Annotated in this window: 46 protein-coding genes, 1 pseudogene and 1 riboswitch (1 of these 48 only partly in view); of the genes and pseudogenes, 26 read left to right on the forward strand and 21 right to left on the reverse strand. The window is 68.5% G+C overall.

Annotation, left to right across the window (positions count from 1 at the left end):
• A protein-coding gene (budA, locus tag K2F54_RS09245; RefSeq protein ID WP_308287592.1) for an acetolactate decarboxylase crosses the window boundary here: on the forward strand, window positions 1-161 show its 3' portion. It extends 586 nt beyond the left edge of the window; only the last 161 of its 747 coding nucleotides appear in the window; its start codon lies beyond the left edge, outside the window; it ends in the stop codon at window positions 159-161.
• A gap of 19 nt (window positions 162-180) precedes the next feature.
• Window positions 181-861 carry a GPP34 family phosphoprotein gene (locus tag K2F54_RS09250; RefSeq protein WP_220605571.1) on the forward strand — a complete coding sequence of 227 codons (681 nt, stop codon included), beginning with the start codon at window positions 181-183 and terminating at the stop codon, window positions 859-861.
• Window positions 862-896: 35 nt separating this feature from the next.
• On the opposite strand, the gene K2F54_RS09255 is transcribed toward K2F54_RS09250, so the two are convergent.
• The 4 genes from K2F54_RS09255 to K2F54_RS09270 all read right to left on the reverse strand — a co-directional run bounded on the left by K2F54_RS09255 (window position 897) and on the right by K2F54_RS09270 (window position 4,129).
• The gene (locus K2F54_RS09255) at window positions 897-1,526 is read right to left on the reverse strand and encodes an MBL fold metallo-hydrolase (protein ID WP_220605572.1); all 630 of its coding nucleotides are present in this window, start codon (window positions 1,524-1,526) and stop codon (window positions 897-899) included.
• A complete protein-coding gene (locus K2F54_RS09260; protein ID WP_220605573.1) occupies window positions 1,526-2,620 on the reverse strand; it encodes an S-(hydroxymethyl)mycothiol dehydrogenase in 1,095 nt (364 codons plus the stop codon). Before K2F54_RS09260 ends, K2F54_RS09255 begins: the two co-directional genes overlap by 1 nt.
• Before the next feature lie 99 nt (window positions 2,621-2,719).
• Window positions 2,720-3,751 carry a PHP domain-containing protein gene (locus K2F54_RS09265; protein ID WP_220605574.1) on the reverse strand — a complete coding sequence of 344 codons (1,032 nt, stop codon included), beginning with the start codon at window positions 3,749-3,751 and terminating at the stop codon, window positions 2,720-2,722.
• Between the two features lie 57 nt (window positions 3,752-3,808).
• The gene (locus K2F54_RS09270; protein WP_255576907.1) at window positions 3,809-4,129 is read right to left on the reverse strand and encodes a hypothetical protein; all 321 of its coding nucleotides are present in this window, start codon (window positions 4,127-4,129) and stop codon (window positions 3,809-3,811) included.
• A gap of 159 nt (window positions 4,130-4,288) precedes the next feature.
• On the opposite strand from K2F54_RS09270, the gene K2F54_RS09275 reads away from it, so the two are divergent.
• Window positions 4,289-4,885, forward strand: coding sequence for an HhH-GPD-type base excision DNA repair protein (locus tag K2F54_RS09275; protein WP_220605575.1), 597 nt, complete (start codon window positions 4,289-4,291; stop codon window positions 4,883-4,885).
• A 51-nt stretch (window positions 4,886-4,936) separates the two neighbouring features.
• Here the strand turns inward: K2F54_RS09275 and K2F54_RS09280 are convergent, their stop codons facing one another.
• On the reverse strand, window positions 4,937-5,782 hold the full coding sequence (locus tag K2F54_RS09280; protein WP_308287593.1) for an alpha/beta hydrolase: 846 nt from the start codon (window positions 5,780-5,782) through the stop codon (window positions 4,937-4,939).
• A 201-nt stretch (window positions 5,783-5,983) separates the two neighbouring features.
• Between K2F54_RS09280 and K2F54_RS09285 the strand changes: the two genes are divergently transcribed.
• The 3 genes from K2F54_RS09285 (at window position 5,984) to K2F54_RS09295 (ending at window position 7,905) form a co-directional block, all read left to right on the forward strand.
• Window positions 5,984-6,715: a DUF2461 domain-containing protein gene (locus K2F54_RS09285; protein WP_220605576.1), complete on the forward strand. Its 732-nt coding sequence runs from the start codon at window positions 5,984-5,986 to the stop codon at window positions 6,713-6,715.
• A gap of 108 nt (window positions 6,716-6,823) precedes the next feature.
• The gene (locus K2F54_RS09290) at window positions 6,824-7,132 is read left to right on the forward strand and encodes a hypothetical protein (protein ID WP_220605577.1); all 309 of its coding nucleotides are present in this window, start codon (window positions 6,824-6,826) and stop codon (window positions 7,130-7,132) included.
• Window positions 7,133-7,161: 29 nt separating this feature from the next.
• A complete protein-coding gene (locus tag K2F54_RS09295; RefSeq protein WP_220605578.1) occupies window positions 7,162-7,905 on the forward strand; it encodes a hypothetical protein in 744 nt (247 codons plus the stop codon).
• Between the two features lie 43 nt (window positions 7,906-7,948).
• Here K2F54_RS09295 and K2F54_RS09300 read toward each other — a convergent pair whose 3' ends face one another.
• From K2F54_RS09300 to K2F54_RS09315, 4 genes are all read right to left on the reverse strand, one after another.
• Window positions 7,949-9,679 carry an FAD-dependent monooxygenase gene (locus K2F54_RS09300; RefSeq protein ID WP_220605579.1) on the reverse strand — a complete coding sequence of 577 codons (1,731 nt, stop codon included), beginning with the start codon at window positions 9,677-9,679 and terminating at the stop codon, window positions 7,949-7,951.
• A gap of 4 nt (window positions 9,680-9,683) precedes the next feature.
• Window positions 9,684-10,013 carry a toxin-antitoxin system YwqK family antitoxin gene (locus K2F54_RS09305; protein ID WP_220605580.1) on the reverse strand — a complete coding sequence of 110 codons (330 nt, stop codon included), beginning with the start codon at window positions 10,011-10,013 and terminating at the stop codon, window positions 9,684-9,686.
• 75 nt (window positions 10,014-10,088) lie between these two features.
• Window positions 10,089-10,874, reverse strand: a complete 786-nt coding sequence (locus K2F54_RS09310; RefSeq protein ID WP_255576910.1) for an LON peptidase substrate-binding domain-containing protein — start codon at window positions 10,872-10,874, stop codon at window positions 10,089-10,091.
• Window positions 10,875-10,973: 99 nt separating this feature from the next.
• The gene (locus tag K2F54_RS09315; protein WP_220605581.1) at window positions 10,974-11,399 is read right to left on the reverse strand and encodes a GNAT family acetyltransferase; all 426 of its coding nucleotides are present in this window, start codon (window positions 11,397-11,399) and stop codon (window positions 10,974-10,976) included.
• Window positions 11,400-11,439: 40 nt separating this feature from the next.
• On the opposite strand from K2F54_RS09315, the gene K2F54_RS09320 reads away from it, so the two are divergent.
• Entirely contained in the window at window positions 11,440-11,928 is a 489-nt protein-coding gene (locus K2F54_RS09320; RefSeq protein WP_220605582.1) for a GNAT family N-acetyltransferase, read from the forward strand.
• 86 nt (window positions 11,929-12,014) lie between these two features.
• Here the strand turns inward: K2F54_RS09320 and K2F54_RS09325 are convergent, their stop codons facing one another.
• Window positions 12,015-13,601: an HNH endonuclease signature motif containing protein gene (locus tag K2F54_RS09325; protein ID WP_220605583.1), complete on the reverse strand. Its 1,587-nt coding sequence runs from the start codon at window positions 13,599-13,601 to the stop codon at window positions 12,015-12,017.
• Window positions 13,602-13,786: 185 nt separating this feature from the next.
• A riboswitch (glycine riboswitch) is annotated at window positions 13,787-13,884 on the forward strand.
• 214 nt (window positions 13,885-14,098) lie between these two features.
• Between K2F54_RS09325 and gcvT the strand changes: the two genes are divergently transcribed.
• From gcvT to gcvP, 3 genes are all read left to right on the forward strand, one after another.
• Window positions 14,099-15,259 carry a glycine cleavage system aminomethyltransferase GcvT gene (gene gcvT / locus K2F54_RS09330; protein ID WP_220605584.1) on the forward strand — a complete coding sequence of 387 codons (1,161 nt, stop codon included), beginning with the start codon at window positions 14,099-14,101 and terminating at the stop codon, window positions 15,257-15,259.
• 162 nt (window positions 15,260-15,421) lie between these two features.
• Complete coding sequence (gcvH, locus tag K2F54_RS09335; protein WP_220605585.1) at window positions 15,422-15,793, forward strand: glycine cleavage system protein GcvH; 372 nt, start codon at window positions 15,422-15,424, stop codon at window positions 15,791-15,793.
• A 53-nt stretch (window positions 15,794-15,846) separates the two neighbouring features.
• Window positions 15,847-18,744, forward strand: coding sequence for an aminomethyl-transferring glycine dehydrogenase (gene gcvP, locus K2F54_RS09340; RefSeq protein WP_220605586.1), 2,898 nt, complete (start codon window positions 15,847-15,849; stop codon window positions 18,742-18,744).
• A gap of 94 nt (window positions 18,745-18,838) precedes the next feature.
• Here gcvP and K2F54_RS09345 read toward each other — a convergent pair whose 3' ends face one another.
• The gene (locus K2F54_RS09345) at window positions 18,839-19,603 is read right to left on the reverse strand and encodes a CPBP family intramembrane glutamic endopeptidase (RefSeq protein ID WP_220605587.1); all 765 of its coding nucleotides are present in this window, start codon (window positions 19,601-19,603) and stop codon (window positions 18,839-18,841) included.
• On the reverse strand, window positions 19,600-19,992 hold the full coding sequence (locus K2F54_RS09350) for a thiol-disulfide oxidoreductase DCC family protein (protein ID WP_220605588.1): 393 nt from the start codon (window positions 19,990-19,992) through the stop codon (window positions 19,600-19,602). Before K2F54_RS09350 ends, K2F54_RS09345 begins: the two co-directional genes overlap by 4 nt.
• Window positions 19,993-20,295: 303 nt before the next feature.
• Here K2F54_RS09350 and K2F54_RS09355 point away from each other — a divergent pair, with 303 nt between their 5' ends.
• From K2F54_RS09355 to K2F54_RS09380, 6 genes are all read left to right on the forward strand, one after another.
• Window positions 20,296-21,915, forward strand: a complete 1,620-nt coding sequence (locus tag K2F54_RS09355) for a peptide ABC transporter substrate-binding protein (protein ID WP_220605589.1) — start codon at window positions 20,296-20,298, stop codon at window positions 21,913-21,915.
• 115 nt (window positions 21,916-22,030) lie between these two features.
• Window positions 22,031-22,960, forward strand: a complete 930-nt coding sequence (locus tag K2F54_RS09360; protein WP_220605590.1) for an ABC transporter permease — start codon at window positions 22,031-22,033, stop codon at window positions 22,958-22,960.
• Entirely contained in the window at window positions 22,950-23,894 is a 945-nt protein-coding gene (locus K2F54_RS09365) for an ABC transporter permease (RefSeq protein WP_220605591.1), read from the forward strand. The genes K2F54_RS09360 and K2F54_RS09365 overlap by 11 nt, the downstream gene beginning before the upstream one ends.
• On the forward strand, window positions 23,891-25,663 hold the full coding sequence (locus K2F54_RS09370) for a dipeptide ABC transporter ATP-binding protein (protein WP_220605592.1): 1,773 nt from the start codon (window positions 23,891-23,893) through the stop codon (window positions 25,661-25,663). Before K2F54_RS09365 ends, K2F54_RS09370 begins: the two co-directional genes overlap by 4 nt.
• Before the next feature lie 164 nt (window positions 25,664-25,827).
• The gene (gene typA / locus K2F54_RS09375; RefSeq protein WP_220605593.1) at window positions 25,828-27,738 is read left to right on the forward strand and encodes a translational GTPase TypA; all 1,911 of its coding nucleotides are present in this window, start codon (window positions 25,828-25,830) and stop codon (window positions 27,736-27,738) included.
• A 103-nt stretch (window positions 27,739-27,841) separates the two neighbouring features.
• Window positions 27,842-28,300, forward strand: coding sequence for a hypothetical protein (locus K2F54_RS09380; protein ID WP_220605594.1), 459 nt, complete (start codon window positions 27,842-27,844; stop codon window positions 28,298-28,300).
• 32 nt (window positions 28,301-28,332) lie between these two features.
• Here the strand turns inward: K2F54_RS09380 and efeB are convergent, their stop codons facing one another.
• The 3 genes from efeB to efeU are packed head-to-tail and all read right to left on the reverse strand — an operon-like array spanning window position 28,333 to window position 31,698.
• The gene (gene efeB / locus K2F54_RS09385) at window positions 28,333-29,634 is read right to left on the reverse strand and encodes an iron uptake transporter deferrochelatase/peroxidase subunit (protein WP_220605595.1); all 1,302 of its coding nucleotides are present in this window, start codon (window positions 29,632-29,634) and stop codon (window positions 28,333-28,335) included.
• Between the two features lie 13 nt (window positions 29,635-29,647).
• Complete coding sequence (efeO, locus tag K2F54_RS09390) at window positions 29,648-30,817, reverse strand: iron uptake system protein EfeO (protein WP_220605596.1); 1,170 nt, start codon at window positions 30,815-30,817, stop codon at window positions 29,648-29,650.
• Window positions 30,818-30,846: 29 nt separating this feature from the next.
• Window positions 30,847-31,698: an iron uptake transporter permease EfeU gene (gene efeU, locus K2F54_RS09395; RefSeq protein ID WP_220605597.1), complete on the reverse strand. Its 852-nt coding sequence runs from the start codon at window positions 31,696-31,698 to the stop codon at window positions 30,847-30,849.
• Window positions 31,699-31,921: 223 nt separating this feature from the next.
• On the opposite strand from efeU, the gene K2F54_RS09400 reads away from it, so the two are divergent.
• From K2F54_RS09400 to K2F54_RS09415, 4 genes are all read left to right on the forward strand, one after another.
• On the forward strand, window positions 31,922-32,890 hold the full coding sequence (locus K2F54_RS09400) for a PIG-L deacetylase family protein (protein WP_220605598.1): 969 nt from the start codon (window positions 31,922-31,924) through the stop codon (window positions 32,888-32,890).
• Between the two features lie 36 nt (window positions 32,891-32,926).
• Complete coding sequence (gene fdxA, locus K2F54_RS09405; protein WP_066594116.1) at window positions 32,927-33,250, forward strand: ferredoxin; 324 nt, start codon at window positions 32,927-32,929, stop codon at window positions 33,248-33,250.
• Window positions 33,251-33,253: 3 nt separating this feature from the next.
• Window positions 33,254-34,366 carry a succinyldiaminopimelate transaminase gene (dapC, locus tag K2F54_RS09410; RefSeq protein ID WP_220605599.1) on the forward strand — a complete coding sequence of 371 codons (1,113 nt, stop codon included), beginning with the start codon at window positions 33,254-33,256 and terminating at the stop codon, window positions 34,364-34,366.
• Window positions 34,367-34,776: 410 nt separating this feature from the next.
• Window positions 34,777-36,072, forward strand: a complete 1,296-nt coding sequence (locus tag K2F54_RS09415; protein ID WP_220605623.1) for a citrate synthase — start codon at window positions 34,777-34,779, stop codon at window positions 36,070-36,072.
• A gap of 58 nt (window positions 36,073-36,130) precedes the next feature.
• On the opposite strand, the gene dapD is transcribed toward K2F54_RS09415, so the two are convergent.
• Entirely contained in the window at window positions 36,131-37,126 is a 996-nt protein-coding gene (gene dapD / locus K2F54_RS09420; protein ID WP_220605600.1) for a 2,3,4,5-tetrahydropyridine-2,6-dicarboxylate N-succinyltransferase, read from the reverse strand.
• Window positions 37,127-37,143: 17 nt separating this feature from the next.
• On the opposite strand from dapD, the gene dapE reads away from it, so the two are divergent.
• From dapE to K2F54_RS09435, 3 genes are all read left to right on the forward strand, one after another.
• A complete protein-coding gene (dapE, locus tag K2F54_RS09425) occupies window positions 37,144-38,256 on the forward strand; it encodes a succinyl-diaminopimelate desuccinylase (RefSeq protein ID WP_220605601.1) in 1,113 nt (370 codons plus the stop codon).
• Between the two features lie 2 nt (window positions 38,257-38,258).
• Window positions 38,259-39,518 carry a hypothetical protein gene (locus K2F54_RS09430; RefSeq protein WP_220605602.1) on the forward strand — a complete coding sequence of 420 codons (1,260 nt, stop codon included), beginning with the start codon at window positions 38,259-38,261 and terminating at the stop codon, window positions 39,516-39,518.
• A gap of 61 nt (window positions 39,519-39,579) precedes the next feature.
• Window positions 39,580-39,756: a DUF3117 domain-containing protein gene (locus tag K2F54_RS09435; protein WP_084021373.1), complete on the forward strand. Its 177-nt coding sequence runs from the start codon at window positions 39,580-39,582 to the stop codon at window positions 39,754-39,756.
• Window positions 39,757-39,842: 86 nt separating this feature from the next.
• On the opposite strand, the gene K2F54_RS09440 is transcribed toward K2F54_RS09435, so the two are convergent.
• Window positions 39,843-40,475 (reverse strand): O-methyltransferase, encoded by a 633-nt coding sequence (locus K2F54_RS09440; protein WP_220605603.1) that lies wholly within the window; start codon window positions 40,473-40,475, stop codon window positions 39,843-39,845.
• An 89-nt stretch (window positions 40,476-40,564) separates the two neighbouring features.
• On the opposite strand from K2F54_RS09440, the gene K2F54_RS09445 reads away from it, so the two are divergent.
• Window positions 40,565-40,945 (forward strand): twin-arginine translocase TatA/TatE family subunit, encoded by a 381-nt coding sequence (locus K2F54_RS09445; RefSeq protein ID WP_220605604.1) that lies wholly within the window; start codon window positions 40,565-40,567, stop codon window positions 40,943-40,945.
• Window positions 40,946-40,969: 24 nt separating this feature from the next.
• On the opposite strand, the gene K2F54_RS09450 is transcribed toward K2F54_RS09445, so the two are convergent.
• Genes K2F54_RS09450 through K2F54_RS09465 form a run of 4 tightly spaced genes read right to left on the reverse strand, consistent with a single transcriptional unit; the run spans window position 40,970 to window position 45,710 of the window.
• Window positions 40,970-42,574 (reverse strand): succinic semialdehyde dehydrogenase, encoded by a 1,605-nt coding sequence (locus K2F54_RS09450; protein WP_220605605.1) that lies wholly within the window; start codon window positions 42,572-42,574, stop codon window positions 40,970-40,972.
• 56 nt (window positions 42,575-42,630) lie between these two features.
• Window positions 42,631-43,785 carry an Mrp/NBP35 family ATP-binding protein gene (locus K2F54_RS09455; RefSeq protein ID WP_220605606.1) on the reverse strand — a complete coding sequence of 385 codons (1,155 nt, stop codon included), beginning with the start codon at window positions 43,783-43,785 and terminating at the stop codon, window positions 42,631-42,633.
• Window positions 43,778-44,395, reverse strand: a complete 618-nt coding sequence (locus K2F54_RS09460) for a DUF1003 domain-containing protein (protein ID WP_220605607.1) — start codon at window positions 44,393-44,395, stop codon at window positions 43,778-43,780. Before K2F54_RS09460 ends, K2F54_RS09455 begins: the two co-directional genes overlap by 8 nt.
• Window positions 44,382-45,710 carry a magnesium transporter MgtE N-terminal domain-containing protein gene (locus K2F54_RS09465; RefSeq protein WP_220605608.1) on the reverse strand — a complete coding sequence of 443 codons (1,329 nt, stop codon included), beginning with the start codon at window positions 45,708-45,710 and terminating at the stop codon, window positions 44,382-44,384. Before K2F54_RS09465 ends, K2F54_RS09460 begins: the two co-directional genes overlap by 14 nt.
• A gap of 167 nt (window positions 45,711-45,877) precedes the next feature.
• Here K2F54_RS09465 and K2F54_RS09470 point away from each other — a divergent pair, with 167 nt between their 5' ends.
• Together K2F54_RS09470 and K2F54_RS09475 are read left to right on the forward strand one after the other, a co-directional pair.
• A complete protein-coding gene (locus tag K2F54_RS09470) occupies window positions 45,878-46,519 on the forward strand; it encodes a YflT domain-containing protein (RefSeq protein WP_255576912.1) in 642 nt (213 codons plus the stop codon).
• Between the two features lie 72 nt (window positions 46,520-46,591).
• Window positions 46,592-46,827: pseudogene (locus K2F54_RS09475) on the forward strand (hypothetical protein); the annotation flags it as partial.

The following is a 46,827-nucleotide window of genomic DNA, read 5'->3' on the forward strand; positions in this document are numbered from 1 at the left end:
GCGGTCACGTGCTCGACTTCAAGCTGAAAAGCGGCAGCGCGGCCCTCTGCCTGGGCACCGATCTGCGGCTGCAACTGCCGCTGACGGATGCGTTCCGCGACGCCAACCTGTCACCGGAAGACCTCGCCAGGCAGCTGGCCAAGACCGAGCAGCACGCCTGAGATCGCTAAGGTCGATGGCATGACACTTCACGGGGGCGAAGAGACCGATCCGCTGGCGACGGGCATAACCTGGACGCCCGACGACCTCACGATGGGGGAGCGGGCTCAGCTGATGGTGGTGCAGCAGGCCGGACGCCTGGAATTCAACTGGATGATCCCGTCGACCGCCGCAGCCATCGAGCTGGTGCTCCTCGGCAAGATCGGCCCGGTTGCCGACCGTTCGTTCTTCAACGGTGTGACCCCGTGGAAGATCGTCGGGCTAGACGTCAGCCCCACCGGCAATCCTGTGCACGACGCGGCGCTGCAGCCGTTCATCGGCCGAAACAAGCCGCTGCGGTCGGACCGCTACCTGGCCAAGATCGGCTATGCCGTTGCGGCGGCCGTGAAGGATGAGCTCGTGCGCCGAGGCATGGTGACCAGCGTGGGCGACTTCGACCACAGGGGCGGGTATCTCGCGATCGAAGACGAACGGGCCGTCGCCATCGCCAAACACCCGGCCTATCGGGCACGGTCGATGCCCGAGATCGTGACCGAGCCCCGGTGGGGCGGGATCGTGGACGCGCTGCGCAACAGCGGCGAACGGTACAAGGGCGAACTCGGCCTGCAGTCCCGCATCCGGTGGGAGTGGTACCCGGCCGAGCACCGCGACGCCATCGAAGCGCTGCTGGCCGGGGAAAACCTCAACACCGCCACCCAGTAACGCACCTCGGTGGCGGGGATTGGCGGCTGGGACGGCTAGTGGCCGCGGGCCAGCCAGTCCGGCAGGTCGGGGGCCTCTGCGCCGATCGAGGTCGACTCACCGTGCCCGGTGTTCACCACGGTGTCGGCCGGCAGACTGAGCAGCTTGCCCGTGATCGACTCGATAATGGTGGGGAAGTCGCTGTACGAGCGGCCGGTGGCGCCTGGTCCGCCGTGGAACAGAGTGTCACCGCTGAACAGGGTGCCGAAGGCGGGCGCGTACAGGCAGACCGAGCCGGGGGAGTGCCCCGGCGTGTGGATCACCTGCAGCTCGATGCCGGCCACCGCGATCCGGTCACCGTCCGCGAGCTCCCGCTGCGGGGCGGCATCCGGGTAGACGACCTCCCAGAGCATCCGGTCATCCGGGTGCAGGTAGACCGGTGCGCCCGTGGCGGCCGACACGGCCCCGGCGGCGCCGATGTGGTCGTTGTGCGCGTGGGTGCTGAGGATGCCCAGCAGGGTGCGATCGCCGACCGCCGCCAGGATCGCGTCGGCGTTGTGGGCGGCGTCGATGACGACGCACTCGGTGTCGTCGCCGACGATCCAGACGTTGTTCTCCAGCGCCCAGCTGCCGCCGTCGAGGTCGAAGGTGCCCGCGGTGACGAGGTGCTCGATGCGTGCGCTCATTACAGCACCACCACCGAACGCAGCACGTCGCCGGCGGCCATCTTGTCGAACGCCGCCTCGATCTCGTCGATACGGATGCGCTCGCTCACGAACTCCCCGAGCGGCAGGCGACCCTGCAGATACAGCTCGGTGAGCATCGGGAAGTCCCGCTCCGGCAGGCAGTCGCCGTACCAGGAGCTCTTGAGCGAGCCGCCGCGACCGAAGACATCGGCGAGCGGGATCTCAAGCATCATCTCGGGGGTCGGCACGCCGACGAGCACCACGGTGCCGGCCAGGTCGCGGGCGTAGAACGCCTGCCGCCAGGTCTCGGGGCGACCGACCGCGTCGATGACCACGTCGGCGCCGAAGCCGCCGGTGAGCGCCTGCACGGCCGCGACCACGCCGTCCTCGTCGAGGTCAGCGGAGTCGATGGTGTGGGTGGCGCCGAATTCGGTGGCCTTAACCAGCTTCTTGGCGTCACGGTCGATGGCGATGATGGTGCTCGCGCCGGCGAGCTTGGCGCCCACCACGGCCGCGTCACCCACGCCGCCACAGCCGATCACGGCCACCGAGTCGCCCGCGCTGACGTTGCCGGTGTTCATGGCTGCGCCGATGCCGGCCATGATCCCGCAGCCGAGCAGTCCGACCGCGGCCGGGTCGGCGTCCGGGTTCACCTTGGTGCACTGACGTTCGTGCACGAGGGTCTTCTCGGCGAACGCGCCGATGCCCAGCGCCGGGCTGAGCTCGGTGCCGTCGACCAGGGTCATCTTCTGGCTGGCGTTGAAGGTGTTGAAGCAATACCAGGGTTCTGCGCGCTTGCAGGCGCGGCAGTCGCCGCAGACGGCGCGCCAGTTGAGTACGACGAAGTCGCCGACGGCGACGTGGGTGACGCCGTCACCGATCACGCTCACCCGGCCGGCGGCCTCGTGGCCGAGCAGGAACGGGAAGTCGTCGTTGATGCCGCCCTCCTTGTAGTGGAAGTCGGTGTGGCAGACGCCGCAGGTGTCGATGTCGACGATGACGTCGCCGGGTCCTGGATCGGGGATGACGATCTCGGTGAGCTCGACGGGAGCCCCCTTCGAACGGGCGATTGCGCCTGTGACGGTGATGGGCATGGAGCTCCTCGTGAGTGGCCGGGGCAGCCGATATCGGCAGGGTACCAACCTAGCGAAGCATCCTGACCGGGTGCTGGCGGCACTCGGCGACGCGGATGCTCACCGTGTCGCGCCTGCCCAGTCCAACAGCTTCTCGACCGGCCAGGTGGTGACGATGCGCTCAGCGGGCACTCCCGCGGCGGCGGCCCGTTCGGCCCCGTAGGCCAGGAAGTCGAGGTGGCCTGGCGCGTGCGCATCCGTGTCGATGCTGAACAGGCAGCCCGCGTCCAGGGCCAGCCGGATCAGCTCGTCCGGCGGGTCCTGACGTTCCGGCCGGGAATTGATCTCGACCGCGACGGCGTGTTCGGCACAGGCCGCGAACACCTTCCGGGCATCGAAGGTCGACGGCGGTCGGGTGCCGCGGGATCCGCTGAGCAACCGCCCGGTGCAGTGGCCGAGGATGTTGGTGTGCGGGGCGCGGATGCCGGCGAGCATCCGCCTGGTCATGCTGAGCGAGTCCGCGCGCAGCTTGGAGTGCACGCTGGCGACGACGATGTCGAGCCGGGCGAGCAGCTCCGGGGTCTGATCGAGGCTGCCGTCTTCGAGGATGTCGACCTCGATCCCGGTGAGCAGCCGTGCGCGGCCGCCGGCATCGGCGGCGGCGCCGTTGAGATCGGCCACAACCTCAAGCTGTTCGGCCAACCGTTCGGCATCGAGCCCGCTCGCGACGGTGAGGTTGGGGGAATGGTCGGTGATCGCCTGGTAGTCCCTGCCCAGGGCGGTGGCGGCGGCGCGCATCAGCTCGATGCTGGTGGTGCCGTCCGACCAGTCGCTGTGGGCATGCAGGTCGCCGTGGAGGAGGGCGAGCAGGTCGTGGCCGCCGGAGCTGAGCGGTTCGGCGCCGCGCTGCCTGAGGTTCTCCAGGTAGTCGGGTACGACGCCGTCCACGGCCTGCCCGATCACCTCGGCGGAGCGGCCGCCGATGCCCTTCAGACTGGTCAGTCGCCCGGTGCGCGCCCGATCGGCCAGCTCGGCCGCCGGTAGCGACTGGACGATGCCAGCCGCCCTCCGAAATGCCTGCACCTTGAACGCCGGCGCGAGTTCGCGTTCCAGCCAGAAGGCGATCTCGTTGAGGGCGTCGACGGCATCCATGCAGCCATCATCGGCCCGAACCGGCTGTGCGCGCGAGTGCGGGTCGGCGAGCTGCCGTCAGGCGACCTCGAAGTGGGCCACGATCAGCTCGCGGTCGATCAGGAAGGTGTCATCTTCCGGGTAGAACACGGCGAGCTCGATGTCATCACCGGCGAAGGCTGCGATGTGTGTGTACGAGCGCCAGAACGAGACCGTGCGCACCTCGCAGCGGCCGTCGGGCAGATCACGGAAGACGGTGACCGCACCCAGGTTGCCCGGTGTGGACCGGTAGTCCGCCAGGCCGGTGCGTTCGAGGTAACTGGCGTATGCGGCGCGGGCTTCCGGCCGGATCCAGCCGGTCCAGCTGCGCATCACGCTTCCGGCGGGTACGTCCAACATGATGACCTCTTCCCTCCGGCACGATCGCTCAGCGTAGATCCGCACGGCCGGTTATCGCCATGCTGGCATCGACCCGCCCGGGTGCCAACGGGTGCGCGCCACCCCCGAATGGCCGGATGCGGCCGGCCGCTCCGAGCGGGTCGGTGGCAGAATGGCCCGATGACACTGCATCTCACCGGCGATGCCGCCGCCGATACCCTGCTCAGCGACGACCCCTTCGCCCTACTTCTCGGCATGCTGCTCGACCAGCAGATCGCGATGGAGACCGCGTTCGCCGGTCCGGCCAAGATCCGCGACCGGATCGGCAATCTCGAACCCAGAACCCTCGCCGACTACGATCCGGACGCTCTGGTGGAGGTTTTCCGACAGACCCCGGCGGTGCACAGGTACCCGGGCTCGATGGCCGGTCGAGTGCAGACCCTCGCCGGTGTCGTCGCCGACGACTGGAACGGTGACGCGGCCGCGATCTGGACCGCCGACGATCCCGACGGTGCCGAGGTGCTGCGCCGGCTCAAGGCCCTGCCCGGGTTCGGGGAGCAGAAGGCCAAGATCTTCCTCGCCCTGCTCGGCAAGCGGCTCGGGGTGTCTGCGGCGGGCTGGCGCGAGGCATCCGCCCCCTACGGCGAAGAGGGCTCGCATCGGTCGGTGGCCGACATCGTCGACCCAGAATCGCTCGCCAGGGTGCGGGAGAGCAAGCGGGCGGCGAAGGCGACGGCCAAGGAGACGGCCGCCGGCTCGACCAAGAAATCCCGCTAGGCCAGGCCGGTTCGCCCGGTGCGGCGGTGAGTCGACCGGGCCAGTTGGCGGTCAGGCCAGTTCGTCGCGACGGATGTGCGCGACGCTGGCGTGCTCCACCGCCCAGTCCAACGCGTAGTCGGCCACTGCCTCCCAGCCGGGTTCGCCGCAGGTCCAGTGTGAGCGGCCAGGGAACTCGTGGTAGTCGGTGATCGCCGTGGACTTGCCGTAGTGCTCGGCGTTGGACCGGTTCACCGAGGGCGGCATGATGTGGTCGTCGCCGCCGGCGATGAAGAGCAACGGTGCCCGGTCGCTCTGGGAGTAGTCCACCCAGGTTTCCTGCTTGCCCGGCTTGAAGTTCGCGATCAACCCGTACGCCCAGACCCAGTTGCCCGGTGCGGGGATGTGGTAGCGCTGGTAGACGGCGTCGGAGTCCTCGCGGCTGAGGGTGTTGGCGAAGACGTAGTGGAACTGCTCGGCCGTGTAGCCGACGGCCCGGTGGTAGTTCGCCGGGTTGGACAGGATCGGGAAGAACGATCGGATCTGCGACGGCGGCGTGACCCGCACACCCTCCGTCGGTGCCGAATTGATGGCCACGGACGCCGCACCGAGCCCGCGGGCGGTGAGGAGCTGGGTCAGGGTGCCGCCGAAGGAATGGCCCATGATGATGGGCGGGGTGTCGAGCGACTCGATCACCGCGGCGAGGTGGTCGACTGTCTCTGGCACGGTGAGGTCAGCGATCAGGTCGGGGTTGTCCCGCAGGGCCTCGACCTCCATCTCGAAGCCGGGATAGCCGGGGGTGAGTACCCGATAGCCCTTGGCCTCGTAGTAGGGAACCCACTGTTCCCAGCTGCGTGGCGTCATCCAGAGTCCGTGGATGAGAACGATGGTGTCGGGGGTTAGCGTGTCGTGGGTCACAATGGTCCCTTCCGCTTCGTGGTGGTGGCCGCTGTGTCGTGGTGGGGCGTGGGGCGGATCGATGAGGACGAGGGCACAGATGCGCCGAATCTAACCCGCTACCCGCGCCCAGACAACCCCGGAGGTCGGCCGGCGATGGCACCCCGAGCGGGAGAATAGAAGCAGCCGAGTGGCATGGTGTCACCGGTCGAGGAGTGTGCAGTGGGTCCCCATTTCAGCGAGCAGGCATTCGACTTCCTGGAGGAACTCGAGCATCGCAACAACCGCGAGTGGTTCCAGGAGCACAAACCGGTCTATGAGACCGAGCTGAAGGCCCCCATGCTCGAGGTCATCGAGGCGATCAACGCCGGGCTGAGCGATATCGCGCCGGACTATGTGCGTCCGCCGGCCAAGGCGATGCTGCGGATCTACCGCGACGTGAGGTTCTCCAACGACAAGACCCCGTACAAGACCCATCTCGCCGCGAGTTGGCCGCGTCAGGGTCTGGAAAAGGCCGGTGGCGCCGGGTTCTTCCTGCAGGTGGGGGTGCACGGCGTGATGGTGGCCGGCGGTGCGTACTCGCCGGGCCCGGCGCAGTTGCGGGCCATTCGGGAGTACCTGCTCGAGCACCACGCCGAGGTGCGCGCGCTGCTCACGGACGCCACGCTGACCGGGCTGGCCGAGCCATTCGACGGGCGTCCGTTGCTGCGTGCGCCGCGGGGCTTCGACGCCGAGCATCCGGCCGCCGATCTGCTCCGGGTGCGCAGCTGGGCGCAATTCGCGCTGATGCCGGGGGATGCGGCGCTGAACGCCGACTTCGTCGACCGCGTGCTGGAGAGGTTCAGGGCGCTGGCTCCGTTCATCGAGCTGCTCAACGTGGTGCTGGCCGCGGCCACGCCGCTGGCGGTAGAGACGGGGACCGGGCGCCGGCGGGCCGCGGGGAGCCGTCCGTAGCGGGCGAAGCCGACCATGCCGTAGGCCCTGGCCGTCCGAAGTGCGCGAGAATGGGCTCAAGAGCGGGCTCGGCCGAATCGGTCCAACGGGCCCTCGAAGGAGAAGTCAATGGATGACCCTCGTGCCAAAATGGCGGGCAACCGCCTGCTCTCTCTGGGCGCACCGCAGGCCGACTGGACCAAGGCGCCCGGTCGGGTGCCCGGCTTCTGGATTTCGCTGCTCGGCCTGATGCTGGCCGTGCTGTTTCCGGTGCCGGCGCTGGTCGTGGCCGCCGTCGGCCTGATGTTCACGCTGCAGGCCCGCCGGGTCATTCCCGCCGGCGCGGTGGGAAGCGGTCTCTGCCTGGCCGCCCTCGTGCTGTCCGGGGTCACTCTGGCGGTGGTGGTGCTGCGCATCGTGCTGTCGATCGTGCTCTGACCCGCGGCTGGCGATCGCGGAGGAGGGTGATGTCTCATCCAACATCGCCGGCGGCGGCGCGACGGGAGCAGCGTGCGGGTCTCGCCGGAGTGATCGGCGCGGTGCTCTTCGTGCTGGCGGGGGCGGCTGGTTTTGTGCTGGAGACGACGGCACGTACCGAGGGTATGGACGACGGCGACAATCCAGCCGAGGGCCTGGCGCTGTTTGCCGTGAACCCGAGCGCGTACTCGTTGTCCGGCTTGGCCCTCTCCACGTCGGCCATTGCCCTGCTGCTGCTGCTGGTGCTCACGGTGGCCGAGACGGCTCTGCGCTCGGCACGGCCGCTGTACGCCCGCTTCGTCACGGGCCTCGGGCTGATCTCGGTGGTGCTGTTCTTCCTGGCCGGGGTGATCCGGCTGCAGGCTCCGGGCACGGTGACCCACATCGCCAGCCTCGACCGTGACTGGGGGCTCGCCGCCTACCTTGCGGTGCAGATGTCAGGCACGCAGGGGGCGTTGTCCGCCGCGATCTTCGCCTGTGCGCTCTGGAGCACCGGGCTGTGCGTCGCGTCCGCCCGGCCCAGGTCGCTGCCCGTGGCCGTGCTTGTTCTCGGCGTGCTGCCCGCCCTGGTGGTACTCCTGCCGCTGGGCGCGCTGGTGGGTCGTCTGGCCGGACAATCGATTGCCGATCTGGTGTACCCGGTCTATCTGGTCGCGATCGTGGTCGGTCTGCCTCTGTTCATGCTCGCGCTCGGCGCGGCCCTGTGGCGGATGCGACGCCGCCTGGTGGACTGACCAGGTCGCGGGCGTCGTATCCGGCCGCGGCTATCGGACGGGGCTATCCGGCCTGGCCGCGGGGCGTCTCGGGGGCGGAACGGGGCCGGGCGCCGAGACGGCGGAGATAGCCGGCGACTCCGGCCAGATCGGTGCCCCCGGTTCGGAAGCCGACGTAGCCGTCCCAGCGCACGAGGTACTGGGCGGTACCGGGGCGTCGACTCGACGTGGCGGCGGCCCGCGGGGCAGCGGACCACCGGGAGCGTGGGGCGTCCGGCCGGTGCTCCACCTCCACCAGGTGCGCCCAGTTCGCGGCGAACTCGCGCACCCGGGCGGCGGGCCAGTTCCCGGCCGGCCCGCAGAGCAGCAGGCGGAAGACCGGCGGGCGTCGCGCGGGTCCGTTCGGTGTGCCAGGTCCGTTCGGTGCGCTCGATGGGCGCGGCTCGGCCGGTCGAGTCACGCCGGTCGTTGTGCCCATGCCGGGCTGGGGAAAACGTTGGCCCGGCCGCGGACCGCCGGCGGGTCGGGGCTGCCCTTCGACAGACAGGGGGCTGCGCCGGTACTGGATGCCCAGCTCGGAGATCAACCGGAAACCGGCCCGCCGGACCAGCCCACTGCGCAGCACGACCGCCGCCAGCCGGGGTCCGAGGGCCGCCCGCAGGTCGCGCACGAGGGGCACCTGGGCCGTGGCCACCCTGAAGGCGCGGTCGGTGGTCGCCAGGACCGATCGGGCCACGGGCATCCTCTCGCGCTGGTACGTCTCGAGCAGCGCGGGGCGGGCCTCGCCGCGACACACCAGAGCGAGCTTCCAGCCCAGGTTCACCGCATCCTGAATGCCCGTGTTCATGCCCTGCGCACCGGCCGGACTGTGGATGTGGGCCGCATCGCCGGCCAGGAACACCCGTCCGAGCCGGAACGAGTCGGCGAGGCGGCTGCTGACGGTGAATTCGGCCAGCCAGGCCGGGTCGCGCAGCACGAGCTGCTCCCTGGTGTGGCGGGAGACGGCCGCCTGCACGAGCGGCAGAGTGATCGGCCCGGCTGGGGTCGATCTCGGCAGTTCCACGAGCACCCGCCAGCTGGCCGGGTGCCCGAGCGGGAACACGAACAGCGGGCCGGACCTGGCCAGGTAGACGTGCACCCGGCCCGGTTCCAACCCGTCGATCTCCACGTCGGCAAGCAAGAACCTCTGCGCGTATGCCCGGCCGCTGAAATCGATCCCGGCCAGGTGTCGGGTGGTGCTGTGCGCGCCGTCGCAACCCACGAGGTAGCGTGCCCGCACGACGCGGGCCGGTGCTCCGGGGGACTCGAGCGTAGCGGTGACTCCGGTCGGGTCCTGGGTGAGACCGGTGAGGGTGAGCCCGCGGCGGATGCCCACCCCCGTGCTGGTGAGACGTTCGACGAGTACGCGTTCGGTGGCGGCCTGGGAGAGAAAGAGCAGGAAGGGGAACCGAGTGTCGCCGAGCGCCGAATCGAACAGGGGGATGGCGTGGGTGCGGCCGGTGGCGGCGGTGGTGCGCTCGTGCAGGAGCAGGGTGGTGCTCGGGTTGCCCGCGGTGACGAGGTCGTCGGCCAACCGGTTGCGAGCCAGCACCTCGAGGGTGCGCGCCTGGATTGCCAGTGCGCGGGATTCGTGCGCGGCATCCGCCGCACTGTCGATGAGGCGCGCGGACACCCCGAGGCTGTGCAGTTCGCGGGCGAGGGTGAGCCCGGTGGGGCCGGCGCCGATGATCAGGACGTCGGTGTCGAAGGCGGCGTCAGCCGTCGAAGCGGTCGGTGCACTTCGCCGCCTGGCCACGGCGTCACTGTGCGGCTGGTTCGGCCTGGTCGGGGGCGGTGTCCTCGGTGGCACTGTCCAGGGGTTCGAGGGGCGAGGAAGCGGGGCCGAACGAGGTCTCCTTCACCAGGCGACCCGCGCGGTCCCAGGTGCGCCAGAGACCCACCTGGTTGCCGAGGTCGAACTCTCCGGAGCGCATCAGGGAACCGTCCACGCGGAACCACTCCCAGTGGCCGTGCAGCTCGCCGTCGAGCTCGAAGCCGCTGGCTCTAACGGAGCCGTCGGCGAACCTGTCGTGCCGGGGGACGAGACGACTCGTGGACGGCGACGAGGGCGCTGACGGCGGAGTGGGCATGCCACCATGCTGCCCCGGAACGGCCGAGCGCTCTAGGTGCGCTGCCGGTGAGTTCGGTCGGCGAGTTCAGGGCGCTTAGTTCCGCGGGTCCTGATCGTCGGGGCCGGCGTCGTCGCTTCCGAACCCGGTGTCGTCGAAGCCGTTCTCGTCGAACGCGGTGTCGTCGAGAGCTTCAGCGGTGCTCGGTAGCCGGAAGGCGTCTGCCGCCGCCTCGGTGTGGTCGAAGATCGAGCGCAGGAGCCCGGCCATGGTGGTGGACCGCAGCATCGCCACCTGATCGAGCGGACCGACAGGAGCGATGCCGGCCAGCTGCCAGGCGGCCTCCACCGGGTCCTCCGACAGGGCGACATCCGCCGACCAGGCGTCGTCGGTGAATTCACTGGCCAGGGCGAGGGTGCGGCGCACGGTCTGCTCGGCGAGGATGCGCAGGGGTGTGAGGGCGTCATCCCATTCCAGGGCCGGCAGCTCGCGAACCACAGCCTGCGGGTATGGAGTGTCATCGTTCCACTCGACGACCTCGATTCGCCGGTCTCCCTGGGCGACCAGGCCCACGAAGCCCTCCGGTGCCACCAGCTCGATGACCTGTGCGACGGTGCCCGTGCTGAACGGATGCTCGCCGCCGCCGACCTCCTGACCGCGTTCGATCAGCACAACCCCGAATTCGGCCGGTTCGGACTCGAGAATGCGGGCCAGCATCATCAGGTAACGCTGCTCGAAGACCCGCAACTGCAAGGGCATATAGGGAAACAGCACCGAACCGAGCGGGAACATCGGCAGGCCGGACGGGTCGGCCTCCGCGCGTGCTCCGGCCGAGCGGTCCGGCGTGCCGGGCTCGTCGGGCGGGCCTTCTCGATTCGACATGGTCCCAGCGAAGCACGCTCCCGCCCGAATACCAAGCGTGGACCGGCACCGACATCCGTCACCGGCGCCCACGGCGATCTGGTGGCCGCCGGCAGTGCTTCAGTCGAGCCGTTTGGCGAGCACCCGAACGTCGGCATCCGTGTAGCCCAGGCGATCATAGAAGCCGGTCACGGCGGTGTTGGTCTGACGAACCATGAGCTGCACCTTCACGGCCCGGCGGTCGACCAGCCAGGTTTCGGCGGCCTGCATCAGCAGCCGGCCGAGGCCCGTGCCGCGTTCGCTGCCGGTCACCGCTAGGTAGTACACCCAGCCACGGTGCCCGTCGTGGCCCACCATCACGGTGCCGACGAGTCGGCCTTGCGCCACCGCGGCGAGCACGGTGGAGGTCTCGGTCTCAAGTGCCCGCTGCAGGTCCGCGGCCGGCGGATTCCACGGACGCGTCAGTCCGGCTTCCTCCCACAGGGCAATCACCGCGGGGAACTGGGCGGGGGAGACGTCAGCGATCGCTATCGGTGCACTGTTCATCGGTCCATTCTGCCCGGGGGCGAACTGGCATGCTGAACGGATGACTGAGACCGTTTTTGAACTGCCCGGCGGACCGTTCAGACTGCGGCGGGCGCTCGCCACAGATGTGGCCGCGATCGTCGGCCTGCTCGCCGACGACCAGCTCCGAGCGGCCGAGGAATCCGCGGCTCCAGCCGACCTGGCGCCGTACCTGACCGCGTTCGCCGCCATCGACGCCGATGCCGCCCATCTGCTCGTGGTCGTCGAGGATCCGGCCGGCCTGGTCGTGGGCACGCAACAGCTCACGGTGTTGCCCGGCCTGGCGCGGTCGGGCGCCACGCGCCTGCAGATCGAGGCCGTGCGGGTGAGCGCGGCGCTGCGCGGCAACGGCCTGGGCAGCGCGATGCTCACCTGGGCGGTGGAGTATGCCCGCGCCAGCGGATGCCGCCTCGTGCAGCTGACCTCAGATTCCTCCCGTCTCGACGCCCACAGATTCTACGAAGGCCTCGGTTTCAGTTCCTCTCACGTGGGTTTCAAGCTGCTGCTCTAGTGCAGGCGCTCCTCCCAGGACTGCTGCGTGAGATGTCTTCGCGTTGCGGTGGAAACAGCGGACGCGATTATGCCGACAAATTCCGGTCAGAACGGTGGGTTCTCGGGTACCGGTGGTGACGGACGTCGTGTCGGTTGCTGTTCGGGCATCAGGTAGCTCGCCGCAGCGGGTCGTCTGCGTTTCTTGGGCGTCACCACCGGTGGCCGGGGTCGGGGTGGCGCGACCGGGTTGGCCGGGTCGGTGCGGTAGCTGCGCTTGCCCGGCGAGGTCCAGAGCAGCACCCCACCGGGTTCCTGAACGACCTGCCACTGGGAGAGGTGTTTGAGCCGGTGGTGGGCTTCGCAGAGATGGGCGAGGTTGTCGCAGTCGGTTGTTCCGCCGTTGGCCCAGTCGTCGGTGTGATCGACATCGGATTTCACCGCCGGCCGGTTGCAGCCGGGGAACCGGCAGGTTTCATCGCGCATCCGCAACCATTTCTTCATGGCCTTGGTGTTCTTGTACTGGGTTTTCCCCAGGGAGAGCACGACGCCGGTTTCGGGGTGGGTGAGCAGCCGGGTGAAGCTGGGTGCGCCGGCGGCGATCTCCCGGGCGGTCTCCGGTGAGATCGGCCCGTAGCCCTCGAGGGTGGCCGGTTCATCGCTCTGGCCGAGCAGCGTGAGTACCGGCACGGTGATCATGACCGTGCCGCGGATGCCGGCGCCGAGCCCGTCGGGGGTGACACCGTCCAGCAGCAGTGCCCGGGTGATATCTGCCCTGAGTTGGGCTAGGCCACGTTTGCGCTGCTGTTCGGCTTCGGCCCGCTCAGCCGCCGACCCCGTGCCCTCGCCCGTTCCCGAGCCGGTGTCGCCGTGCTTCTGCAAGGTCTTGGTAGTGCTGTCGATGCGGTCGAACGCGGATTTGGTGTCGTGCGCGGTGCCGTACCAGTGCAACCAGCCCATCCCGTCGGCGGCGGGTTCCCACCGGGTGTGCCGGTCGGCGAGAGCGTTGTTCGTGCGGGTCACAATCGACTCCGGGTGCTGCTTCTCCCGCAACCGGTGGGCCCGGTTGGCGAACCGGCCCACCGGCAGGGTTTTCGCGTGCGGCAGCACCGCTTCCTCGAACGCGGCCTGGTCCTCCTCGGGCAGGGTGCGCATCTGATCGATCAACGCCTTGGCGTGCGGGTAACTGATCTCACCCGCCGAGAGCGCTTCGAACGTGGCCGTGGTGGAAGAGAGCCAGAGCGACTCGTCGAGGAGTCGTTCCACGGTGCGTTCGGATAACCGCAGCAGGCACGCGGTTTCGCTCACGATCGTGCGCCGCGCGACCTCGCGGTCTTCCCACCGGCCGAACTCGACGGCACGGGCCTGACAGGCGCTGAGCGTCGCGGCGTTCGGGTCGGCCAGGTGACTGGCTTCCAGGCTGCCCTGCAGACGGGACGCCACCTGCGGCTCCTCGCTCCAGAGCTGGAGTTCGACCAGCCGTTCGGCCTGCCGGGCCTGCGCTTGGGCGATGGCGCGGTGCTCGGCCGCGATCAGCTCGGTGCGCCGCACGAGCTCCGTGCGCACCCAGTCGGGACCGGCCCGATCGGCGCCGGTCGGATGGTCAGGGGCGGGGGTGGATCCGGGTGGAACGGGTTCCGGAGAGTAGTCGTCATCGTCCGGAACTGGCGGTGGTGCCTGGTCTGGGCTACTCATACTGAGATCATCTCAGCTACCACCGACATTCACGCCTCGCCCGCCAGCCCTCAGAACAGCCCATGAAGACAGCCGTGAAAGGAGCCCGAAACTCGCGGGATTCTGGGGCCGGACGCACGGTTCGTGGGCGGGGTTCGTCGGCTAGACTTCTCCGGCACGACCAATAACCGAATAGACCCGGCCAAACGCTTGATGCGGGAGAGTTCGACGTCGTCAGACGAGCGAACACCGAAGGAGCAATCCTCCCCGACAATCTCTCAGGTACTCGTACCGCATCGAACGGGCCACTCTGAAAAGCGGACGAGCACAGCGCGTCCGGCTCCTGCCTGTGCGGGACCCGGTCAGAACTGCCAAGTCCCGCCCATGGTGAAAGCGGCGCAGCACCTGCGCCCGCGAAGCTCTCAGGCCTGACGACAGAGGGGGAGTTCCCAACGGGGTTCGAACGAGCCCCGGAGCACCTCGTCCGGCACGCAGCCCGGCGATGAACCGGAGAACTCATGACCTCGTCCAGCCCTGACACCACCGCCTCGCACGACTCCGCCGCAACCGAGCGGTTCTCGCCGTTGCACGCCGCGCACGTCGCCGCGGGAGCGAGCTTCACCGACTTCGCCGGCTGGCAGATGCCCGTGCGCTACTCCAGCGACCTCGCCGAGCACCACGCCGTGCGCAAGGCAGCGGGCCTGTTCGACCTGTCCCACATGGCCGAGATCCGGGTGAGCGGCCCGCAGGCCGGCGAGTTCCTCGACCACGCCCTGGCCGGCCAGCTCTCGGCGATCGACCTGATGCAGGCCAAGTACAGCCTGCTGCTCAACTCGCGCGGCGGCATCATCGACGACCTCGTTGTCTACCGCACCGGCGAGTCCGAGTTTCTCGTCGTGGCCAACGCCGGCAACCACGACCAGGCGCTGGAAGCTCTCACCAGTCGGTCCGCCCGGTTCGACGTCACGGTGACCGACGAGAGCGACGACACCGCCCTCATTGCCGTGCAGGGCCCCAACGCCCTCGCCATCGTGCAGGCCACCACCGCGCTCAGCACCCATGCCGACCTCGTCAGCCTGCGCTACTACCGCGCCATCACCGCCACCTTCAATGGCGCCCCTGTGCTCATCGCCCGCACCGGCTACACCGGCGAAGACGGCTTCGAGCTCTACCTGCCCAACGCCCAGGCGCTCGACCTCTGGGACGCCCTGGTCATCGCCGGCGCCCCGCACGACCTCGTTCCAGCCGGCCTGGCCAGCCGCGACACCCTGCGCCTCGAAGCCGGCATGCCGCTCTACGGCCACGAACTCACCACTTCCACCTACCCCGCCCAGGCGGGCCTGGGCCGAGTGGTCAACCTCGCCAAGCCCACCGATTTCGTGGGCCGCACCGCCAGCGAAGAGGGTCCGTCCGGCGACGCCCCCGTGCTCGTCGGCCTGGTCTCGGCCGGCAAGCGTGCCGGCCGTGCCGGCTACGAGATCTTCCGCAGCCCCGACGCCACCGAAGCGGAGGGAGTCATCACCAGCGGTGCCCTCTCGCCCACCCTCGGCTACCCGATCGCCATGGCCTACCTGCCCCCGGCGCTCGCCCGACTCGACACCGAGGTCTTCATCGATGTGCGCGGCACGCGCGCTCCGGCCACGGTCATCGCCCTGCCGTTCTACAAGCGCCGCAAGTAAACCGTGTTCAGCGGATGGCCCGGCCCCTGGCATCCGCTCCGTCGGTGCCGCCGAATCATCCGCGCATCATCCCCGAACTGATCAACCCCTGACTTGATCCACCCCCCCCCCTTGATCAACCCCAGTGATAAACCCTGTGATCGCCCTTTGAGAGGAAACCCCATGGCCGACAAGACCGAACTCCAGTACACCGCAGAGCACGAGTGGGTGCTCGTTGACGGCGACACCGCCACCGTCGGCATCACCGCGTACGCCGCCGACAAGCTCGGCGACGTCGTCTTCGTCGAGCTCCCAGAGGTCGGCAGCGCTCTCGCCGCCGGCACCGTCGTCGGCGAGATCGAGTCGACCAAATCGGTGGGCGAACTCTTCGCCCCCATCGACGGCACCGTCGCCGAAATCAACGACGCCGTCGTCGACAGCCCCGAGCTCGTCAACAGCGACCCGCTCGGCGACGGCTGGCTCATCAAGGTGACCTTCGAGACCCTGCCGACACTGCTCAGCTACGCCGAGTACTCCGCCATCATCGGCGAATAGCCGCCGCACTCAACAACCAGACCTGACTGACCCCGGAAAGAGCCCCTCCACACATGTCGCAGCCCTTCACCCAGCGTCACATCGGCACGGATGCCGACGCGCAGTCCCGCATGCTGGCCGTCCTCGGCCACGACAGCGTCGAGGCGCTCGTCAACGCGGCCGTTCCGGCCACCATCCAGGTCGAGCAGTTCCGCACGCCCGGCGACAGCACCCTGCCGCCGGCCGCCACCGAGCGCGAGGCCATCCAGGAGCTGCGCGCCCTGGCCGACAAGAACGATGTCAAGCGTTCGATGATCGGGCTGGGCTATTACGACACGATCACGCCGGCCGTGATCAAGCGCAACGTGCTGGAGAACCCCAGCTGGTACACCGCGTACACGCCGTACCAGCCCGAGATCAGTCAGGGTCGCCTCGAGGCGATCATCAACTTCCAGACCATGGTCGCCGACCTCACCGGCATGGCGACCGCCAACGGGTCGATGCTCGACGAGTCCACCGCCGTGGTGGAGGGCATGCTGTTGGCCCGCCGCGCGTCCAAGGCGCCGTCGAACCGCTTCATCGTCGACGCGGATGCCCTGCCCCAGACCCACGCGCTGCTCGGCAACCGTGCCAACGCCCTCGGCCTCGAGCTGGTCGTGCTGCCCCTGGACGAGCACACCACCGCGGCGGACCTCGGCGACTACTTCGGCATCTTCGTGCAGTACCCCGGCGCCTCCGGCCGGGTGTGGAACCCCGCCGGCGTGATCGCGCTCGCGCACGAGAACAAAGCCCTCGCCATCGTCGCCGCGGACCTTCTCGCCCTCACCCTGATCACCTCGCCCGGCGAGCTCGGCGCCGACGTGGCCGTGGGCACCAGCCAGCGTTTCGGTGTGCCGATGGGCTTCGGCGGACCGCACGCCGGCTACCTCGCCGTGCGCAAGGGCCTCGAGCGCCAGATGCCCGGCCGTCTCGTGGGCGTGAGCGTGGACGCCGCCGGCCACCCCGCCTACCGTCTGTCACTGCAGGTGCGCGAGCAGCACATCCGCCGCGACAAGGCCACCTCTAACATCTGCACCGCCCAGGTGCTGCTCGCCGTGATGGCGGGCATGTACGCGGTCTACCACGGACCAGAGGGTCTCAAGGCGATCGCCACTGAGGTGCACGAACGCGCCGGCGCCCTCGTGGCCGCCCTTCGCGCCTTCGGCGTCGACGTGATCAACGACAGCTTCTTCGACACCGTGCGGGTCGCCGTGCCCGCCGGGGCCGCCGCCATCGTCGCGCAGGCCGCCGCCGCCGGCTACAACCTGCACCAGGTGGATGCGACGACCATCGGCATCTCGGTCGACGAAACCACCACCGCGGCCGACCTCACTGCCGTCGTGGGCTTCTTCGGCGGCCGCGACGCCTTCGGCCACGTCGACCTCGCTGTGATCCAGCCCGGCCTGCCCGACGACCTGGCCCGCACCAGCGAGTACCTCACCCACGCCGTGTTCAACACGCACCGCTCGGAGACGAGCATGATGCGCTACCTCAAGCGCCTCGCCGATTACGACTACGCCCTGGACCGCGGCATGATCCCGCTGGGTTCCTGCACCATGAAGCTCAACGCCGCCACCGAGATGGAGGCCGTCACCTGGCCAGAGTTCGGCGGGCTGCACCCGTTCGCGCCCCGGGCCGACGTCGAGGGCTACCTCGAACTCATCCGCCAGCTCGAAACCTGGCTGACGGATGTCACCGGCTACGACTCCGTGTCGCTGCAGCCCAACGCAGGCAGCCAGGGTGAACTCGCCGGGCTCCTCGCCATCCGCGGGTTCCACCTCGCCAACGGCGACGTCGACCGCACCGTCTGCCTGATCCCGTCCAGCGCGCACGGCACCAACGCCGCCTCCGCGGTGCTGGCCGGCATGCGCGTCGTGGTCGTCGCCTGCGACGAGCTCGGCAACGTCGATCTCGATGACCTGCGGGCCAAGATCGCCCAGCACGCCGAGAACCTCGCCGCGCTGATGATCACCTACCCCTCCACCCACGGGGTGTACGAGCACGAGGTGAGCACCATCTGCGCCGCCGTGCACGGCGCCGGCGGCCAGGTCTACGTGGACGGCGCCAACCTCAACGCCCTGCTCGGCTTCGCCCGGTTCGGCGACTTCGGCGGCGACGTGTCGCACCTCAACCTGCACAAGACCTTCTGCATCCCGCACGGCGGCGGCGGCCCCGGCGTCGGCCCGGTCGCGGCCAAGGCGCACCTGGCCCCGTTCCTGCCAGGGCACCCGCTGGCGCAGAGCGATGAGCACTACCTGCTCGGCGCAACCGGCACCGAGACCGTCGTGCACGGCGGAGGTCCGGTCTCGGCCGCGCCGTACGGCAGCCCGAGCATCCTGCCGATCTCGTGGGCGTATGTGCGCATGATGGGCGCGGACGGCCTCAAGCAGGCCACCGGCGCGGCCGTTCTGGCCGCCAACTACGTGGCCAAGCAGCTCAGCGGACACTACCCGGTGCTCTACGCCGGCGACAACGGCCTGGTCGCGCACGAGTGCATCCTCGACCTGCGCCCGCTCACCGCGGCCACAGGGGTCACCGTCGACGACGTGGCCAAGCGCCTCGTCGACTACGGCTTCCACGCGCCTACGATGAGCTTCCCGGTGGCGGGCACCCTGATGGTGGAACCCACCGAGAGCGAGGACCTCGGCGAGATCGACCGGTTCATCGAGGCCATGATCGGCATCAAGGCCGAGGCGGATGCCGTGGCCGCCGGCACGTGGCCGGCCGACGACAACCCGCTGCACAACGCACCGCACACCGCCCAGAGCGTGATCGAGGGGGAGTGGACGCATCCGTACACTCGCGAGGTCGCGGTCTACCCGGTGCGCACGCTCATCCGCAACAAGTACTGGGCGCCGGTGCGACGCATCGACAACGCCTACGGTGACCGCAACCTGGTCTGCGCCTGCCCGCCGCCGGAGGCCTTCGAGTAAAGCCACTCCGCACGTTCGCTGGTCGAGCTTGTCGACGCCGTGCTGAGCCTGTCGAAGTAGACCTGGTCTCGACAAGCTCGACCAACGGCGTGGTCTAGGACGCGGGGCTGAGGAGGGCCGGCCACCAGAGGACCGCCAGGGGGTACCCGACGAAGGACACGATGTCGAGCACCCAGTGCGCGATCACCAGCGGCATCACCCGGCCCCAGCGCAGGTAGCACCAGCCGAAGACCACTCCCATCAGAACATTGCCCACGAACGGGCCGATGCCCTGGTACAGGTGGTAACTGCCGCGCAACAGAGCGGCAGAGAGGATGATGGTCCAGGCGTTCCAGCCCAGCTGGCGCAATCGGGTGAAGAGGTAGCCCACCACGATGACCTCTTCCACCAGCGCGCTGCGAAGAGCCGAGAACACCAGGATCGGGATGGTCCACCAGAAGGTGTCCAACGGCGCCGGCACCACGGCCACCGTGAACCCGAGCGCCCGTCCGGCCAGGTAGAGGCCAAGGCCGGGGATCCCGATGAGCAGCAGCAGGCCGCCGCCACGCAGCAGGTCTCGCCCCGGTTCGGTGAAATCCAGCCCGAGCAGCCCGAACGAGCTGCGGCCGGGTTGCCAGAGCAGGAACAGCACCAGCACGACGGGAAACAGTGCGAACGCGATGCCCAGGAACTGATAGGTGAAGTCCAACCACTCCCGGGTCGACTGCGACCCGTTGATGGTGGCGGACTGATCGCCCAGGGCGACCTCCGCGGTGAGGCGGGAGATGATCGAGACGATCGAGTAGACCGCAGACGCCCCGAGCGAGAGCCCGAGCACGATCGCGATCTCCCAGAGCAGCCGGGCAGGCGACCTGCTCATCCGGCGCTCGGCATCCGGCACGCCGGGGTGCCACCCGGTAGGCGATAGCGATACCGGGCCACCACCCGATAGCCGGCCTCTGCGGCCCAGGACCACGGTGGCACCGCCGCGAGCCAGCCCAGCACTCGTAGCACTGCGATCGGTTGACCGCGCAGCAGCGCGGCGACCGCGGCGGCGCCACCGTAGCGGCGACCATTGGTGACGAACCAGACTCGCGCCCTGGCCTGCTCCTCGTCCAGCCCGTAGCGGGACAGGTCCGTCCACTGGAACGGCGCCGTCGCCGGGACCCGGGGGAGGGAGCGCTGCAGCCAGAGCACAGCGGTCGTGCAGAACCCGCAGTCGCCGTCGAAGATCAGCGTCGCCGGCAGGGCGGGCGGAGGAGTCGGCATGCCTCTATTTTGCGCTACCCACACCGGCGCGGGCAGTGGTTTGGCGTCCCCTTCCCATGATTTTGAAACCGCTTGCAGACCCTGAGCCCCCAAGAGTCCAAGCATCGTGAGAATATCTCGCGAGCATCGCAGAATAAAACGCAATTTTGGGCATCCACGCAAGAATCGTGCGCGCTTGGTTACTCCTGTGTAACGTTTACCGTCAGATTTTGCACCCGGCCCGAGACAAACCTAGGGTTTTCATTACTAGCGCGCCGCTTGGTTACAAACCGAGCCGGCGCTCACCTTTGCACAGGAGGAAAATTGAAGAGATCTCGCATGGGCCTCAGCGCCCTCGCGCTCGTATCGGTCAGCGCACTCGCGCTGTCGGGTTGCGCGTCATCCGCCGACGAGGCAGACGCTCCGGCGGCTGACACCGCAGCGATCATCAGCACCAACGGCAGCGAACCGCAGAACCCGCTGATCCCGACCAACACCACCGAGACCGGCGGTGGCAAGATCGCCACCTCCATCTTCGCCGGCCTGGTCTCCTACAACGCCGCAGGCGAGATCGAGAACGAGGTCGCTGAGTCGATCGAGTCCGACGACGCCACCACCTGGACCGTCACCCTCGAAGAGGGCTGGACCTTCACCAACGATGAGCCCGTCACGGCCGACTCCTTCGTGGATGCCTGGAACTACGGCGCACTGTTCAGCAACGCTCAGAGCGCTTCCTACTTCTTCGACAACATCGTGGGCTTCGACTACGAGGTTGACTCCGAACTGACCGGCCTCACGGTCGTCGACGACCAGACCTTCACGGTCGAGCTCGCCTCGCCCGAGGCCGACTGGCCGCTGCGCCTCGGCTACACGGCCTACATGCCGCTGCCGTCCGCTGCATACGACGACATGGCCGCCTTCGGTGAGAACCCGATCGGCAACGGTCCGTACATGCTCGACGGTGAAGGCGCCTGGGTCCACGAGGACAAGATCAGCCTCGTCACCAACCCGGGGTACGACGGCGTGCGCAAGCCCGTCAACGGTGGCCTCGACATCATCTTCTACAACGACCAGGCCGCTGCATACGCAGACGTCCAGGGCGGAAACCTCGACGTTCTCGACGCCGTTCCGGACTCCGCGTTCGAAACCTACGAAGCCGAGTTCGGCGACCGTGCCGTGAACCAGGCCGCAGCCATCTTCCAGGGCTTCAACATGCCGTACTACCTCGAGCACTGGAGCGGCGAAGAGGGCGAGCTGCGTCGTGCAGCCATCTCGATGTCGATCAACCGCGAGGAAATCACGGACGTCATCTTCCAGGGCACCCGCACCCCCGCGACCGACTTCACCTCCCCGGTCATCGACGGCTACTCCGACTCGCTCGAAGGCGCCGACGTCCTGGAATACAACCCGGAAGAGGCCGTCAAGCTGTGGGCAGAGGCTGACGCCATCGCACCGTACGGCGACACCACGTTCGACATCGCTTACAACTCCGACGGTGGCCACCAGGCCTGGGTCGACGCTGTGATCAACAGCATCGTCAACACGCTGGACATCTCCGCCACCGGCAAGCCGTACCCGACCTTCGCTGCTGCACTCGAAGACCGCTCGAACGACGCTCTGACCGGTGGAACCCGCGCCGGCTGGCAGGCGGACTACCCGTCGCTGTACAACTTCCTCGCGCCCCTGTACCAGACCGGTGCCGGCTCGAACTACGAGGACTACAGCAGCGAGGCCTTCGACGGCCTGCTCCGCGAGGGCGCTACCGCGTCCAACGTTGAGGACGCCACCGCCAAGTACCAGGAAGCCCAGGAAGTCCTGCTCCAGGACCTCCCGTCCATCCCGCTGTGGTACTCCAACGTCAACGGTGTGTCTGCTGACACCGTCGACAACGTGGTGTTCGGTTGGGACTCCGTCCCGCTGTACTACCAGATCACCAAGGGTTAATACCTAGTTCCACCTGCAGTGCAATGTCCGGGGCGTCAAGCCCCGGACATTGCACTGACTAGACTCATCCAGTGATTGCGATCCTCATGTATAAAAGATTTACGGAGCTCACCTGATGCTGTGGTACACAGGCAGGCGAATCCTCCAGATGATCCCCGTGTTCTTCGGGGCAACGTTCTTGATCTACTTCATGGTCTTCTCCCTCCCGGGTGACCCGATCGCGGCGCTCTACGGTGACCGCCCGCCGGCACCCGGTGTGATCGAACAGGTGAGGGCGCAGTACAACCTCGACAAGCCGTTCATCGTGCAGTACTTCCTGTACATCGGTAACTTCTTCCAGGGCGACCTGGGCACCACCTACTCCGGCCGCCCGGTCAGCGACGTGATGGCCGGAGCATTCCCGGTCACCTTCCGCCTGGCCATGCTCGCCCTGTTCTTCGAGTCCGTCGCCGGTATCGTCGTCGGACTGATCGCGGGCCTGCGCAAGGGCAAGCTGTTCGACGCCAGCGCCCTCGTGGTCAGCCTGCTGCTCATCAGCGTGCCGACCTTCGTGCTCGGCTTCGTCTTCAGGCTCACCTTCGGTGTGCAGCTCGGCTGGTTCCGCACCACGGTCAGCGGCGAAGCGCCCTGGGGAGAGCTCGTGCTGCCCGCCCTCGTGCTGGCCAGCGTGTCATTCGCCTACATCGTGCGCCTCACCCGCGCCAGCGTCGCGGACAACCTCAACGCCGACTTCGTCCGCACGGCAACGGCCAAGGGTCTCTCCCGGCCGCGCGTGGTCACCGTGCACGTGCTGCGCAACTCCCTCGTCCCCGTCATCACCTTCCTCGGCGTGGACCTCGGTTCACTCATGGTCGGTGCCATCGTGACCGAGGGAATCTTCAACATCAACGGCGTCGGTGGCACCGTGTTCAAGGCGATCACCCTCGGCGAGAGCACCACTGTGGTCTCCTTCATTGCCGTGATGGTGGTCATCTTCGTGGTCGCCAACCTGTTCGTCGACCTGCTGTACGCAGCTCTGGACCCAAGGATTCGTTATGCCAAGTAAGCCTGGCCAGGCCCATTTCGTCGCCGAACTGGAAGACACGCCGGTAGCGGCGGTCGACCGCCTCGACGAGTCCCAGAAGGCCCGCAGCACCTGGGCTGATGCCTGGGAAGCGATGCGCCGCCGCCCGATGTTCTGGGTGTCGTCCGCGCTGATCCTGCTCATTGCCGTCGTCGCACTGTTCCCGACCCTGTTCACCCAGGTGTCGCCCAGCCTGAACTGCCTGCTGGCCAACAGCAACGGCGGACCGGAAGCGGGGCACCCGTTCGGGTTCACCCGCCAGGGCTGTGACGTCTTCTCCCGCACCATCCACGGCACCCAGGCGTCCGTCACCGTCGGCCTCCTGGCCACGGCGCTGGTCACCCTGATCGGCGTTGTCGTCGGCTCCCTGGCCGGCTACTACGGCGGCTGGTTGGACGCGGTTGTGTCCCGCATCGGCGACATCTTCTTCGCCATCCCCACCGTGCTCGGCGCCATCGTGCTCATGTCGGTCCTGCCGGCCGCCACGCCCACCACCGTGGCGTTCGTGCTCTCGATCTTCGCCTGGCCCCAGATCGCCCGCATCATGCGCGGTGCGGTACTCTCGGCCACGAACTCCGACTACGTCATGGCCTCGACGGCCCTGGGTGTCTCCAAGTTCCGGATCCTGCTGCGCCACGTCATCCCGAACGCGATCGCCCCGGTGATCGTGATCGCGACGGTGTCGCTCGGAACGTTCATCGTGGCCGAGGCCACCCTGTCGTTCCTCGGTATCGGTCTGCCGACCAACGTGATGTCCTGGGGTAACGACATCGGCCAGGCGCAGACCTCCCTGGTGACCAACCCGCAGGTGCTCCTGTACCCGGCGGCAGCCCTGTCCCTGACGGTTCTCGCGTTCCTGATGCTGGGCGATATTCTGCGCGACGCGCTTGACCCGAAGGCGAGGGCGCTCCGATGAGCCAGTCCGTAATCGACATCACCCCAGAGGGTCTGCCCGTCGGCAGCACCGAGGGTATCCAGGCCGACGAACAGCCCCTGCTGCAGATCCGCAACCTCGAGGTGGGCTTCCAGACCCAGCGCGGCCTCGTTCCCGCGGTCCGCGGCGTGGACATCACCCTGTACGCCGGCCAGACCCTCGCCATTGTGGGGGAGTCCGGTTCGGGCAAGACCACCACGGCGCAGGCCATCATCGACCTGCTGCCCGGTGCGGGCAAGGTCACCGGCGGTCAGGTGCTGTTCGAGGGCCGCGACCTCACCAAGCTCAGCGCCAAAGAGATCCAGGCCGTGCGTGGAAACCTGATCGGCTACGTGCCGCAGGACCCGATGTCCAACCTCAACCCGGTCTGGAACATCGGTTTCCAGGTGGAAGAGGCGATCAAGGCCAACGGCCTCGCCCAGGGCAAGGAAGCACGCGCCCGCACCATCGAGGTGCTACAGGAAGCCGGACTCAGCGACGCTGCGGACCGTCTCAAGCAGTACCCGCACCAGTTCTCCGGCGGCATGCGTCAGCGGGTGCTGATCGGCATCGGGCTCTCCGCCCGGCCCAAGCTGCTCATCGCCGACGAGCCCACCAGCGCGCTCGACGTCACCGTGCAGCGTCAGATCCTCGACCACCTCGGCACCCTTACCCGCGACTACGGCACCAGCGTGCTGTTCATCACGCACGACCTCGGCCTCGCCGCCGAGCGCGCGGAACAGCTCGTGGTGATGTACAAGGGCAAGGTCGTCGAATCCGGCCCGTCGCAGGAGATCCTGGCCAACCCGCAGCACCCGTACACCCAGCGCCTGGTGTCCGCGGCACCGAGCCTCGCCTCCCGGCGCATCCAGTCGGCCAAACACGCCTCGGCCGGCGACAGCGCGATCTACAGTGGCGATTCACTCGATGACACCCTGGTCGCCCGCGCTGCCGAACGTGAACACGCCGCCCCGGTCAAGGACCTGATCTCGATCGAGAACATCTCCAAGGTCTACCGGATCCGCAAGAAGGGGCTGCGCACCGACGAGCTGCGCGCCGTCGACGGCGTCAGCTTCGGCATCCAGAAGGGCACCACAACGGCGCTCGTGGGCGAGTCCGGTTCGGGCAAGTCCACCGTGGCCAAGCTCGTGCTGCAGCTGGAGAGCATCACCAGCGGCTCCATCGAGTTCGACGGTCAGGATGTCGCCGGGCTCAAGGGCAAGGAACTGCTCAAGTTCCGCCGCCGTGTGCAGCCGGTCTTCCAGGACCCGTACGGTTCCCTCGACCCGCAGTACAGCGTGGGCAACACCATCGCCGAGCCGCTTCTGGCGCACGGCGTCGGTACCGCCAAGGAACGCCAGGCGCGGGTCAAGGAACTGCTCGAGCAGGTCTCCCTGCCGTGGTCGAGCCGTTTCCGCTACCCGAGCGAACTCTCCGGTGGCCAGCGTCAGCGGATCGCCATCGCCAGGGCTCTCGCGCTCAAGCCCGACGTGCTCGTGCTCGACGAGGCCGTCTCCGCCCTCGACGTGCTCGTGCAGGGCCAGGTGCTCAACCTGCTCACCGAGCTGCAGACCGAGCTCGGCCTCACCTATCTGTTCATCACGCACGACCTCGCTGTGGTGCGGCTGGTGGCCGATAATGTCTGCGTGATGCAGCGCGGCCGGATCGTGGAGGCCGCGTCGACCGACGATGTCTTCGACAACCCCCAGCAGGCCTACACGCAGGAGCTGCTCGCCGCCATCCCCGGCGGTAACTTCCAGTTCGGGCGTTAGGTTCCAGCGAACTGACTGCCCCTCGGCCCCGGCCGAGGGGCATTTTCAGTCCCGGTGGGCCGAATACGGTAGGATAGACCCTTGGGTCCATGGTGACCCCACTCATCCACTCTTCGCCGCACGCGATTATCTGCGGCATCCATTCTTCGTAAGGATCTATTTTTATGGCGATTGCTACCCGCAATAACCTCCGGAATGTTGCAATCGTTGCCCACGTTGACCACGGCAAGACGACGCTGGTCGACGCGATGTTGCAGCAGACGAACTCGTTCGCCGAGCACTCGCACACGGAAGAGCGTGCGATGGACTCCAACGAGCTCGAGCGCGAAAAGGGCATCACCATCCTCGCCAAGAACACGGCGATCTCCTACAAGGGCATCCACGCCAAGGATGGCCCCATCACCATCAACGTGATCGACACCCCCGGCCACGCCGACTTCGGTGGCGAGGTCGAGCGCGGCCTGTCCATGGTCGACGGTGTTGTGCTCCTCGTCGACGCCTCGGAGGGCCCGCTGCCGCAGACCCGCTTCGTGCTGCGTAAGGCACTTGAGGCGCACCTGCCCGTGATCCTCCTGGTCAACAAGACCGACCGTCCCGACGCGCGCATCGATGAGGTCGTCGAAGAGAGCCAGGACCTGCTCCTCGGCCTCGCCTCCGACATGGCCGACGACGTGCCCGACCTGGACCTCGACCTGGTGCTCAACGTGCCCGTCGTCTACGCGTCCGGCCGTGCCGGCGCCGCCAGCCTCACCAAGCCGGAGAACGGCTCCCTGCCGGACAACGACGACCTCGAGCCGCTCTTCGAAGCGATCCTCGAGCACATCCCCGCTCCCGTCTACGACGACGAGCACCCGCTGCAGGCCTGGGTCACCAACCTCGACTCCTCGCCGTTCCTCGGTCGCCTGGCGCTGCTGCGCATCTTCCAGGGCACCATCAAGAAGGGCCAGACCGTGGCCTGGGTCAAGCACGATGGCAGCGTCTCGAACGTGCGCGTTACCGAGCTGATGATCACCAAGGCCCTCGACCGGTACCCGGCCGAGTCCGCAGGCCCCGGTGACATCGTCGCCGTCGCCGGATTCCCCGACATCACCATCGGTGAGACCCTCGCCGACCCCGATGACGTGCGCCCGCTGCCGACCATCACGGTCGACGACCCCGCCATCTCGATGACCATCGGCACCAACACCTCGCCGCTCATCGGCAAGGTCAAGGGCCACAAGCTCACCGCCCGCATGGTCAAGGACCGCCTCGACAAGGAGCTCGTCGGTAACGTCTCGCTCCGTGTTCTCGACATCGGCCGTCCGGACGCCTGGGAAGTCCAGGGCCGTGGCGAGCTCGCTCTCGCGATCCTGGTCGAGCAGATGCGTCGTGAGGGCTTCGAGCTCACCGTCGGCAAGCCGCAGGTAGTCGTCAAGCGCGTCGACGGCAAGATCCACGAGCCGTACGAGCACCTCACCATCGACTCGCCGGAAGAGTACCTCGGCGCGATCACCCAGCTCCTCGCCGCCCGCAAGGGTCGCATGGAGAACATGGCCAACCACGGCACCGGCTGGGTCCGGATGGAATTCATCGTTCCGTCGCGCGGCCTGATCGGCTTCCGCACCGAGTTCCTCACCGACACCCGTGGTACCGGTATCGCCAACGCGATCTTCCACGGCTACGAGGCCTGGGCCGGCACGATCAACACCCGTACCAATGGCTCGATCGTCGCCGACCGCGCCGGTGTGGTCACTCCGTTCGCGATCATCGCCCTGCAGGAGCGCATGCAGTTCTTCGTGAACCCGACCGAAGAGGTCTACGAGGGCATGGTCATCGGCGAGAACTCGCGCGGTGACGACATGGACGTGAACATCACCAAGGAGAAGAAGCTGACCAACATGCGTCAGTCCACCTCCGACACGTTCGAGTCGATGACGCCGTCGAAGCAGCTCACGCTCGAGCAGTGCCTCGAATTCGCCCGCGAAGACGAGTGCGTCGAGGTCACCCCGGCCGTCGTTCGTATTCGCAAGGTCGAACTCGCCGCATCCGCTCGTCAGCGCAACGTCTCGCGTCTGAAGAAGCAGGACGCGAACTAGTCCGTAGCAGTATCTGATCGCAGGCACCCTGTACCGGTTTTCCGGCGCGGGGTGCCTGCGGTTTTTTGTCAGGCAAGTCAGTTGCGAAACACGTGAGGGAACCATGACCACAGCATTCACGTCGACGAAGTCTCCGCTGCGGGTGGGCCTGGCCCTGGTGGCGGTGCTCGCGGTCGGTCCGGCATTGGCCGGCTGCTCCGACGCACAGGTGCAGGATGCCGTCAACGGCGCCGTGCAGGGGGCCACAGACGGCGACGTCAGCCTCGGCGGGGCGCTGCCGGATGGGTGGCCCGCCGTGATCCCGGTGATCGACGGCGAGATCAAGTTCGGCGCTGGGAACACCACCAACGGTGACCAGGGCTGGGTGGTGACCGTGGCGTCTGCCACGACCGACCCGCTGGCCGACGCGAAGGAGAAGCTTGTCGACGCCGGGTTCGAGCCGGATGCCGGGAACTCGGCGAACGTGGGCGACGTGGGCGTGGTGGCACTGAAGAACAGCACATACACGGTCACGATCGCGGGCACTCCCGACGGTGTGCTGAACACGGTGGGCCCCGCCTGACAAGCGCTCCGGCGGTGTCAGGCGGAGCGGTGTCAGGCGAACAGCGGCGCGCCCACGTAGGAGCCCTGGGCTGCCCCAGGCGGGACCGCGAACAGTGCGGAGCCGACATGCCTGATGTACTCGTTGAGGGCGTCGTGGCGGGCCAGGTTCAGTTGCACCGCCGTGAACGTGGCCGGGGTGCGCTGGAAACTGATGAAGAACAGCCCGGCGTCGAGCCGGCCGAGGGCATCGTTCCCGTCGACGAAATTGTAGCCCCGGCGCAGCATCCGCACGCCGTCGTTCTGGCCGGGATGCGCCAGCCGCACGTGCGCGGCGGTGCCGATCAACGGCTCGTCGGCGCGGCCGGCGAGCTCGAAGTCGGGTCCGGTGAACTCGGTGCCGCCGGACAACGGCGCCCCCTCGCCCTTGTTGCGCCCGATCACGGTCTCCTGTTCGCGCAGGCTCGTGCGGTCCCAGGTCTCGATGGTCATGCGGATGCGCCTGGCCACGAGATACGAGCCGCCCGCCAGCCAGGCCTGGCCGTCGTCTGAACCCACCCAGAGGTGCTCGGTCAGTGCTGCCGGCTCCTCGGCCTTGATGTTGGCCGTGCCGTCCTTGAACCCGAACAGGTTGCGCGGCGTGGCCTGGCTGGTGCTCGTCGACGAGGTGCGGCCGAAGCCCAGCTGCGACCAGCGGATGGCGGCGCGCCCGAAGGCGATGCGGGAGAGGTTGCGGATGGCGTGCACGGCCACCTGCGGGTCATCGGCGCAGGCCTGGATGCACAGGTCGCCGCCGCTTCTGCCGTCGTCGAGCATGTCGCCGGGGAAGTGCGGCAGGTCCACCAGTTCCGCCGGTCGCCTCGCGGCCAGGCCGAATCTGTCTACGCCGGCCGTGGTTTGGAAGAGGCTGGGCCCGAACCCGAATGTGATGGTGAGGCCGGTCGGCGGCAGGCCGAGGGCCTCACCGGTGTCTTCTGGCGGGGCGTCGTATGGCCCGTTGACCGAGCCGTACTCGCCGACGTCCTTGCCCGCGGTCATCAGGGCGGCCGCTGCGCTCCAGTCCCGCAGCAGTTCGATGAGCTCGGCCCGGCTGGTTCCGTCGGCGACGTCGAACGCGGCAAAGTGCAGCCGGTCCTGCGCCGGGGTGACGATACCGGCCTGGTGGGTGGCGTAGAAGGGGTACACCGCGCCGGCGTTTGTGCCGGCAGCCGGCGCTGTGACGGCCAGCGCCGCCCTGTCGCCGGCGATGCCCAGCCCGAGCCCGGCCACCCCCGCCCCGGCCAGTCCGAGCAGGCCGCGGCGGGAGAGGCCGCGGGGGGCGTGCGCATCCGGTGCGTGGGCGGGGGAGTCGGTCATGGTGTTTCTTTCGTTAGAGCACGAGCGTGGCGGTCAGCTGGTTCAGCGGCTCACCGAGGGCGTTGACCTGGTCGGCGAAGGCCTTGACCTCGGCCGGGCTGAGCGCGGTGTACAGGGTGAAGCCGTCACCGACCCGCTGGGCGTCGAGCAGGGACTGCAGGGCGGCGAACTCGGCGTCGAGGTCGGCGGCCAGCTCGGCATCCTCCTCGAGCAGGATGTCGCGGACGCCGGAGTAGAGCACCTGCGCGCCGTCGATGTTGGCCTGGAAATCCCAGAGGTCGGTGTGCGACCAGAACTCCTCCTCGCCGGTGACCTTGCCCGTGGCCACCTCGTCGAGCAGCCCGATGGCGCCGTTGGTCTGCTGGGCCAGGGTGAAGTCCAGCTCCTGCACCTTCTCGTTCAGGGTCTCGGTGTCTGAAACGAGCAGCCCGGACAGGTTCTCGCGCTGCTCTGGTGTGTACGCCGCGAACCCGGCCTCGGCGTCGGCCGGCCAGAGGTCCTTCTCGATGGCGTGCCAGCCGGTCCAGGCCTGGCCCTCCTCGAGGTCGGCCTCGCGCAGGTCCAGCTGCGGGTCGAGGTCGCCGAAGGATTCGGCGACGGTCTCCACGCGTTCCCAGTGCGCCCGGGTGGGGGCGTAGAGGGCGCGGGCGGTGTCGTCGTCGCCGGCCAGGTAGGCGTCGGCGAAGGCCTGGGTGCCGGTGACCAGCTGCGCCACCTGGTCACGCACATAGGCGGCATAGTTCGTGTTCGCGACCTCCACCTGGGCGTCGAGGTCGGCATCCACCACGACGTCGTCACCGGAGTCGGTGACCGTGAACGCGGTCTTGTCGATGCCGTCGCCGACCATGCCCGGCTTGCAGGTGGTCAGGTAGTTTCCGGCGGGGAGCTGCACGACGAGGTCGCGGCTGAGTCCAGGGCCGATGTTCTCGACCTCGCCGACGATGCGCAGGCCGTCTTCGGCGAGCAGGTAGAACTCGGTGACCTGGTCGCCGGAGTTCGTGACCGTGAAGCTGAGGTTGCCCGACGGTGCCTCGGCGGCGGAGAGGGTGCAGGCATCCGCGCTGCTGTCCACCGTGAGGGCGCCGTTGGGTGAGTCGGACCCGGTGGCGTTGGCGACGCATCCGGTGAGGGCCAACAGGCCGGCGGCCGTGACGGCGACGAGGGGAAGGAGGCGGGCGCGCATAGGTGTCCTTAGAGGGGTGGGGTGTGGGGTCAGTGGGCGGCGACCGCTGGCGCGGCCTGGCGGGGAGCGGCAGCGGGTCGGCCCCGGCGGCTCATGACGATGAAGAGGGTGAGCGTGGGCACCACGTAGGCGATCCAGACGAACAACTCCAGCCAGGTCGTGGCGGGGGAGAAATTGAGGGTGCCCTTGAGCAGGGTGCCGTACCAGCTGTCCGGGGGGATCGCGGCGGTCACGTTGAAGGCGAGCGCGTTGAGTCCTGGCAGGATGCCGGCCTCCTGCAGGTCGTGCACCCCGTATGACAGCACGCCGGCGGCGACGATGATCAGGATGGCGCCGGTCCAGGTGAAGAACCGGCTGAGGTTGATTCTGAGCATGCCGGCGTAGATCAGAGCGCCCAGGCCGACGGCGGTGAGGATGCCCAGACTTGCCCCGATCAGCGGCATCGTGGTCTGCCCGGTCGCCTGTACGGCCGCCCAGATGAACAGGGCCGTCTCGATGCCCTCCCGGCCGACCGCGAGGAAGGCGACGAGCACGAGACCCATCCCCGTGCCCACCAGGTGTTTGTCGATGCTGCCGTGCAGGTGCCCCTTGAGGTCTGTGGCGGTGCGCAGCATCCAGAAGACCATCCAGGTCACGAAACCGGTGGCGATGATCGAGAGCAACCCGCCGATGGTCTCCTGGGCGGCAAAACTGAGCCCGTGGGTGCCGAAGGTGAGGACGGCGCCGAGCGTCAGAGCCAGCAGCACGGCTAGTCCCACTCCGGCCCAGATGCGGGGGAGCACGTCGCGGCGGCCGATCTTGACCACGTAGGCGATCAGGATGGTGACGATCAGGGCCGCTTCAAGGCCTTCACGCAGGCCGATCAGGTAGTTTGCGAGCACGGTTCTTCCCGGTTGTGGGTGAGGGTGGGGGGTCGCGGGAGCGTGGGGTCGGCTCGGCGCTGGCCCAGGGCACTACGACCACGGGCATCGTTGGTAAGGCTAACCTTACCCGCCCACTGTACGTTCGTTGCCCGGATGTGTCCAGCTAAGATTTGTCAGGGATCCGCCGCCGCCCCGCCGGTCTGCGTCACCACCCGCTCGTTCGCGTTACTCAGGAGTTTCCATGGTCATGTCAGGTTCCGGCGAACGAGTGGTCTTCATCCTCGATGCCCCCGGTGACGAATCGCTCCTCACCGGCGGCACGATCGCCAGGCTCCTCGACGACGGAGCCAGTGTGACCGTGCTGTTCGGTACGACGGATGCGGCCGAAGCGGACGCGGCATCCGTCACGCAGGCCCGCACTACGCTCGGTGAACCGGACGCGGGGCAGTGGCGGGTGCTCTCCGGTGAACCGGACCCCGTCGCGAGCCGCGCCACCCTCGGGTCCGCCCTCGCCGAGACGCAGGCGACCGCCGTCGTGACCGCGGCCACCGACCCGGTGCTGCGGCAGGCGGCGATCGATGCCGCCGATGACAACGGGGTGCCGGTCTTCGTCAGCTCCCGGGTGTTCGCCGCCGACGGCCAGCGGGTCACGGCCATCGACGTGAGCGATCAGCTCGACCGCAAGCTCGGCGCGCTCGGCGCATACGCCCACCGTTGGCTCGTTGACGGTCGGGTCGTACGTCTCGCCGACGGGGGAGAGGTGCAGGTGAGCGGTTCGGAGTCGTTCGTCCGCCCCGCCCCACCGACCAGGGTGGCGCACCCGGCGGAGGCGCCGACGGTGGCGACCCGTCTGGTCAGCGCCGTGGTCGCGTTGGCCGCCGGCGCGCTCTTCGCCGTTCTGGGCACCGTGGCCCACCAGACCACCGTCGAGCTGGGCTCGGTGACCGTACCGGTCGGGCTGGTGCTGTCCCTGATCGCCGCCAGCACCCTGCTGGTGGGACTGCGCCTGGTGGTGCACGACCGTCTCGTGGTGCTGGCCGCGGCGATCGGCATGCTGGCCACGGTCTTCCTGCTCTCCCTGCGCAGCACCGGCGGGTCGGTGCTGGTGCCCGCCGGTGTGCTGGGAACGGTCTGGACCATGGCGCCCGCCCTCGTCGCCGCTGTGGTCATCGCCTGGCCCCGAATACCGGCCCGCCGGTCGAACGCGTAGACTGATACCTCTGTTCGTGAAGGGAATTCCGCCACTGTGACGTATGTCATCGCTCTGCCCTGTGTGGACGTCAAGGATCGTGCTTGCGTCGACGAATGCCCGGTCGACTGCATTTACGAGGGTGAACGCTCCCTCTACATCCACCCGGACGAGTGTGTCGACTGCGGAGCGTGCGAACCGGTCTGCCCGGTCGAGGCGATCTACTACGAAGACGACCTGCCGGAGCAGTGGGCGGACTACTACAAGGCCAACGTGGAGTTCTTCGACGACATCGGCTCGCCCGGTGGGGCCGCCAAGGTGGGCGTCATCGCCAAGGACCACCCGGTGATCTCGGTGCTCCCGCCCCAGGTTCAGCACTAGCGCGTGCTTAAGCCGCTCCCGGACTACCCGTGGGATGCGATGCTGCCGTTCGCGCAGCAGGCCAGGGCCCACGCTGACGGCATCGTCGATCTCTCCATCGGCTCGCCTGTCGACGCCACCCCGCCCGTCGTGCAGGCCGCCCTGGCGTCGGCCACGGATGCGCACGCCTACCCGCAGACCACCGGCACGCCTGGGCTGCAGCACGCCATCATCGACTGGTACGCCCGCCGCCGCGGGGTCACCGGACTGAGCGAGAAGAACGTGCTGCCCACCATCGGCTCCAAGGAGCTGGTGGCGCTGCTGCCGTTCATGATCGGCGTGGGCGAGGGCGACACCGTCGTGCACCCGCGCGCCGCATACCCCACCTACGCGATCGGTGCCGCCATGGCCGGCGCGGACGCGTTCGGCTCGGACGATCCCGCCGAGTGGCCAGAGTCAACCCGGCTGATCTGGCTGAACAGTCCGGGCAACCCCGACGGCCGGGTGCTCGACGTCGAGTTCCTCCGCACCGCCGTGGCCCGCGCCAGGGAGCTGGGCGCCGTGATCGTCAACGACGAGTGCTATGCCGAACTCGGCTGGGACGCCCCTTGGGACAGGGAGCCGATCCCCAGCATCCTCGACCCGCGCGTCACCGACGGTGACACCGACAACATCGTGGCGATCTACTCGCTGAGCAAGCAGTCCAACATGGCCGGCTACCGCGGCGCCTTCGCCGCCGGCTGCGGCGACGTGCTGGGCCGTCTGCTCACCGTGCGCAAGCACGCTGGCCTGATGCTGCCCGCCCCGTTGCAGGCCGCCATGGTGGCCGCCCTGGGCGACGACGAGCACGTGCGGGTGCAGCGGGACCGTTATCTGGCCCGCCGCCGGGTGCTCCTGCCGGCGCTGATCGCCGCGGGCTTCACCATCGAGAACAGCGAGGCCGGGCTCTACCTCTGGGCCACCGCCGGCGTCGACGCCTGGGATTCCATCCGACGGCTCGCCGAACTCGGCATCCTGGCCGGCCCCGGCCCGTTCTACGGCGACTTCTACCCCCAGCACGTGCGGTTCTCCCTCACTGCCTCCGACGAACGCATCACCGCGGCCGCCGACCGGCTGCGGGCATCCGTCACGGCGTAGCCCGTACCGGCCCGGCTCGGCTCGCCGCCACCGGCCCGGCCGTGCCCCCAGTCCGGGCTTCGCCCGCTCGCGCTGCATAACTCCTGCAGCTTGCCCCGCGGGTGGGCGACGGATGCCGGAATGACGCGGGAGTCCACCTCCGCGGCGGGGATTCTGCAGGAGTTATGCTCCCACCGGGGCCGCCGGCGGCCGCGGATCGGCTGTGCTCTAGTGCCAATGGACTCTGGCCGAAATTGGCGGATGCAACAGTATGCCCCTCGGCAGAATAGGCTGTACGCGGGTTATCGTTGCCAAGCACCACGAGCGTGCTGCGGCGGACCGCCATAGACCAACAGCCGAAAGGCTTTGAAATCCAGGGAGGCGCCGTGAGCGACGTCGCGCAGCGAACACCAGCCAGTGAGCCAGAGATTATCGAGCGGCCCACATCGGAGCCGCAGACGGCCACTCTGACGTACACGGGGGGATCGGCGCAGTTCCCCATCCTGGCGAGTACAGATGGACCGTCCAGCATCGACATCGGAACGCTGACCAAGCAGACCGGTTTCACCACCTTCGACTCCGGATTCGTGAACACGGCGGCAACGAGGTCAGCCATCACGTACATCGACGGCGATGCGGGCATCCTCCGCTATCGCGGGTACCCGATCGAGCAGATCGCACAGAACTCCAGCTTTCTCGAGACCGCCTGGCTGCTCATCTACGGTGAGCTGCCCAGCGAAAGCGAACTGAGCGCGTTCGACACCCGCATCCGTCGGCACACGCTGCTGCACGAAGACCTGCGCCGGTTCTACGACGCCCTGCCGCACAACGCGCACCCGATGTCGGTGCTCTCGGCCGGCGTCTCGGCTCTGTCGACCTACTACCAGGATTCCCTGAACCCCAAGGACCCAGAGCAGGTCGAGCTGTCGATGATCCGCCTGCTGGCGAAGCTGCCGGTGATGGCCGCGTACGCGCACAAGAAGAGCATCGGGCACGCGTTCCTGTACCCGGACAACTCCCTGAGCTTCGTGGACAACTTCATCAAGCTCAACTTCGGCACCCTGGCCGAGCCGTACGAGGTGAACCCGGTGGTGAGCAAGGCGCTCGAACGTCTGCTGATGCTGCACGAGGACCACGAGCAGAACGCCTCCACCTCGGCCGTGCGCCTGGTCGGGTCCACAGAGGCCAACCTGTTCGCCTCGGTCTCCGGTGGCATCAACGCCCTCTCCGGCCCGCTGCACGGCGGCGCCAACGAGTCCGTGCTCACCATGCTCAGCGACATCAAGGCGTCGGGTGAGGGCGTGCAGAAGTACGTCGAGCGGGTGAAGAACAAGGAAGCCGGCGTGCGCCTGATGGGCTTCGGCCACCGGGTCTACAAGAACTACGACCCGCGCGCCAAGCTGGTCAAGGAGAGCGCCGACGCCGTGCTCGAAGCCCTGGGTGTGAAGGATGACCTCCTCGACATCGCCAAGGAGCTCGAGTTCATCGCGCTGAACGACGACTACTTCAAGGAGCGCAAGCTCTACCCCAACGTCGACTTCTACACCGGCGTGATCTACAAGGCGATGGGCTTCCCGCCGCGCATGTTCACCGTGCTGTTCGCGATCGGCCGGCTGCCCGGCTGGATCGCGCACTGGCGGGAGATGAACCTCGACCCCGCGCTCAAGATCGGCCGCCCGCAGCAGCTCTACACGGGCTCCGTCGCCCGCGACTACCCGCTGCACTAACAGCGGATGCGAAAAAGCCCCTTCCCACCGGGAAGGGGCTTTTCGCTTGTGCCGGCCGCTACGCGTGCAGGGCAGCGTTTAGGACGATGCCGGCCTGGCGGGGCAGAACCTCGACCGCGCCGGTGAGCGAGTTGCGGCGGAACAGCAGGTTCGGCACCCCGGAGAGGTCCTTGGCCTTGGCCGTGCGCTGGGCGCCGTCGGCGGGCTGCGCGGCATCCAGCAGCACCACCTTCGTGCCGGCGGTGACGTACAGGCCGGCCTCGACCACGGAGTCGTCGCCGATGGAGATGCCGATGCCGGAGTTGGCGCCGAGCAGCGCGCGCTGCCCGATCGTGACCCGCTGGGTGCCGCCGCCGGACAGCGTGCCCATGATCGATGCGCCGCCGCCGATGTCGGAGCCGTCACCGACCACGACTCCCTGCGACACCCGGCCCTCGACCATCGAGACGCCGAGGGTGCCGGCGTTGAAGTTGACGAAGCCCTCGTGCATGACGGTGGTGCCGGGGGAGAGGTAGGCGCCCAGGCGCACCCGGGAGGCGTCGGCGATGCGCACCCGCTCAGGGGAGACGTAGTTGAGCAGCGGCGGGAACTTGTCCAGGCCGGTGGCGGTGATGCCGTGGCGCTGCAGGGCGGGCCGCAGCCGGTCGAAGTCGGCGGGCAGCACCGGTCCGGCGTTGGTCCAGACCACGTTGGGCAGGTGAGCGAAGATGCCGTCGAGGTTGATGCTGTTGGGCTTGACGAGCAGGTGCGAGAGCAGGTGCAGCCGCAGGTAGGCATCCGAGGTGCCGGCCGGTGCGGCCTGCAGGTCGATCTCGACGGTGACGGCCTCGAGGCGCACGTTGCGTCGGGCGTCGGGCCCCGCGGCCTCTTCCAGCTCGGTGGGCACGATCCAGCGGTCACGATCGGCGGGCAGCGAGCCCAGCTTGGGCGCCGGGTACCAGGTGTCGAGCACGGTGCCGTCGCCGGCGATCGTGGCCAGTCCGTACCCCCAGGCGTGGGTTGAGGCCGAAGCGGCGGAGTCTGACAGGGGTTCGGGGGGAAGCGCGGTGACCATGGCTCTAGATTAGTAGGGTGCCTTCAGAGAGAACGATAGACCCGTCCGTTCCCGCCCTCGACCTGACCGTGGGGTCGATCGAGCTCACCCGCGCCCTCTGCGACGTGGAGTCGGTCTCCGGCAACGAGACCCCGCTCGCCGACGCCATCGAGACCGCCCTGGCCGGCTGCGCGCACCTCGAGCTGATTCGTGACGGTGACACCATCGTGGCGCGCACCAACCTGGGTCGCGCCCAGCGGGTGGTGATCGCCGGGCACATCGACACCGTGCCGGTGAACGAGAACCTGCCCACCCGGTTCGAAACCGAGGATGGCGTCGACTACCTCTGGGGGCGCGGCACGACGGACATGAAGGCCGGCGTGGCCGTGCAGCTCAAGCTCGCCGCCGAGCTCGCCGACACCAGCGTCGACGTGACCTGGATGTGGTACGACCACGAGGAGGTCAATGCCTCCCTCAACGGCCTCGGCCGGCTCGCCGGCAACCGGCCCGACCTGTTCCAGGGTGACTTCGCCATCCTGGGCGAACCGAGCAACAGCCAGGTCGAGGGCGGCTGCAACGGCAACGTGCGCATCGAGGTGCGCACCTTCGGCAAACGGGCGCACTCCGCCCGCGCCTGGGTCGGCGAGAACGCCATCCACAAGGCCGCCCCGATCCTCGACATCCTCGCGGCGTACACACCCCTCGAGGTTGAGGTGGAGGGTCTGGTCTACCGGGAAGGCCTGAACGCCGTGGGCATCAGCGGGGGCATCGCCGGCAACGTCATCCCCGACGAGTGCATGGTGCACGTGAACTACCGGTTCGCGCCCAGCCGCACCGCCGCAGAGGCGGTGGCGCACCTGGAGGAGCTCTTCGCCGGTTTCGACATCACCGTCGTCGACCTCGCCGAGGGCGCCCGCCCCGGCCTGGACGCCCCGCTGGCGCTCAAGTTCCTCGAGGCCGTTGGCGCTGAGCCCCGCCCCAAGTACGGCTGGACCGATGTGGCCCGGTTCTCGGCCCTGGGCATCCCGGCCGTCAACTACGGTCCGGGTGACCCGCTCAAGGCGCACGCCGACGACGAGCGGGTGGCGCTGACCCAGATCACCGACTGCGAGGATGCCCTGCGCGCCTGGCTGACCGCACCCATCGACTGAGCATGGCGGCCTCGCCTACCCCGCCCGCACACACCCCGGGCTCGCGAACCCCTGCCCCTGCCGTGGCCCCCTGGCTGCCCGGCCGGTGGCGGGCGCACTACCGGCTGCTGCCGTGGTGGCTGAAGGTCGTCGGCATCTGGCTGGCGAGCCGGGTGATCACCACCACCATGGTGCTGGTGCTGGCGAGCGTGCAGGGGCAGAACGCGTGGACGCCGGCGAGACCGGGCTACCTGGAGTTCGCCACCATGTGGGACTCGCTCTGGTACAACATCGTGGCCGTCGGCGGGTACCCCTCGGTGCTGCCGGTCACCGCGGAGGGTCACGTCGGCGAGAACGCCTGGGCGTTCATGCCGGGTTACCCGGTGGTGGTGCGGCTGCTCATGCTGCTCACCGGGGCGCCCTGGGAGCCCGTGGCCGTGTTCGTGTCCGTGGCCTGCAGCCTCGCCACCGCCCTGCTGTTCTACCGGCTGATGCGGCGCGTGCAGCCGCAGTCGATGGCGTTGTTCTCCGTGCTGCTGTTCTGCGTCGCCCCGCTGTCACCGCTGCTGCAGTTCGGCTATGCGGAGTCGATGCAGCTGATGCTGCTCACCCTGGCACTGGTGCTGGTGCTGGAGCGGCGCTACCTGGTGCTGGTGCCGGTGATCGCGGTGATGGCGCTCACGCGGCCCACCGGGCTGGCGTTCGCCCTGTTCCTGGCGCTGCACGTCGGCTACCGCTGGTTCACCCGCTCCCGCGACCCGTTCCCGGTGCGCGAAGTGGTGACGGCGTCATCCGTCGCGGTGTTCAGCGGTGTGATGGGGCTGCTCTGGCCGGCCCTGGCCTGGGCGGTGACCGGCTCACTCACGGCGTACACCGACACCGAACTGGCCTGGCGGAGCGCCTACATCGGTTATCAGGAGCTGGTACCGTTCACGGCCTGGTTCCAGAGCGGGGTGTGGTGGCTCGGGCAGCCGCTGGGCATCATCGCGGTGCTGGTGCTGATCGTGGGGTTCACGCTGCTGATGTTCACACCGTGGGTGCGCGGCCTCGGCGTCGATCTGCGTCTGTGGGTGGTGTCGTACGCGCTCTACCTGCTCGCGGTGTTCTTCCCGCAGTCGAGCATCTTCCGGCTGCTGATGCCGATGTTCCCGCTGCTCGGCGCCCTCGCCGTGCCGCGCAACGTCGTGTACCGCGTTGTGGTCACACTGCTGCTGATCTGCGGCCAATGGGGCTGGCTTTTGCTCTGTTGGGGCGTGGACGGGGCCGATTGGACCCCGCCGTAATTACTGTCTGACGGCCGAATGGTCGATAATGGTAGTACGACTACGAATGGAAGGGGAGTTCATGGCGGCCATGAAGCCACGGACCGGAGACGGGCCAATGGAGGCTGTAAAGGAGGGGCGCCTGATCATCGTGCGTGTACCGCTCGAAGGTGGAGGCCGACTCGTCGTCTCTGTGAACGACGCTGAAGCCAAGGAGCTTCACGATGCGCTCGCCGGAGTAGTCACACCGGCTGTGTAGTACCACACGCTCTGACGTAGCAAAGATTTCATTCGGCTGATCGGCTGTGCGGGTTCCGCACAGCCGATTGCTGTATCCGGATGCGGTTACGCGCGCAGCTTGGTGATCTGCAGCAGGCCGTCGCCGACGGGGGAGAGCGCGCTGATCACGGCGGTGGAGGAACCGATCTCGTTGAGCAGGGTGCGGAAGCCGGTGGCAACGTCGTCACGCTGCACGGGGTCGGCCACCCGGCCGCGCCAGAGCGCGTGCGCCACGAGAACGGTGCCGCCCGGACGGGCCAACCGCAGCCCGTGCTCGACGTACTCGATGACCGACTGCGGGTCGGCATCCACGAAGACGATGTCGTAGGAGTTCTCGTTCATGCGCGGCAGCACCTCGGCGGCGCGACCGGTGATCAGGCGAACCCGGTTGGTGGGGATGCCGGCCTCGTGGAAATTCGCCTTGGCGTGCTGCAGGTGGTCGACCTCGAGGTCGATCGAGGTGAGGGTGGCGCCGGGGGCGCCGGTGAGCAGCCAGATGCCGGAGACGCCGGCACCCGTGCCGACCTCGAGGATGCTGCGGGCACCGGTGGCGGCGGCGATGACGGCCGACTGCGCCCCGACCGACGGGGCGATGGCCTCGATGCCGAGCTCGTGGGACTGCTGCCTCGCCCGGGCCAGGGCATCGCTCTCCACCACCGAGTCGTCGGCGAATTTCCAGTTCAGATCTTTGTCAGACATTCCGCAACTCCAGTAGGTGATTGGGGTTAAGACTACGGTGGCCGGGCACCCGGTTAGGGCACGCCTCGCCGGGGGGATATTCTGAGGGCATGTTCGGTCTGACCTTCGAGAAGCTCCTGCTCATCGGGATCATCGCCGTCTTCCTGCTCGGCCCGGAGAAGCTGCCGCACTACGCGGCGCAACTGGGCCGGCTGGTGCGTCAGCTGCGGGACATGGCCAACGGGGCCAAGGACCGCATGAAGGACGAGATGGGTCCGGACTTCGACGACGTCGACTGGAAGAAACTCGACCCGCGTCAGTATGACCCGCGTCGCATCATCAGGGAAGCCCTGATCGAGGAACCGGTGAAGGGGCAGTCCGCCGTTCTCGCGCGGACCGGTGCGAACCCCGACAGCGCCTATCTGCAGCGCAAGCGCGCCCGCGAGGGCGACCTGACCGGGCCGGCGCCGTTCGACTCCGAAGCCACCTGACCCGGTTCGTTCCTGCGGGGCGGGTCAACGCCGTCTGACGGCCTTCAGGGCCCGCGCCAGGAGGACCATCGGGCGCTCCAACCTGGCGACCTCCGCGCCGGTGGATGGCAGGGCGAGCACACCCGTCGCGCTGGCGATGGTGACCGGGTTGACGAAGCGCTTGAGCCCCTCCGGGCCGTTCCGACGCCCAAGGCCGGATGCCTTCACCCCGCCCATCGGGGCGTCCACGGCGGAGAACGACCCGCGGTAGCCCTCGTTGACGTTCACACTGCCGGCCTCGAGCGACTCGGCGACGCGCAGCCCGCGGCGGGCGGATCCGCTGAGCACCGACGCGTTCAGGCCGTACTCGCTGTTGTTGGCCGCGAGGATCGCCTCCTGCTCCGTGTCGACCACGTACACGGCCACGACCGGGCCGAAGGTCTCGTCGGCGAAGCAGCGCATGGCCGGTGTGACCCCGGTGAGGATGGTCGGTTCGAAGAAGTACGGGCCGAGGTCGGGCCTGGCCCGCCCGCCGGCCTGCACCGTGGCGCCGTGCTCGACGGCGTCGGCCAGGTGCTCGGTCACGCGCTCGAGCTGCTCCGGCGAGGTGAGCGTGCCCACATCCGTGCTGTAGTCCAGGGCAGAGCCGAGGATCAGCGCACGGGTGGTGGTGACGAATTCGCGCAGGAACTGGTCGGCCACTCCGCGTTGCACGTAGATGCGCTCGATCGACACGCACAACTGCCCCATCGACGAGAAGCACGCGTACGCGGCCTGCGCGGCGGCCCGGTGCGGGTCGACGTCGTCGAGCACGATCATCGGGTTCTTGCCGCCGAGCTCCAGCGACGCCCCGGTGAGGGTGCTCGCGGCCTGCCGGCCCACCCGCAGGCCGGTGGGGGTGGAGCCGGTGAAACAGACGTAGTCGGCGCCGGCCGTGACGGCCTCGCCCACCACGGCGCCCTCGCCGGTGACGACGGCCCACAGGTCGGCGGGCACGCCGGCGTCGATGAAGGCGCGACGCAGCATCAGGATGCTCAGGGCGCCCTGGTTGTCGGCCTTCTGCACCACAGCGCAGCCGGCGGCCAGCGCCGGCACGACGTCCATCGCGGCCAGGCTGAGCGGGAAATTCCAGGGCGTGATGACCCCGGCGACGCCCTTGGGCCGGTACCGCACCCTGGTGCGCACCAGCACCGGCAGGCCGGAGCGGCGGCGCTGGCCGCGCAGCACCCGGCGGGCGGCGACGGCGTTGTAGCGGGTGACGCTGAGTACCTGGAAGACCTCCTCGAACGCATGCCCGCGGGTCTTGCCGGTCTCGGTCTGCAGGGTGTCCAGCAGGGCTTCCCTGCGGGCGAGCAGCAGGTCGTGGGCACGCAGCAGCACCCGACGGCGATGGGCGAACCCTGCACGCGCCCAACCGATCTGAGCGAGACGGGCGCGGGCGTAGGCATCCGCCACGTCGTGCGTGCTGCTCAGCGGCAGCTCGTGCAGACCGTCGCCGGTGAACGGTGCGATGACCGTGTCCGTCTGTCCGGTGGTCGAGCGGATGTCACGGTGCAGGTCGGCGACGACCGCCGGATCCAGCGGCGTGCCCGGTACCGGACCTGGGACGTTCGACGGGACGGGAACGGACGACACTGTGGGAGCGCTCATGCTGATCAGTGTAGGCAGGGCTGCCTGTGCGGAGCCCGGAGGTCAGCGCTGGGAGGTCAGCGCGGCGAGATGCCCAGGCTGAGCCCGGCCAGGCCGCGGCCGCGGGTGGCCAGCCGCTCGGCGATGGCCTGGATGGCCACGGCGGCGGGGTCGGCGGGGTCGCCGAGCACCACGGGCAGTCCGGTGTCACCGCCGGTGCGGAGGGCCACGCTGAGCGGCACCTGACCGAGCAGCGGAACCGGCTTGCCCTGACCGGCGGAGAGCCGGCCGGCGACCTCGGCGCCGCCGCCGGAGCCGAAGATCTCCAGCAGGGTGCCGTCCGGCTGCATCAGCCCGGCCATGTTTTCGATCACGCCGTAGATCTTCTGGCCGGTCTGGCGGGCCACGGCGCCGCTGCGCTCGGAGATGTCCGCGGCGGCGGGCTGAGGGGTGGTGACGACGATGACCTCGGCGTGCGGCAACAGCTGGCCCACCGAGATGGCGATGTCGCCGGTGCCCGGCGGCAGGTCGAGCAGCAGGATGTCGAGGTCGCCGAAGTAGACCTCGGTGAGGAACTGGGTGATGGTGCGGTGCAGCATCGGCCCGCGCCAGGCGACCGCGACGGAGGTGTCGTCGACGAACATGCCGATGGAGATGACCTTCACCTCGAAGCCGATCGGCGGCAGGATCATGTCACCCACCTGGGTGGGCTTGACCATGCCGCTCTGACCATCCGGCATGCCGGGCGGGGTGACCAGACCGAGCAGCCCCGGGATGGAGAAGCCGTAGACGTCGGCGTCGACGATGCCCACCCGCAGGCCCCGTGCGGCCAGGGCCACGGCGAGGTTCGCGGTGACGGTGGACTTGCCCACACCGCCCTTGCCGCTGGTGATCGCGTAGATCTGGGTGAGCGAGTCCGGCCCGAACTGCAGGCTGCGTGCGCCCTGGCCGCCGCGCAGCTTCTCGGTCATGGCGCGGCGCTGCTCAGGGGTCATCACCGACACCTCAACGCGGGCCAGGCCGACGCCCACGACGGATTCGGTCGCCTCGCGAACATCCGTCTCGATGCGCGTCGCCGCCGGGCAGCCGGCGATGGTGAGACGGATGCCCACCGTCGCGCCGCCGTCGGGGTCGATCGTGACCCCGGAGACCATGTCCAGCTCGGTGATGGGCTTGCGGATCTCGGGGTCGATGACGCGGGCGAGGGCGGCGAGGACCCGGTTCTCAGTCAAACGGGTCGACCTCGTGCGGGGCGGTCCGGGGACTGGCTTCGCGTTCCCGGCTCTCCAGTTCGCGGCTCTCCCGGTCGCGGATGGCTTCGCGCTCGCGGCGCTCCTGCTCGTCGCGCTGGTCGAGGTTGTCGAGCAGGGCGCGCAGCTCGGCCCGCAGGAAGTCTTTGGAAGCGAGGTCCTTCATACCCAGGCGCAGGGCGACGACTTCACGGGCGAGGTACTCGGTGTCGGCCAGGTTGCGTTCGGCGCGTTGCCGGTCCTGTTCGAACTGCACCCGGTCGCGGTCGTCCTGCCGGTTCTGCGCGAGCAGGATCAGCGGTGCCGCGTACGACGCCTGGAGGGAGAGCACCAGGGTGAGCGCGATGAAGCCCAGCTCGATGGAGTCGAAGCGGAGTCCCTCTGGGGAGAGGGTGTTCCAGCCGATCCAGAAGACCACCAGGGCGGACAGGCCAAGCAGGAACCAGGGCGTGCCCATGCCGCGCGCGATCGCCTCGGTGAACCGGCCGAACCTGTCGTTGCTGCGTCGGCCGCGCTTGCGCCCGACGAGGTTGGTGGTGCGCAGGCCCTTGGGCGTGTCGAGGCGGAGTTCGCTCTTGTTAGCGCGTGCCATTTCCGTGCCTCCGTCCAGGCAGTGGGATGCTTCCGGTTACCAGCTGGGTTCTCGCGGAGGCACGTTTGCGTACCTCGTCGCCGTCGTCGTGACTTCGCCAGTCGTCCGGAAGGAGGTAGTCGAGCACGTCATCAATCGTCACCACCCCGACGAGATGGTGGTTCTCATCGACCACGGGCACCGAGACGAGGTCGTAGCTGGCCAGGATGCGGGATACCTCGGCCGCCGAGGTGTCCGCGGTGACGGGCTCCAGACCCAGGTCGAGCAGGGTGCCGAGGCGTTCGTGCGGCGGGTAGCGCAGCATCCGCTGGAAGTGCACCATGCCCAGGAACCGGCCGGTGGGCGGTTCGTACGGCGGCAGGGTGACACAGATCGCCGCGCCGAGGGCCGGCGCCAAGTCATGCCGGCGGATGAGGGCCAGGCCCTCGGCCACGGTGGCGTCGGCGGAGACGATGATCGGCTCGGTGGTCATCAGGCCACCGGCGGTGTCGGGGGCGTAGGAGAGCAGGAACCGCACATCGTCGGCCTCTTCTGGCTCCATCAGGTCGAGCAGGTGCTCGCCGCGTTCCTCCGGCAGCTGCGCGATCAGGTCGGCCGCGTCATCCGGCTGCATGTGATCGAGCACCTCGGCGGCCCGTGAGTCGCCGAGCCGGGTGAGGATGCCCACCTGCTCGCTCTCCGGCATCTCCTCGAGCACATCGGCGAGGCGGCCGTCCGGCAGCTCCTCTGCCACCTCGAACATGCGCTGGCGGGGCAGGTCGAGCAGGGTGTTGGCGAGGTCGGCCGGCTTCATGTCTGAGTAGGTGGCGATGAGCTGTTCGGCCGACTGGGACTGACCAGCGGTGACCTTCTCGTAGACCTCGCCCCAGTTGGCGAACGCGGTCGCCCCCTTGGCGAACGGCGAGGAGCCGGTCTTGGGGCGGCGCAGGAAGAGCTGGCTGATCGCCCAGTCACCCTGGGCGGATTCCTCGATCGCGACGTCCTCGATGGTGGCCTCGCCGGAGCCGTCGTTGAACGCGACCTTGCGGCCGAGCATCTCGGCGATGACGCGCACCTCGCCGCCGCGCTGCTCGAAGCGGCGCACGTTGATCAGGCCGGTGGTGATGATCTGGCCGCTGCCGATGCTCGTGACCCGGCCGATGGAGACGAAGACCCGGCGTTTGCCGGGGATCTCGACGATCAGGCCGACCACGCGGGGTGGGTCGTCTTTTCGGTAGACCACCAGAACATCGCGAACCTTGCCGACGCGGTCGCCCGCGGGGTCGAAGACGTTGCACCCGGCCAATCGGGCGACGAAGACTCTGGTGTTTGCCACACCTATAACTTAGTCGGTGCCGGCTGGGCGGCGGCCGGGCCGTGGCGGGTCAGGTGCCGGGCCATCTGCGCCGCTGAGCCGGACGGCACGCCGGTGACCGGGTATTCTCCCCGTGGATGCACAGCGGGCCAGGCGGGAATCCGCCGGTGCCGTGGAAGAATGGAGGCATGACCAATCAAAGCCCATTCGGTGGTCGCGCCTCCGCTCTGTATCCCGTCCTCCCCAAGGGTGAGGTCCTGGCCACGTACGAGACCTACAACGAGGCCCAGCTGGCCGTCGACGTCCTGGCGAAGTCCGACTTCCCGGTGAAGCAGCTGTCGATCGTGGGCAACGACCTCAAGACCGTGGAGCGGGTGACCGGCAAGCTCACCTGGAGCCGCGTCGCGTTGGCCGGCGCCGCATCCGGTGCCTGGCTCGGTGTGTTCTTCGGGCTGCTGTTCTTCATCTTCTCGCCCGACGGTGCCGGCCTGCCGCTGGTGATCGCGGCCGTGTTGATGGGCGCCGGCTTCGGCATGCTGTTCGGACTGGTGAGCTACGCGCTCAACCGTCGCCGCAAGGACTTCACCTCGACCATGCAGGTGATCGCCGGCAACTACCAGGTGATCGTAGACGTGGAACTGCTGAACAGGGCCCGCAACCTGCTGGCCGGTCACGGCGAGCCCGCCGGCGCTCCCGCTCCGCACCCATCCGACCCGCCCCGGTCCCTGCCGCAGCCGCTGCCGCCGGCGGATGCGCCGGAGCCGCCGACGGATGCGCCCACCACACCGCCCGCGTACGGCGAGACCGGCCCGGCCGACCCGACCCGCTAACCCGGCGCAACTGTTCCCGAACCCTCTGCGTCAGGCTGCTTGTGAGTCAGTTCACGATCAGTAGGAGGCAGAGTGATGTCGATAACCCCAGGCTTCACCGTGGTGGAGATCCGCGAGTTCGTTCGTGAGTATGACGGGTTGGCCTATGGCCGGAAAGCGCCGTGGTTGGTGGAGCGCGGTTTGTCCAGACGTAGGTTGGCTCGGTGGCAGGGCGCGGTTTACGAGGGCGATCTCGAACGTGGCCTGATCCCGCGCGAAGATGGTCGTATGACTATTCCACCGGGTAAGCGCAGTGCGCTGGAGAAAGC

The organism is Cryobacterium inferilacus, assembly GCF_019599185.1.
In the GTDB taxonomy this organism is placed as follows: domain Bacteria; phylum Actinomycetota; class Actinomycetes; order Actinomycetales; family Microbacteriaceae; genus Cryobacterium; species Cryobacterium inferilacus.

Coding starts and splice junctions, on each gene's coding strand:
- K2F54_RS09250 (WP_220605571.1), top strand. CDS start 181: ATGACACTTCACGGGGGCGAAGAGACCGATCCGCTGGCGACGGGCATA.
- K2F54_RS09255 (WP_220605572.1), bottom strand. CDS start 1,526: ATGAGCGCACGCATCGAGCACCTCGTCACCGCGGGCACCTTCGACCTC.
- K2F54_RS09260 (WP_220605573.1), bottom strand. CDS start 2,620: ATGCCCATCACCGTCACAGGCGCAATCGCCCGTTCGAAGGGGGCTCCC.
- K2F54_RS09265 (WP_220605574.1), bottom strand. CDS start 3,751: ATGGATGCCGTCGACGCCCTCAACGAGATCGCCTTCTGGCTGGAACGC.
- K2F54_RS09270 (WP_255576907.1), bottom strand. CDS start 4,129: ATGTTGGACGTACCCGCCGGAAGCGTGATGCGCAGCTGGACCGGCTGG.
- K2F54_RS09275 (WP_220605575.1), top strand. CDS start 4,289: ATGACACTGCATCTCACCGGCGATGCCGCCGCCGATACCCTGCTCAGC.
- K2F54_RS09290 (WP_220605577.1), top strand. CDS start 6,824: ATGGATGACCCTCGTGCCAAAATGGCGGGCAACCGCCTGCTCTCTCTG.
- K2F54_RS09295 (WP_220605578.1), top strand. CDS start 7,162: ATGTCTCATCCAACATCGCCGGCGGCGGCGCGACGGGAGCAGCGTGCG.
- K2F54_RS09305 (WP_220605580.1), bottom strand. CDS start 10,013: ATGCCCACTCCGCCGTCAGCGCCCTCGTCGCCGTCCACGAGTCGTCTC.
- K2F54_RS09310 (WP_255576910.1), bottom strand. CDS start 10,874: ATGTCGAATCGAGAAGGCCCGCCCGACGAGCCCGGCACGCCGGACCGC.
- K2F54_RS09315 (WP_220605581.1), bottom strand. CDS start 11,399: ATGAACAGTGCACCGATAGCGATCGCTGACGTCTCCCCCGCCCAGTTC.
- K2F54_RS09320 (WP_220605582.1), top strand. CDS start 11,440: ATGACTGAGACCGTTTTTGAACTGCCCGGCGGACCGTTCAGACTGCGG.
- K2F54_RS09325 (WP_220605583.1), bottom strand. CDS start 13,601: ATGAGTAGCCCAGACCAGGCACCACCGCCAGTTCCGGACGATGACGAC.
- gcvT (WP_220605584.1), top strand. CDS start 14,099: ATGACCTCGTCCAGCCCTGACACCACCGCCTCGCACGACTCCGCCGCA.
- gcvH (WP_220605585.1), top strand. CDS start 15,422: ATGGCCGACAAGACCGAACTCCAGTACACCGCAGAGCACGAGTGGGTG.
- gcvP (WP_220605586.1), top strand. CDS start 15,847: ATGTCGCAGCCCTTCACCCAGCGTCACATCGGCACGGATGCCGACGCG.
- K2F54_RS09345 (WP_220605587.1), bottom strand. CDS start 19,603: ATGAGCAGGTCGCCTGCCCGGCTGCTCTGGGAGATCGCGATCGTGCTC.
- K2F54_RS09350 (WP_220605588.1), bottom strand. CDS start 19,992: ATGCCGACTCCTCCGCCCGCCCTGCCGGCGACGCTGATCTTCGACGGC.
- K2F54_RS09360 (WP_220605590.1), top strand. CDS start 22,031: ATGCTGTGGTACACAGGCAGGCGAATCCTCCAGATGATCCCCGTGTTC.
- K2F54_RS09365 (WP_220605591.1), top strand. CDS start 22,950: ATGCCAAGTAAGCCTGGCCAGGCCCATTTCGTCGCCGAACTGGAAGAC.
- K2F54_RS09370 (WP_220605592.1), top strand. CDS start 23,891: ATGAGCCAGTCCGTAATCGACATCACCCCAGAGGGTCTGCCCGTCGGC.
- typA (WP_220605593.1), top strand. CDS start 25,828: ATGGCGATTGCTACCCGCAATAACCTCCGGAATGTTGCAATCGTTGCC.
- K2F54_RS09380 (WP_220605594.1), top strand. CDS start 27,842: ATGACCACAGCATTCACGTCGACGAAGTCTCCGCTGCGGGTGGGCCTG.
- efeB (WP_220605595.1), bottom strand. CDS start 29,634: ATGACCGACTCCCCCGCCCACGCACCGGATGCGCACGCCCCCCGCGGC.
- efeO (WP_220605596.1), bottom strand. CDS start 30,817: ATGCGCGCCCGCCTCCTTCCCCTCGTCGCCGTCACGGCCGCCGGCCTG.
- K2F54_RS09400 (WP_220605598.1), top strand. CDS start 31,922: ATGGTCATGTCAGGTTCCGGCGAACGAGTGGTCTTCATCCTCGATGCC.
- dapD (WP_220605600.1), bottom strand. CDS start 37,126: ATGGTCACCGCGCTTCCCCCCGAACCCCTGTCAGACTCCGCCGCTTCG.
- K2F54_RS09430 (WP_220605602.1), top strand. CDS start 38,259: ATGGCGGCCTCGCCTACCCCGCCCGCACACACCCCGGGCTCGCGAACC.
- K2F54_RS09435 (WP_084021373.1), top strand. CDS start 39,580: ATGGCGGCCATGAAGCCACGGACCGGAGACGGGCCAATGGAGGCTGTA.
- K2F54_RS09440 (WP_220605603.1), bottom strand. CDS start 40,475: ATGTCTGACAAAGATCTGAACTGGAAATTCGCCGACGACTCGGTGGTG.
- K2F54_RS09445 (WP_220605604.1), top strand. CDS start 40,565: ATGTTCGGTCTGACCTTCGAGAAGCTCCTGCTCATCGGGATCATCGCC.
- K2F54_RS09450 (WP_220605605.1), bottom strand. CDS start 42,574: ATGAGCGCTCCCACAGTGTCGTCCGTTCCCGTCCCGTCGAACGTCCCA.
- K2F54_RS09460 (WP_220605607.1), bottom strand. CDS start 44,395: ATGGCACGCGCTAACAAGAGCGAACTCCGCCTCGACACGCCCAAGGGC.
- K2F54_RS09470 (WP_255576912.1), top strand. CDS start 45,878: ATGACCAATCAAAGCCCATTCGGTGGTCGCGCCTCCGCTCTGTATCCC.